The organism is Pseudarthrobacter sp. TAF60_1 (genome assembly GCF_052113505.1).
Taxonomy (GTDB): Bacteria; Actinomycetota; Actinomycetes; order Actinomycetales; family Micrococcaceae; genus Arthrobacter.
In genome coordinates, this window is sequence record NZ_JBFRDI010000022.1 from 1 (window position 1) to 41,159 (window position 41,159).

The 41,159-nt window shown below is 65.8% G+C and carries 35 protein-coding genes and 1 rRNA gene; 14 read left to right on the forward strand and 22 right to left on the reverse strand.

Annotation, left to right across the window (positions count from 1 at the left end):
• The 3 genes from AB4Y73_RS19525 to AB4Y73_RS19535 form a co-directional block, all read right to left on the reverse strand.
• Nucleotides 1-126, reverse strand: a 16S ribosomal RNA gene (locus AB4Y73_RS19525); the annotation flags it as partial.
• Nucleotides 127-626: 500 nt separating this feature from the next.
• Nucleotides 627-1,940 carry a tyrosine--tRNA ligase gene (gene tyrS, locus AB4Y73_RS19530; protein WP_441874186.1) on the reverse strand — a complete coding sequence of 438 codons (1,314 nt, stop codon included), beginning with the start codon at nucleotides 1,938-1,940 and terminating at the stop codon, nucleotides 627-629.
• 81 nt (nucleotides 1,941-2,021) lie between these two features.
• Nucleotides 2,022-4,250, reverse strand: a complete 2,229-nt coding sequence (locus AB4Y73_RS19535; protein ID WP_441874188.1) for a HelD family protein — start codon at nucleotides 4,248-4,250, stop codon at nucleotides 2,022-2,024.
• A 156-nt stretch (nucleotides 4,251-4,406) separates the two neighbouring features.
• Between AB4Y73_RS19535 and AB4Y73_RS19540 the strand changes: the two genes are divergently transcribed.
• Nucleotides 4,407-5,075 carry a GNAT family N-acetyltransferase gene (locus AB4Y73_RS19540; protein ID WP_441874190.1) on the forward strand — a complete coding sequence of 223 codons (669 nt, stop codon included), beginning with the start codon at nucleotides 4,407-4,409 and terminating at the stop codon, nucleotides 5,073-5,075.
• Here AB4Y73_RS19540 and AB4Y73_RS19545 read toward each other — a convergent pair.
• Entirely contained in the window at nucleotides 5,045-5,695 is a 651-nt protein-coding gene (locus AB4Y73_RS19545) for a DNA-3-methyladenine glycosylase (RefSeq protein ID WP_441874192.1), read from the reverse strand. The genes AB4Y73_RS19540 and AB4Y73_RS19545 overlap by 31 nt on opposite strands.
• A gap of 78 nt (nucleotides 5,696-5,773) precedes the next feature.
• Between AB4Y73_RS19545 and AB4Y73_RS19550 the strand changes: the two genes are divergently transcribed.
• Both AB4Y73_RS19550 and AB4Y73_RS19555 read left to right on the forward strand, forming a co-directional pair.
• Complete coding sequence (locus AB4Y73_RS19550; protein WP_441874194.1) at nucleotides 5,774-7,282, forward strand: AlkA N-terminal domain-containing protein; 1,509 nt, start codon at nucleotides 5,774-5,776, stop codon at nucleotides 7,280-7,282.
• Nucleotides 7,279-7,800 carry a methylated-DNA--[protein]-cysteine S-methyltransferase gene (locus AB4Y73_RS19555; protein WP_441874196.1) on the forward strand — a complete coding sequence of 174 codons (522 nt, stop codon included), beginning with the start codon at nucleotides 7,279-7,281 and terminating at the stop codon, nucleotides 7,798-7,800. The genes AB4Y73_RS19550 and AB4Y73_RS19555 overlap by 4 nt, the downstream gene beginning before the upstream one ends.
• 177 nt (nucleotides 7,801-7,977) lie before the next feature.
• On the opposite strand, the gene AB4Y73_RS19560 is transcribed toward AB4Y73_RS19555, so the two are convergent.
• Nucleotides 7,978-8,514 carry a pyridoxine/pyridoxamine 5'-phosphate oxidase gene (locus AB4Y73_RS19560; RefSeq protein WP_441874198.1) on the reverse strand — a complete coding sequence of 179 codons (537 nt, stop codon included), beginning with the start codon at nucleotides 8,512-8,514 and terminating at the stop codon, nucleotides 7,978-7,980.
• A 338-nt stretch (nucleotides 8,515-8,852) separates the two neighbouring features.
• Between AB4Y73_RS19560 and AB4Y73_RS19565 the strand changes: the two genes are divergently transcribed.
• Nucleotides 8,853-10,121 carry an IS110 family transposase gene (locus tag AB4Y73_RS19565; RefSeq protein WP_441874200.1) on the forward strand — a complete coding sequence of 423 codons (1,269 nt, stop codon included), beginning with the start codon at nucleotides 8,853-8,855 and terminating at the stop codon, nucleotides 10,119-10,121.
• A gap of 167 nt (nucleotides 10,122-10,288) precedes the next feature.
• Here the strand turns inward: AB4Y73_RS19565 and argH are convergent, their stop codons facing one another.
• From argH to argC, 8 genes are read right to left on the reverse strand one after another with little or no spacing between them, the layout of a single operon-like run.
• On the reverse strand, nucleotides 10,289-11,764 hold the full coding sequence (gene argH / locus AB4Y73_RS19570) for an argininosuccinate lyase (protein WP_441874202.1): 1,476 nt from the start codon (nucleotides 11,762-11,764) through the stop codon (nucleotides 10,289-10,291).
• The gene (locus tag AB4Y73_RS19575; protein ID WP_441874204.1) at nucleotides 11,761-12,966 is read right to left on the reverse strand and encodes an argininosuccinate synthase; all 1,206 of its coding nucleotides are present in this window, start codon (nucleotides 12,964-12,966) and stop codon (nucleotides 11,761-11,763) included. Before AB4Y73_RS19575 ends, argH begins: the two co-directional genes overlap by 4 nt.
• Before the next feature lie 56 nt (nucleotides 12,967-13,022).
• Nucleotides 13,023-13,553 (reverse strand): arginine repressor, encoded by a 531-nt coding sequence (locus tag AB4Y73_RS19580; RefSeq protein WP_190988724.1) that lies wholly within the window; start codon nucleotides 13,551-13,553, stop codon nucleotides 13,023-13,025.
• Nucleotides 13,553-14,581, reverse strand: coding sequence for an ornithine carbamoyltransferase (gene argF / locus AB4Y73_RS19585; RefSeq protein ID WP_441874207.1), 1,029 nt, complete (start codon nucleotides 14,579-14,581; stop codon nucleotides 13,553-13,555). The genes AB4Y73_RS19580 and argF overlap by 1 nt, the downstream gene beginning before the upstream one ends.
• The gene (locus tag AB4Y73_RS19590) at nucleotides 14,578-15,837 is read right to left on the reverse strand and encodes an acetylornithine transaminase (protein ID WP_441874210.1); all 1,260 of its coding nucleotides are present in this window, start codon (nucleotides 15,835-15,837) and stop codon (nucleotides 14,578-14,580) included. The genes argF and AB4Y73_RS19590 overlap by 4 nt, the downstream gene beginning before the upstream one ends.
• On the reverse strand, nucleotides 15,834-16,790 hold the full coding sequence (argB, locus tag AB4Y73_RS19595; RefSeq protein ID WP_441874212.1) for an acetylglutamate kinase: 957 nt from the start codon (nucleotides 16,788-16,790) through the stop codon (nucleotides 15,834-15,836). The genes AB4Y73_RS19590 and argB overlap by 4 nt, the downstream gene beginning before the upstream one ends.
• A 30-nt stretch (nucleotides 16,791-16,820) precedes the next feature.
• A complete protein-coding gene (gene argJ, locus AB4Y73_RS19600; RefSeq protein ID WP_441874214.1) occupies nucleotides 16,821-17,987 on the reverse strand; it encodes a bifunctional glutamate N-acetyltransferase/amino-acid acetyltransferase ArgJ in 1,167 nt (388 codons plus the stop codon).
• Nucleotides 17,984-19,015 (reverse strand): N-acetyl-gamma-glutamyl-phosphate reductase, encoded by a 1,032-nt coding sequence (gene argC, locus AB4Y73_RS19605; protein ID WP_441874217.1) that lies wholly within the window; start codon nucleotides 19,013-19,015, stop codon nucleotides 17,984-17,986. Before argC ends, argJ begins: the two co-directional genes overlap by 4 nt.
• Before the next feature lie 172 nt (nucleotides 19,016-19,187).
• On the opposite strand from argC, the gene AB4Y73_RS19610 reads away from it, so the two are divergent.
• The 4 genes from AB4Y73_RS19610 to AB4Y73_RS19625 all read left to right on the forward strand — a co-directional run bounded on the left by AB4Y73_RS19610 (nucleotide 19,188) and on the right by AB4Y73_RS19625 (nucleotide 26,825).
• Nucleotides 19,188-20,270, forward strand: coding sequence for a fatty acid desaturase family protein (locus tag AB4Y73_RS19610; protein WP_441874219.1), 1,083 nt, complete (start codon nucleotides 19,188-19,190; stop codon nucleotides 20,268-20,270).
• An 89-nt stretch (nucleotides 20,271-20,359) separates the two neighbouring features.
• A complete protein-coding gene (locus AB4Y73_RS19615) occupies nucleotides 20,360-21,322 on the forward strand; it encodes a quinone oxidoreductase family protein (RefSeq protein ID WP_441874221.1) in 963 nt (320 codons plus the stop codon).
• A 183-nt stretch (nucleotides 21,323-21,505) separates the two neighbouring features.
• The gene (locus AB4Y73_RS19620) at nucleotides 21,506-25,396 is read left to right on the forward strand and encodes a Pls/PosA family non-ribosomal peptide synthetase (protein WP_441874247.1); all 3,891 of its coding nucleotides are present in this window, start codon (nucleotides 21,506-21,508) and stop codon (nucleotides 25,394-25,396) included.
• 52 nt (nucleotides 25,397-25,448) lie between these two features.
• Entirely contained in the window at nucleotides 25,449-26,825 is a 1,377-nt protein-coding gene (locus AB4Y73_RS19625) for a M1 family metallopeptidase (RefSeq protein ID WP_441874223.1), read from the forward strand.
• Nucleotides 26,826-26,851: 26 nt separating this feature from the next.
• Here the strand turns inward: AB4Y73_RS19625 and AB4Y73_RS19630 are convergent, their stop codons facing one another.
• The 3 genes from AB4Y73_RS19630 to pheS form a co-directional block, all read right to left on the reverse strand.
• Complete coding sequence (locus AB4Y73_RS19630; protein ID WP_441874225.1) at nucleotides 26,852-27,250, reverse strand: 4'-phosphopantetheinyl transferase family protein; 399 nt, start codon at nucleotides 27,248-27,250, stop codon at nucleotides 26,852-26,854.
• A gap of 336 nt (nucleotides 27,251-27,586) precedes the next feature.
• Nucleotides 27,587-30,130 carry a phenylalanine--tRNA ligase subunit beta gene (gene pheT, locus AB4Y73_RS19635; RefSeq protein WP_441874227.1) on the reverse strand — a complete coding sequence of 848 codons (2,544 nt, stop codon included), beginning with the start codon at nucleotides 30,128-30,130 and terminating at the stop codon, nucleotides 27,587-27,589.
• A gap of 2 nt (nucleotides 30,131-30,132) precedes the next feature.
• Entirely contained in the window at nucleotides 30,133-31,194 is a 1,062-nt protein-coding gene (pheS, locus tag AB4Y73_RS19640) for a phenylalanine--tRNA ligase subunit alpha (protein WP_441874229.1), read from the reverse strand.
• Nucleotides 31,195-31,515: 321 nt separating this feature from the next.
• Between pheS and AB4Y73_RS19645 the strand changes: the two genes are divergently transcribed.
• The 3 genes from AB4Y73_RS19645 (at nucleotide 31,516) to AB4Y73_RS19655 (ending at nucleotide 33,817) form a co-directional block, all read left to right on the forward strand.
• The gene (locus AB4Y73_RS19645; RefSeq protein WP_441874249.1) at nucleotides 31,516-31,962 is read left to right on the forward strand and encodes a hypothetical protein; all 447 of its coding nucleotides are present in this window, start codon (nucleotides 31,516-31,518) and stop codon (nucleotides 31,960-31,962) included.
• A 2-nt stretch (nucleotides 31,963-31,964) separates the two neighbouring features.
• Entirely contained in the window at nucleotides 31,965-32,609 is a 645-nt protein-coding gene (locus AB4Y73_RS19650) for an SIMPL domain-containing protein (protein WP_441874231.1), read from the forward strand.
• A 92-nt stretch (nucleotides 32,610-32,701) separates the two neighbouring features.
• Complete coding sequence (locus tag AB4Y73_RS19655) at nucleotides 32,702-33,817, forward strand: Rv2578c family radical SAM protein (RefSeq protein WP_441874233.1); 1,116 nt, start codon at nucleotides 32,702-32,704, stop codon at nucleotides 33,815-33,817.
• 101 nt (nucleotides 33,818-33,918) lie between these two features.
• On the opposite strand, the gene AB4Y73_RS19660 is transcribed toward AB4Y73_RS19655, so the two are convergent.
• A complete protein-coding gene (locus AB4Y73_RS19660; RefSeq protein WP_441874235.1) occupies nucleotides 33,919-34,371 on the reverse strand; it encodes a (deoxy)nucleoside triphosphate pyrophosphohydrolase in 453 nt (150 codons plus the stop codon).
• A 181-nt stretch (nucleotides 34,372-34,552) separates the two neighbouring features.
• Between AB4Y73_RS19660 and AB4Y73_RS19665 the strand changes: the two genes are divergently transcribed.
• On the forward strand, nucleotides 34,553-35,761 hold the full coding sequence (locus AB4Y73_RS19665) for an MFS transporter (protein WP_441874237.1): 1,209 nt from the start codon (nucleotides 34,553-34,555) through the stop codon (nucleotides 35,759-35,761).
• Between the two features lie 102 nt (nucleotides 35,762-35,863).
• Here AB4Y73_RS19665 and AB4Y73_RS19670 read toward each other — a convergent pair whose 3' ends face one another.
• Nucleotides 35,864-36,835: a cation diffusion facilitator family transporter gene (locus AB4Y73_RS19670; RefSeq protein WP_441874239.1), complete on the reverse strand. Its 972-nt coding sequence runs from the start codon at nucleotides 36,833-36,835 to the stop codon at nucleotides 35,864-35,866.
• Nucleotides 36,836-37,034: 199 nt separating this feature from the next.
• Here AB4Y73_RS19670 and AB4Y73_RS19675 point away from each other — a divergent pair, with 199 nt between their 5' ends.
• A complete protein-coding gene (locus AB4Y73_RS19675) occupies nucleotides 37,035-37,310 on the forward strand; it encodes a GlsB/YeaQ/YmgE family stress response membrane protein (RefSeq protein ID WP_441874241.1) in 276 nt (91 codons plus the stop codon).
• Nucleotides 37,311-37,384: 74 nt separating this feature from the next.
• On the opposite strand, the gene AB4Y73_RS19680 is transcribed toward AB4Y73_RS19675, so the two are convergent.
• The 4 genes from AB4Y73_RS19680 to infC form a co-directional block, all read right to left on the reverse strand.
• Nucleotides 37,385-38,302 (reverse strand): TrmH family RNA methyltransferase, encoded by a 918-nt coding sequence (locus tag AB4Y73_RS19680; protein ID WP_441874242.1) that lies wholly within the window; start codon nucleotides 38,300-38,302, stop codon nucleotides 37,385-37,387.
• Nucleotides 38,303-38,351: 49 nt separating this feature from the next.
• A complete protein-coding gene (rplT, locus tag AB4Y73_RS19685) occupies nucleotides 38,352-38,735 on the reverse strand; it encodes a 50S ribosomal protein L20 (RefSeq protein WP_164201051.1) in 384 nt (127 codons plus the stop codon).
• A gap of 118 nt (nucleotides 38,736-38,853) precedes the next feature.
• Nucleotides 38,854-39,048, reverse strand: coding sequence for a 50S ribosomal protein L35 (gene rpmI / locus AB4Y73_RS19690; RefSeq protein ID WP_009358635.1), 195 nt, complete (start codon nucleotides 39,046-39,048; stop codon nucleotides 38,854-38,856).
• 115 nt (nucleotides 39,049-39,163) lie between these two features.
• A complete protein-coding gene (gene infC / locus AB4Y73_RS19695; protein WP_441874245.1) occupies nucleotides 39,164-40,213 on the reverse strand; it encodes a translation initiation factor IF-3 in 1,050 nt (349 codons plus the stop codon).
• Nucleotides 40,214-40,603: 390 nt separating this feature from the next.
• On the opposite strand from infC, the gene AB4Y73_RS19700 reads away from it, so the two are divergent.
• A complete protein-coding gene (locus AB4Y73_RS19700; RefSeq protein WP_164201053.1) occupies nucleotides 40,604-40,990 on the forward strand; it encodes a DUF1844 domain-containing protein in 387 nt (128 codons plus the stop codon).
• Nucleotides 40,991-41,159: the final 169 nt, after the last annotated feature.

Below are 41,159 nucleotides of genomic sequence, written 5' to 3' on the forward strand. Positions count from 1 at the left end.
GTTACTCACGTGTTACTCACCCGTTCGCCACTAATCCCCCCAGCAAGCTGGAGATCATCGTTCGACTTGCATGTGTTAAGCACGCCGCCAGCGTTCATCCTGAGCCAGGATCAAACTCTCCGTTGAAGTAAAACAAAAACGAACACAACACGGAACCACGGAAATAACGCGGAAACCGCACTGCAAAATTTGAAACCAGCTGTAAAAACCAGACCACACCACAGGGGCGGCACGATCCAGTCAATTCAACCAATTAATAATAAATTGGTATCAACAAACTTGGCACACTATTGAGTTCTCAAACAACAGACACATTCGAATACTTCCCGAAACAAGTCACTAAATGAATTCTTTTGCTTCGTTTTTCTTCGCTGCGATGTTTATACTTTAGTTCATTCAAGTTTACTTTGCAAATCCCGGTTATTCTTCCGATATTCACTCAATAAGCTGAATCCGCCCAGCAAAAAACGAAGCTTTCCATCATCTTTGTGCACTGCACATGACGAATTGCTTAATTTGAAGGGGGTTTGTCACCACTCAGCGGCGGCGACTCAGAAAACATTACACGCTCCCCCGCGGCCGTGCAAATCGGCCGCGAAGGAGCGTGCATTGAAGCCGCAAAGAACCTAGGGGACCAGGACTTCCACGGTGGCAAGGTTCTTTTTTCCGCGGCGCAACAGCAGGTACTGCCCGTGCAGCAGTTCATCTTCGGAGATGACAGCTTCGGGATCGGACACCTTCTCGTTATTCACATAGGCACCCCCCTCGCTGACCGTGCGCCGGGCAGCAGACTTGCTGTCCGCCAGCCCGGAAGCTACCAAGAGGTCAACAATCCCCAGTCCGTCCACCTGGATCCGGGCCGAAGGAAGCTCCGAGGTCGCGGCTTCGAGGGTGGGCTTGTCCAGCGCAGCAAGGTCACCGTTGCCAAAGAGGGCAGCCGATGCGGCGATGACCTTCTTGGTTGCGTCCACTCCGTGAACAAGTGAGGTGACCTCGACCGCCAGTTTCCGCTGGCCCTCCCGGGCAAACGGACGCTCAGCCACGGCAGCGGCAAGAGCTTCGATCTCTGCGCGGTTCAGGAACGTGAAGACCTTCAGCCGGTCCACCACGTCTGCGTCGGCGGTGTTGAGCCAGAACTGGTAGAACGCGTATGCGCTGCACATGCCGGCATCGAGCCAGATGGCGTTGCCTTCGCTCTTGCCGAACTTGGTGCCGTCCGAGTTGGTGATCAGCGGCGTACCCAGGGCGTGGACAGTCTTGCCCTCCACCTTGCGGATCAGTTCCGTGCCGCTGGTCAGGTTGCCCCATTGGTCCGAGCCGCCGGTCTGCAGCATGCAGCCGTAGTCGCGGAAGAGTTGCAGGTAGTCCATGCCCTGCAGGATCTGGTAGCTGAATTCCGTGTAGCTGATGCCTTCGTCCGAGCTGAGGCGGGAGGCCACCGCGTCCTTGCGGAGCATGGTGCCCACACGGTAGTGCTTTCCGATTTCCCGCAGGAAATCAATGGCGCTCAGGGGCGCGGTCCAGTCAAGGTTGTTGACCATGCGGGCTGCGTTGGTGCCGTCGAAGCTCAGGAAGCGGCGGACCTGGGCCTGCAGGTAGCCCACCCACTCGTTCACGGTGTCTTTGGTGTTCAGCGTCCGCTCGGCCGTGGGCCGCGGGTCACCGATAAGCCCGGTGGAACCACCCACGAGTCCCAGCGGCTTGTGGCCGGCCAACTGTAGGCGGCGCATCATGAGGAGCTGGACCAGGTTTCCCAGATGCAGGCTCGGCGCAGTGGGATCGAACCCGCAGTAATAGGTGACCGGCTCACCTGCGAGGAGCTTTTCCAGTTCCGCTTCATCGGTGGAGACGTGGACCAGGCCGCGCCACTTCAGCTCCTGCCAGACATTGGCGAAGGTGGGGTCGTTCTGCTGGGATTCGAGATCGTTGAGTTCTGACACGACTTCTAAGTTAGCAGGATCGACGACGCCCGGCCCCGTCATGAACGGAGCCGGGCGTCAGAAGGTCAAAAGAGGACCAGCTCAGCCTTCGATACCGGCGGGAATACCTTCGGCAGCGATCAGCCGGAGCCGCTGTGTGGGACGGGTCATGGCCACGTAGAGGTCACCCACACGTCCGTGCTCATGGTTGAGCATCTCTGACGGTTCCAGCACCACAACGCCGTCGAATTCCAGGCCCTTGGCCTCACGCGGGCTGATGACCACGATGTCCTGTTCGTAGCTGCCCGCCCCGTTGCCGATTCGCCGGCCATAGGCCGCGCGGAGGGCTGAAGTGGCAGCGGGAAGGAGGTCACCGTCGGCAATAACTGCCAGCAGGCCGCCGTCGAGCGCTTCCAGTTCTTCGGGGAGCACCTCCACGAGGCGGCTGACCACCTGACCCTGATCCACCTTGTCAATGACAGGCGACCAGCGCCCCTCCCGGACGGCCTTCGGTGCGGACACAACCAGCCCGGCCGCGTTGGCCATGCGGGCTGCGGCTTCAGCGATCTGCGATGGCGTGCGGTAATTGACCGTCAGCTCCTCCAGCTGCCAGCGGTCACCGAACATGGGCGCCAAAGCCCCTTGCCAGGAGTTGGCCCCGGCAACGGAACTCGTTTGGGCGATATCCCCCACGATCGTGAAGGACTTCAGCGGGCACCGGCGGACCAGGAGGCGCCACTGCATCGGCGAAAGTTCCTGGGCCTCATCCACCACAATGTGGCCGAAAGCCCACGTGCGGTCGGCGGTAGCCCGCTCGGCGGCTGTCAAGCGGTTCTGCCGCTCCTGGTTCTGGTCCACCAGTTCCTCGGCGGTCATCATGACATCAACGCCCATGTGCTCCATGTTCACCAGCGTCTGCTTGGCGTTGGCGAGATCGCGGGCACGGTCATGCTCTTGTTGGGCGATTCCGCGTCCGGCCGCGGGATCCAACTCACCGAGGAGTTCGGCCGCTTCGTCCAACAGCGGGACATCCGCCTCGGTCCAAGGCGCATCCGCCGGGCGCAGCAGGAGCGACTGCTCCTCGAGGCTGAGGTGCGGAGTGCAGGCCGCCAGCACGGCGGGCTTACTCAGGAGTTCGGTGATCAGCTTCTCCGGCGTCATGGGCATCCAGCAGAGGTTGAGCGCGATCCGGACATCGCGGGCCGTGCGGACGTCTTCCGCGAGATAGGAGCGGTCCGCATTGTTGCCGATGCTCCCGGCCTCCACCAGCTCAGTCATCTGTTCAGTCAGTTCACGGAGCAGGATCTTGACGAACGTCAGGCGTGCCTCGTTGTGGGGCTTGCCCGTAGACCGGGCACGTTCGCGGGCGCGGCTTACCTGCCGTGGCGTCAGCACCAGCTTCCGGCCATCGACCTCAAGGATGCGGTCCTCGGCAGGGATACGCTGCCGATTGGCCACGGCGTTAGCCACAACCTTCGCCATGTCCAGCCGCCCCTTGATGGCCGCGACGTCGGCCTCGGGTTCAGGAACAGCGTTGATGCCCGGCATCAGTCGGCCCAGGCTCGCCATGACCACGCCGGTCTCACCGAGTGAGGGCAGGACGCGTTCGATGTACTTCATGAACGACGACGACGGCCCCACCAGCAGCACACCGGCAGTCTTGAGGCGTTCCCGGTGGGTGTACAGCAGGTATGCCGCACGGTGCAGCGCGACGGCCGTCTTGCCCGTGCCGGGACCGCCTTGAACAACCAGCGCACCGGAGATGGAGGACCTGATGATGCGGTCCTGCTCCGACTGGATGGTGCCGACAATGTCCGACATCCGGCCGGTGCGCTTGGAGTCCAGCGCGGCCAGCAGCGCCCCTTCGCCCTGCAGCGAGGCGTTGTCCGCCAGCATCCCGGCGTCGAGCACGTCATCCTCGATAGCCTTGACTTCGCGGCCCTGAAGAATGAGGTGCCGCCGGCGGCGGACGCCCTGCCGGTCAAACGCCGTTGCCTGGTAGAAGTGGCCGGCTTCGGGCGCACGCCAGTCCACCATGAGCCGTTGCAGGTCAGCCGTGGTCAGGCCGATGCGTCCGATGTACTGGGCCTCGCCGGAATCCAGATCCAGGCGGCCGAACACCAGCCGGTCATCAACCGCATCGAGCTGAGCAAGGCGGTCCTCGTAGAGCGCGGCGAAGGCGTCACGTTCGGAAACATTCTGCATGGTGCCCACCGCACCGGCCCGGCGGACCTGTGCCAACTGCTGGCGCTTCTCAGCGCGTAGCTCTTCCAGCCGCGTGTATAAGCCAGCAACATAATCGCGTTCGTGGGCCAAATCGGCGTCGAGCATTAAACGTTCCCCTATCGCAAAAGACAGACCGTCCATTCTACAACCATTTCGGTTAACGTGCCCGCCGGTCCCCTCACCCCCGATGTCATCCAATGTTCACTTTTCCGGCCGCCTGCATCTGTTTCAGCGCTGGCTCCGGACTGATTCAATACTGCAATGCACCACGAGACAGTCCTGACCGGATACGGGCTTTCCCTCATCCCGCTGGCACCGGAGCATGCCCGGGCCCTGTACGACTTCGTGGACGCCACGATGTGGGCCGGCATGGCCGCACCACTGCCAGCCACCGCCGGCGAGCTCGCGGCCTTGTTTGAGACGAGGATTACCGATCCGGCCAGCTTGGCTTTCGCCGTGACGGACCAGCGGACTGGTGCGACCCTGGGCACCACTGCCCTCAACGCATTCGACGCCGGACAGCAGCGCGTCGAGGTGGGCGGAACGTTTTTTGGCCGGCAGTTCTGGGGCAGCCACGTCAACCCCGCCAGTAAGCACGCCCTGCTGACCTTTGCGTTTGAGGTACTCCACGTTCAGCGGGTCGCCTTTCGGTGCGACGCGCGCCACGTGCGCAGCGCCGCGGCTATAGAACGGCTCGGGGCCACGTTCGAGGGCGTTCTCCGGAGCCACCGCACCGCGCCTGACGGCTCCCGGGCGGACTCTGCCGTGTTCTCGATCCTGCGGCCGGAATGGCCTTCCGTGCAGCGCGGCCTGCAGCGTCGGCTGGAGCCGTTCGCCCAGCCGGGCGACGCGGCAGCAGATCATGCGGCAAGCCAACCCGACCACAAAGGAGCCGCGATCTACGCCCGCCGCACCTTCGCGGGTTTGTAGCGGGACACGGTGGGATCGTCCGGCAGCCAGAAACGCCACGGGTAGTCCGCGGAGCCGCCGTCGCCGGAAACCCCCACCCTGGGCCCGGAACTGTAAGTGCGGGCTGGCGCGGACGGCAGCCGCAGCTCGAAGGGCTCCGTGAGCGCATCGCGTCCGCTGTCCGCGGTGGTGAGGGCCAGGGCGGTGGCGAGCCGCGCGGGACCGCTGGCGAGGTCCAAAGGTGATTTCGACGTCGGCCGCCTCACCTGCGCGAGGTGCCGTCCTTCCACCACCTCACCCGCGCGCAACAACACGCCCGACGCCGTGCCGGCCGGCCCGCAGACGATGTTGGCGCAGTAGTGCATCCCGTACGTGAAATAAACGTAGAGGTGGCCGGCCGGCCCGAACATGGGTGCGTTGCGGGCCGTTTGGCCGCGGAAGGTGTGCGATCCGGGATCCGGGTGCAACGAGTCGCCCGGACCCATGTAGGCCTCCAACTCGGTGATCCGCACGGCGACCGTACCTTCGTGGCTGTTGTGGCTCAGGACGGAACCCAGCAGCAGGGGTGCGATTTTCCGTGCGTCACCGGAGAGCAGATCGCGGAGCTGCTCAGGCCTCGAGTGAGTGCTGCTGACGGTCATCCACCGACTCTACCGAACGCCCACGCCCATGTCCGATTCCCGCTAGCAGAGCACGGTGTGCGCTGGCAGGATAGGGGAATGGACTTCTGGCAGCGCTACCGTGCGATCGACTCACGGGACACCCGTTTCGACGGGCAGTTTTACACCGCGGTCCGGACCACAGGAATTTACTGCCGCCCGTCCTGCCCGGCCCGAACCCCCAGGGCAGCCAATGTGACGTTCTACGAAACCTCAGCCGCGGCACACGAGGCCGGCTACCGGGCCTGCAAACGATGCCTCCCCGAAGCCGTTCCAGGGACGCCAGCTTGGAACATCAGGCAGGACCTGGCCGGGCGGGCGATGCGCCTGATCAATGACGGCGTGATCAACCGGGATGGAGTGGAAGGGCTGGCGGCACGGCTGGGGTACTCAGCCCGCCAGCTGAACCGGATCCTCAGCCACGAACTCGGCGCAGGGCCGCTGTCCCTGGCCCGGGCAAGCCGCGCCCAGACCGCGCGCACGTTGCTGGTTTCCACGTCCCTGAAACTGGCAGACATCGCCTTCGCGTCCGGGTTCAGCAGCGTCCGGCAATTCAACGACACCATGGTGGAAGTCTTCGCCATGACGCCCACCGCCCTGCGGGCCACGGCACGGCACCACCCCCCGGGAACGGCCGCGACGACGCTCACGCTCAGTCTGCCGTACCGTGCACCCTTCGATCCCGGCGTTTTTTCCTTCCTCGCCGTCAGGGCGATCCCCGGCATCGAGGCGGGGACCCCGACGTCGTACGCCCGTACCCTCCGGCTCCCCCACGGAGACGCCCGCTTCAGCGTGAATTACGACGACGGCGCGCCTGGCCGGCCGCTGACCCTCACCATCGGTGCGGTGGACCTGCGCGACCTACCGGCGCTGCTGAGCAGGGTGCGCCGGCTCTTCGACCTGGATGCGGACCCCGTGGCGATCGACAATGCGTTGGGTGCTGATCCGCGTTTGGCTGCCGCTGTGGCTCGCGTTCCGGGTATCCGGATGCCGGGAGCTGTGGATCCGCAGGAGCTCCTGATCCGGGCCATGATCGGGCAGCAAATCACGGTCGCGGCGGCACGGACCGCCCTGACTCAGCTGTCCGCTGTGGGCAGCCCCAGCCTGGTTCCGGATGAGGGACTGGACCGGTTGTTTCCCACGGCAGCGGAGATCGCAGGTCCGGGCTATTTGCTCCTACGGGGTCCGCAACGGCGGATCGACGCCCTCCGGTCCGCGGCGTCAGCCCTCGCATCCGGTGAACTCGACTTTGGCTACGGCGACGACCTGCCCGGGCTGGAAGCAAAACTGCTCCCCCTCCCCGGGGTAGGGCCGTGGACGGTAGGCTACGTGGCCATGCGTGTCCTCGGCGCCCCGGACGTCTTCCTGGCCAACGACGCCGCGGTGCGGAACGGCATCCGTACACTTGCTCCGGAAGCCCCTGCCGCGGGGGTGGACCCGGCGCCGGATTTCCGCGAGGTCAGCCCGTGGCGGTCGTACGCCACCATGCACCTCTGGGGGGCGGCAGCGTCGTCGTCGTCGAAGGCCCCCACGCGTGAACAGAACATTCCAGAGAAAGTGTTGCAATGAAAGCCCAGCTGTTGACTATGTCCACCCCGGACGGTCCGTTCACCATCCTTGCGCAGGACGGCGTGGTCCTGGCATCCGGATGGACCGCCGAGCTTGGCGAGCTGACCGGGCAGATCCACCCGCAGCTGCGTCCGGCCGAGGTGGAGGCGGTGACGGATCTGGGTTCGATTTCCCGGGCAGTGGAAGCGTTTTATGCCGGGGATTCCGCTCCTGCCATGGCTGTTCCCGTGCTGCAGAAGTCCGGTCCGTTCCGGGCGCACGCGTGGGATGTGCTGCGGACGGTCCGTCCGGGCGCGCCCGTCACCTACACCGAGTACGCCGAACTGTCGGGCAATCCAAAGGCGGTCCGGGCTGCGGCCAGCGCCTGTGCCTTCAACGCGGCGGCCCTCTTTGTGCCGTGCCACCGAGTGATCCGCACCGACGGTTCCCTGGGTGGTTTCCGCTGGGGCCTGGCCGTTAAGGAGAGCCTGCTGGCCAGGGAGGCGAAGGAGAGCCTGCTGGCCCGCGAAGCCGGATAAGCCTTCCTGCGCCGCTCCCCTCCATCCCACCGCCACAACGCTCTCTCACTTAACGCGTTAAAAACGGCAACCCTCTCTCACTTTCTTCAGGAAAGCGAGAGAGGGTTGCCCAAAAAGCGGCATTAAGTGAGAGAGGGTCTGCCGCAGGTGGGGCGCACTCGAGCTGTCGGCGGCCACTTAGCTGAGCCGCTTCCCGTCCGGGCCGAAGCGGTGCCGGATGTGCCGGCGGTCGTGGCGAGCCTGCCAGAACTCCAGTTCCGTTGGCCTGACCGCGTAGAGCTGCCAGTCGGGATTGTGACTGCCGTCCGCTGCGGGCCGCGCGGCCCAGTCTGCCGCCGACGCTTCGGCAGACTGTTCAACCACGGGGCCGGCCACCCGAACCTGCCGGCCCTGCTGCGGCCAGTAGAAGTTCAGGGCCCCGGCGGGGTTGACCGAGAGTTCCCGGCCCTTCCGTGAGGTGCGGGACGTGGCGAAGTGCCAACCGTCGTCGTCGATGTCCTTCAGGATCAGCATCCTGGCGGACGGGTGGCCGTTGCCGTCCGCCGTGGCCAGGCTGAAGGCATGCGGTTGCGGCACGCCGACAGCCAGCGCCTGATCCAGCCATAGTTTGAACAGCGCCACCGGATCGGCGGGCGCCGTGGCGGGGTCGAAGTCCGGCAGGTCGGAGGGAAAATCCGGCAGGGCACGGAGTTGGCTGCGGAAGGCGTCGCTCATGGCGCAATCGTAGCGGGGAGCCTCGGTCCCAAACGCACAACGCTCTCTCACTTTCTTGAAGAAAGTGAGAGAGCGTCAGCCAAAAACCCACATTAAGCCTGTGTGCCCTTGCGGGGCGCCCGTTCCGGGCTGAAAATGTGCCTGTGGTCGCCTGCCGACGCCGTATCACTTTGGTTCTTTTTAGACCGTCATTAAGCCGGGCGCCGGGGATCACGCCGTGGGCCCTTCACTGTTTCCCTTTACCGAGAACGAGGACTAGATTCCGATTTCCCGGTGATCCCCGCGGGCGGCCGCTTGATTATCAGAAGTTCCGCCGTGTGAGGAGATGAGCAGTAGCCATGCTGGCTGAAATCCAGGATGAGGATCAGATCATTGCCAGAGTCGCCGCGATCGACATTGGCAAGGCCGAACTCGTGTGTTGTGTCCGGGTCCCCGCGGAAGGGGACCGGAAGAAACGGTTGCAGGAGGTGTCCATGCACTCCACGATGACCCGGTCGTTGATGGAGCTGGCCGACCATCTCGTGGACCTCCGGATCGAGCGGGTCGTGATGGAAGCGACTTCGGACTATTGGAAGCCGGTGTTTTACCTCCTCGAAGCGCACGGGCTCGAGGCGTGGCTGGTCAATGCCCGCGACGTGAAGCATCTGCCGGGCCGGCCGAAAACGGACGTGCTCGATTCCGTGTGGCTGTGCAAGGTCGCCGAACGGCAGATGATCCGGCCCAGCTTCGTCCCGCCCGCCCCGATCCGCCAACTGCGGGACATGACCCGATACCGCGCTGATCTGGTCGGAACCCGGACCGCGGAGAAGAACCGGGTCGAAAAACTCCTCGAGGACGCATGCATCAAGCTCTCCGCGGTGGCCTCGGACATTTTCGGGGTGTCCGGGCGGGAAATGATGGCGGCGCTCCTCGCCGGAGAACGGAACCCGGGTAGGCTCGCGCAGCTGGCCCGGACCCGAATGCGGGCGAAGATCAGCGAACTCGAGGAGGCCTTCACCGGCCAATTTGATGACCACCACGCCTTCCTCCTGACCCGGATGTTGTCCAGGATCGACGGCATCGACACCGACATCGCCGCGGTCGATGAACAGATCGAGGCGCAATTGGCCCCTTTCGCGGTGGCGGCGGAACGCCTGGATGAGATCCCGGGCATCGGCCCCGTCGCTGCTGCCGCCATTCTCGCCGAAATCGGGGTAGACATGTCCAGGTTCCCGACCGCGGGACACCTGTGTTCCTGGGCGAAGTTCTCCCCGGGCATCAACTCCTCAGCGGGGAAGACCAAAGGAAACGGCTCGACCGGACACGGCAACCCCTATCTCGCCCGGATCCTCGGTGAAGCCGCCGTCGGGGCCCGTAAGACTCACACCTTTCTGGGCGAACGCCACCAAAGGATCGCGCGCCGGCGGGGCAAGAAACGCGCCATCGTCGCCACCGGACGCTCCATTCTCGTGATCATCTGGCACCTGCTCCAGAACCCTGACGCCCGGTTCAACGACCTCGGCGCCGACTACTTCAGCCGCCGCACCAATCCGGACACCAAAAAGAACAGCCACGTCCGCCAACTCGAAGCCCTCGGCTACACCGTCACTCTCGCACCCGCAGCCTGACCCCTACCCACCCTCACACACACCAACACCCGCCTGACCACGACGGGCCACACCAGCGCGCACCGATCACGCTCACGTCCCCTCTATTATCGGACTAGTGAGAGAGCGTCCTGGACGTAAAGGCTCGGACAGGGAACCCGGCGGACGGGGCCCTACGCGTCTGACTGCTAGCCTGCGTACTCCCTGACGCCGGCTAGCTCGCTTTCCAAGGCAACAAGTTGGCGTTCGACGGCGGCCGGTGCGGTGCCGCCCTGGGAGTTGCGGCTGTTGAGCGAACCCTCAGTGGACAAGACCGTACGGACCTCGGGCGTGAGGTGCTCCGAGATGTCGGCGTATTCCTCGTCCGTCAGGTCCCACAGCTCCACGTCGCGGCTTTCGGCCTGCTTGACCGCTGCACCGGAAAGCTCGTGGGCCTCACGGAACGGTACGCCCTGCCGGACCAACCATTCGGCAATGTCCGTGGCCAGCGCGAAGCCCTGGGGCGCCAGGGACTCCATCCGCTCCGTGTTGAATTTCAGCGTCGCGATCATGCCGGAGACGGCCGGGAGCAGCAGTTCCAGGGTATCCGCGGCGTCGAAGACCGGTTCCTTGTCCTCCTGCAGGTCGCGGTTGTACGCCAGCGGCAGGCCCTTGAGCGTTGCCAGCAGGCCGGTCAGGTTGCCGATCAGCCGTCCTGCCTTGCCGCGCGCCAACTCCGCCACGTCCGGGTTCTTCTTCTGCGGCATGATCGACGAACCTGTTGAGTAGGAATCGTGAAGGGTGACGAAGGAGAACTCCTTCGTGGCCCACAGGATCACTTCCTCCGAGACGCGGGACAGGTCCACGCCGATCATGGCCGTCACCCAGGCGAACTCGGCGAAGACGTCGCGGGAAGCGGTGCCGTCGATCGAGTTGTGGGTTGCGGAGAAGAAGCCCAGATCCGCGGCCACGGCTTCCGGGTCCAGTCCCAGCGAGGAACCCGCGAGGGCGCCCGAACCGTAGGGCGATACGCCGGCACGCTTATCCCAGTCCTGGAGCCGCTGCACATCGCGCAGCAGTGCCCAGGCGTGGGCCAGCAGGTGGTGGCTGAGAAGGACCGGCTGGGCATGCTGCAGGTGGGTGCGGCCGGGCATGGCAACACCCTGGTGCGCCTTGGCCTGGTCCACCAGCGCCTCGATGGTCGCCAGGACGCCGCGGGCGATGATCCGGGCGTGATCGCGCAGGAACATGCGGCCCAAGGTGGCCACCTGGTCGTTGCGGGAGCGGCCGGCGCGGAGCTTGCCGCCCAGCTGGGTGCCGGCCCGCTCGATCAAGCCGCGTTCCAGCGACCCGTGGACGTCCTCATCGGACTCGGCCGGCAAGTACGCGCCGGAGGCCACGTCGTCGTCCAGCCGGCTGAGGGCGTCAAGCATGCCTTCGAGCTCGGCGTCGTCCAGCAGCCCGGCCTTATGCAGCACGCGGGCGTGCGCCTTCGAACCGGCAATATCGTAGCGGGCCAGCCGCCAGTCAAAGTGCGTGGACTTGCTCAGCGCCGCGAGGGCATCGGCGGGGCCGCCGGCGAACCGGCCGCCCCACAGTGCGCCTTCGTTCGTCCCCGAGCGCCCCCCAGCCTCGCTTCGCTCGGCCGGGGACCCCTGCGCTCGTGGGCCCTGGTCGTCCATCACTGACCTGCGACGCGGATATCGCGGCCGGAGGCAACCTTGGCGGACATGCCCCACAGCTCGATGAAACCGCGCGCCATCGACTGGTCGAACGTGTCGCCGGTGTCGTAGGTGGCGAGGTCGAAATCGTACAGCGAGGTCTCGGAACGGCGTCCGTTGACCACTGCCTGGCCACCGTGCAGCGTCATGCGGATGTCGCCGGAGACGTATTTCTGGGTGTCCTCGATGAAGGCGTCCAGGGAGCGCTTCAGCGGCGAGAACCACTGTCCGTCGTACACCAGCTCGGCCCAGCGCTGGCCAACCGTGGCCTTGAAACGGGCCTGTTCGCGCTCGACGGTGATGTCCTCAAGGTGCTTGTGCGCGGTGATCAGCGCCATGGCACCCGGAGCTTCGTAGATTTCGCGGGACTTGATGCCCACGAGGCGGTCCTCAACGACGTCGATCCGGCCCACGCCCTGGGCGCCGGCACGGCGGTTCAGTTCCTTGATGGCCTGCAGCGGGGTGACCCGGACGCCGTCGATCGCTACCGGCACCCCGGCTTCGAAGGAGATAGTGACTTCATCCGGTGCCGGCGGGAACTCCGGGGTGGCGGTGTAGTCGTAGATGTCCTTGGTGGGGGCATTCCAGATGTCCTCGAGGTAGCCGGTTTCGACGGCGCGGCCCCAGACGTTCTGGTCGATGGAGTACGGGTTCTTCTTGGTGGTCTCGATGGGCAGTCCCTTTTCCTCGGCGAAGGCGATGGCCTTGTCGCGGGTCAGGGCGAGGTCGCGGACCGGGGCAATGCACTTCAGGTCCGGGCCGAGGGTCTGGATGCCCACTTCGAAGCGGACCTGGTCGTTGCCCTTGCCGGTGCAGCCGTGCGCAACGGTGGTGGCACCGAATTCGCGGGCGGCCTTGACCAGGTGTTTGACGATCACCGGCCGGGAGATCGCGGAGACCAGCGGGTAGTGGCCCTGGTAAAGGGCGTTGGCCTTCAGGGTGGGGATGCAGTACTCGTTGGCGAACTCGTCCGAGGCGTCGGCCACGTAGGCTTCGACGGCGCCGCAGCCCAGGGCGCGCTGGCGGATGGTTTCCAGCGATTCGCCGCCCTGTCCGACGTCGACCGCCACGGCGATGACCTCGGCACCGGTGGCTTCACCGATCCAGCCGATGGCTACAGATGTATCCAGGCCACCGGAGTAGGCCAGAACAATACGCTCAGTCACGAAAATGCTCCTTAGTTGTTTGGTTCTTGGTTGTCTTCAAGTTTATGGCGCGAAGGTTATTGCGCGGCTTCCTCGGCCAGTTGCAGGAACCGGACGGCGAGGTCCTGCCCGCCCTGCGGATCCCGCGAGACCAGCAGCACGGTGTCGTCACCGGCGATGGTCCCCAGGATCGACGGCATCACCGAGTGATCGATGGCCAGTGCCAGGAAGTTGGCCGCGCCGGGCGGGGTCCGGAGTACCGCGATGTTGGCCGATGCTTCCGCCGTGACCAGCAGTTCGCTGCACAGCCGCGCGAGCCGGGCGTCCAGGATTTCCTGGCTCACGCCGCTCTTGGCCGCACGTTCGCCGCCTTCACCGGGGACGGCGTAGACCAGCACGCCCTCCTTGCCGCGGACGCGGACGGCGCCGAGTTCCACCAGGTCCCGGGACAGGGTCGCCTGGGTGACCTGGACGCCGTCGTCCGCCAGCAGCGCGGCCAGCTCCGCCTGGGAGCGCACCGATTCACCCGTCAGGATGGCGGCGATGCGCGCCTGGCGGGCCGTTTTGGTGGCCGGGCTGGAGCCCGGCGCTGCGGACGGGACGGACACTAGAACGTGCTCTCCCCGGTGCCCTCAACCGGCGAAAGGCCCTCGACGAATGCCAGCCCGGACCGGTGCATCAGCCACGCCATCAGCGCCTTCTGGGCGTGCAGCCGGTTCTCGGCCTCGTCCCACACGATGGACTGGGGCCCGTCGATGACACCGGCCGAAATTTCATAGCCGCGGTAGGCGGGCAGGCAGTGAAGCACGACGGCGTCATCCGCCGCGTGCGCCATGGCCGCCTCATCGACGGAGTACTCCCGGAACAGCTGCAGCCGGGCTTCCTTTTCGGCTTCCTGGCCCATGGAGACCCAGGTGTCTGTCGCGACGACGTCGGCATCTTTCAGGGCTGCTGTGGCGTCGGTGGTGACCAGCACGGACCCGCCTGTCTCAGCTGCGCGCTCTTCGGCTGCGGCGACGATCTCCGCGGCCGGGAGGTAGCCTTCCGGCCCGGCGATGCGGACGTGCATCCCGGCGGTGACGCCCGCCAGCAGGTAGGAGTTGGCCATGTTGTTGGCGGCATCGCCGAGGTAGGCCATGGTCAGGCCCTTGAGCTCGCCCTTGTGTTCCTTGACGGCGAGCAGGTCGGCCAGGAGCTGGCAGGGGTGGTAGTCGTCGCACAGGGCGTTGATGACCGGCACCTTGGAGTTTTCCGCCATGGCCACCAGGCCGGAGTGGGCACCAGTGCGCCACACGATGGTGGAGACCATGCGTTCGAGGACCCTGGCCGTGTCCTCGACGGATTCCTTGTGGCCGATCTGCGCCTCGCCCGGGTTGATGATCAGTGCGTTGCCGCCCATGTCCGCGATGCCCGTGGCGAAGGAGACGCGGGTGCGGGTGGAGGTCTTGTCGAAGATGACGGCGACGGTCTTGCGGCCGTTGCCCTCCGCGGCGAACGGCTGCACGCTGTACGGCGAGGCCTTCATCCGGACAGCCAGGTTCAGGACCTCTGCCTGCTCGGCCGGGCTGAGGTCGGTGTCCTTCAGGAAGTGGCGGGTGGTGCTTGGTGCTGCGGCGGCTGAAACTAAAGGGGTCACTGAGCGTCCTTCGCTGTCTGGAGGAGGGCCGGGAGGGCGGCGAGGAACGTGCCGGCCTGTTCGGTGGTGAGGACCAGCGGCGGGGCAAGCCGGATGGTGTACGGGCCGGGGCTGTTGACGATGAAGCCGGCGTCGAGGCCGGCGGCCACCACGGCAGGTGCCACGTCGGCGTCCAGGTCGAATCCGATCAGCAGGCCTTCGCCGCGAACTTCCGTGACGCCGTCGACGTCGGCCAGTCCGGTGCGGAGGTACTCCCCCACCTTCGCGACGTTCTCCAGCACCCGCTGGCTTTCGAGCGCGTGCAGCGTGGCCAGGGCGGCCGCCGTCGCCACCGGGTTGCCGCCGAAGGTACTGCCGTGCTGGCCGGCGGTCAGGAGCGACGACGTCTGCTCCCCGAAGGTGATGAGCGCGCCGATGGGGAATCCGCCGCCGAGGCCCTTGGCCAGGGTGATGGCATCCGGGACTATTCCGGCGTCCTCGCTGGCGAACCATTTGCCGGTGCGGCCGATCCCTGTCTGGACCTCGTCCAAAATCAGCAGGGCGCCGGCCTTGCTGGTCGCGGCGCGGGCTGCCTTCAGGTAGCCGGCAGGCAGCGGCCGGACGCCGGCCTCGCCCTGGATGGGCTCCAGGAAAACGGCGGCAACAGACTCGTCGATGGCGGCCTCGAGGGCTGCGACATCCCCGAACGGGATATGGACAACCCCGCCGGGCAGCGGCTCGAAGGGTGCCCGGTAGGCTTCCTTGGCGGTCAGCGCCAGGGCACCCATGGTGCGCCCGTGGAAGGCCCCTTCGAGGGCAATGATCTTGGTGCGGGGCGCGCCGTTGGGTCCGGTAGCGTTCCTTCGCGCCAGCTTGAAGGCGGCTTCGATAGCTTCCGTGCCGGAGTTGGCGAAGAACACCTTGGAACCGGCCGGCGCGTGCGCCAGAGCCAGCAGTTTTTCCGCAAGGGCGATCTGGGTGGGGCTGGTAAAGAAATTGGAGACGTGCCCCAGCGTGGCCAGCTGGCTCGAAATCACGGAGGTGACGAACGGGTTGGCGTGACCCAGGGCGTTAACGGCGATGCCGCCGAGGAGGTCCAGATATTCCTTGCCGTCCGCGTCCCAGACCAGGCAGCCGGCACCCCGGACCAGGACACGCTGCGGCGTACCGAAGACGCCCATGAGGGACGAGGAGTAGCGGGCCAGCCACTCGGCGCCACTGGTGTGGCCCGTGGTTTCCACCAGCTCCGACACAGGGGTTTGTTGGATCTCGCTCATGCTTTCACTTCCTCGTCGGGAACAACTTGCGTGCCGATGCCCGCGGTTGTAAATGTTTCCAGGAGCATGGAGTGCGGCAGCCTGCCGTCCACAATGTGCGCGCGCTCCACTCCGCCTTCGATGGCTTTGAGGCACGCTTCCATCTTGGGGATCATGCCGGACTCGAGTGACGGCAGCAGCTCACGCAATTCCGACGCCGTCAGGGAAGAAATGAGCGATGACCTGTCCGGCCAGTTGGCGTAGAGGCCTTCGACGTCGGTCAGGATCACCAGCTTGGATGCCCCGAGGGCTTCGGCCACGGCAGCCGCTGCGGTATCCGCGTTGACGTTGAGGACCTGGCCGGTGGTCTGGACTTCGCCGGCTGCCGTCTCGATGCCGCCGGACTCGATTTCCGGGGCCACGGTGGAGATGACCGGGATGCGGCCGGCTGCCAAGATGTCCAGGATGCCCTCCGGGTTCACGCCCACCACTTCGCCGACGAGTCCCAGGTCCACTTCCTCGCCGTCGATGACGGTTCCCGTGCGGACGGCCCGCAGCAAACCGCCATCTTCACCGGACATGCCCACCGCGTAGGGGCCGTGGGAGTTGATCAGGCCAACCAGTTCGCGGCCCACCTGGCCGGTGAGGACCATCCGGACCACGTCCATGGCTTCGGGCGTAGTGACGCGCAGGCCGCCCTTGAACTCGGACTCGATGCCCAGCCGCGACAGCATGGCATTGATCTGTGGGCCGCCGCCGTGGACCACCACAGGGTGGATGCCAACGTGGTGCAGGAACACCACGTCCTCGGCGAACGCCCGGCGCAGTTCATCGTTGACCATGGCGTTGCCGCCGTACTTGATCACCATGGTGGTGCCGGCGAAGCGCTGGATCCAGGGCAGCGCCTCGATCAGCGTTCCGGCTTTGCTTTGGGCATCACTCATGGACGTGGTCTCGCGGGTCTGGGTGTTCATGCTGCGGTATCTCCAGGGTTGCTCGCGGATCTAGCTTGAGTAGGCGCTGTTCTCGTGGACGTAGTCGTGGGTGAGATCGTTGGTCCAGATGGTGGCCTCGGCGTCGCCGGACCGCAGGTCGATCTCCACCAGGGCTTCGCGGGGTTCCAGGTCCACCAGGTTACGGTCATCGCCAATGCTGCCGTTCCGGCAGATCTGGATGCCGTTGATGGCGACGTTAAGCTGGTCCGGTTCGAACACGGCGTCGGTGGTTCCTACAGCGGACAGCACACGGCCCCAGTTGGGGTCCTTGCCGAAAATGGCTGCCTTAAAGAGGTTGGACCGGGCCACGGAGCGGCTGACGGTTTCGGCGTCGCGCTCGGTGGCGGCGTTGAAGGTGCGGATGGCGATGTCATGGCTGGCACCCTCGGCGTCCCCGATGAGCTTGCGTGCCAGCTCCGCACACACCTGGGTGAGCCCGGCACCAAACGCTTCGGCGGACGGGACGGCGCCGGATGCGCCGGAGGCCATCAGCACCACGGTGTCGTTCGTGGACATGCAGCCGTCCGAATCAGCCCGGTCAAAGGTGACGCGCGTGGCGTCGCGGAGGACGACGTCGAGCATTTCCGGCTGCACCAGGGCGTCAGTGGTGAGGACCACCAGCATGGTGGCCAGCCCGGGCGCCAGCATGCCGGCTCCCTTGGCGATCCCGCCGATGGTGAATTCCTGGCCGTCCGCATCCGTTCCGATGAACAACGCAGACTTCGGCACGGAGTCGGTGGTCATGATGGCGTTTCCGGCATCCGGGCCACCGTCTGTGCTGAGCGCCGCGGCCGCAGCCTCGACGCCGGGGAGGATCTTGTCCATGGGCAGCTGCTCGCCGATCAGGCCGGTGGAACAGACGAACACGTCTGTGGCTGAAATGCCGAGGACTCCCGCTACCTTCTCGGCCGTGCTGTGCGTGTTCTGGAAGCCCTGGGGACCTGTACAGGCGTTGGCCCCGCCGGAGTTGAGCACCACAGCGTCCACCCGGCCGTCCGAGACCACCTGCCGGGACCAGTGGACAGGCGCCGCGGCAACGCGGTTGGTGGTGAAGACCGCGGCCGCCGTCTTGGACGGGCCATCATTGACAACCAGTGCGAGGTCCGGCTTACCGGAGGTCTTCAGGCCGGCAGTGATGCCGGCGGCCCGGAATCCCAGGGGTGCGGTAACGGTCACGGGGCAACTCCCTGCAGGTTGAGGCCGGCCGTTTCAGGCAGGCCAAGGGCAATATTCATGGACTGCACGGCGCCGCCGGCAGTCCCCTTGGTGAGGTTATCAATGACGCAGGTCACGATCACGCGGCCGGTGTGTTCATCAAAGGCCAGCTGCATCGCGGCATGGTTGGACCCGACCACGGACTTGGTGGTGGGCCATTGCCCCTCCGGGAGCAGGTGCACAAACGGCTCGTCGTCGTAGGCATCGGCCCAGGCCTGGCGGAGTTCCGCGGCAGTGGTGCCCGGCTTGACCTTTGCGGTGGCGGTGGTGAGGATGCCGCGGCTCATCGGCGCGAGCGTGGGCGTAAAGGAGACGGTGACACGTTCCCCGGCGGCGTTGGAGAGCCCCTGCTCGATCTCCGGCGTGTGGCGGTGGCCGCCGCCCACCCCGTAGGGGCTCATGGAGCCCATGACCTCAGAGCCGATGAGGTTCACCTTCGCCGCCTTGCCCGCACCCGAGGTGCCGGAGGCGGAAACGACCACGACGTCGTCGGGCTGCAGCAGTTTGGCGGCGAAGCCGGGTGTCAGCGCCAGCAGGGCCGACGTCGGGTAGCAGCCGGGGACGGCGATCCGGGTGACGCCCTTGAGGGCATCCCGCTGGCCCGGGAGTTCCGGCAGCCCATAGGGCCAGGTGCCTGCGTGGGCGGAGCCGTAAAACTTTTCCCATGCCGCCGGATCCTCGAGGCGGTGGTCTGCGCCGGCGTCGATCACTACGGTGCCTTCAGGAAGCTGCGCCGCAATCTCGGCGGACGCACCATGCGGGAGCGCCAGGAACACCACGTCGTGACCGGCAAGGTTTTCCACCGTGGTGTCTTCGAGGATGCGGCTGGCGAGCCCATGCAGGTGCGGCTGGAGTTCGCCGAGGCGGGAACCCGCATTACTGTGCGCAGTGATGGCACCAATGGTCACGTCCGGGTGGCCCGCGAGCAGGCGCAAGACCTCTCCTCCGGCGTAACCGCTGGCCCCGGAGACGGCAACAGAAATAGTCATGGCTCAATCATACAGCAAAAATATTCAGTGTGCCCGATATTTATGCAGGCACTGCTTCCTGCCCTCGGGGCCGGTTGGACACGTACCCGTAGGCTGGAGTGAGGGTGAACCTGACCGCGCAGTCCGAATGTCGGCTGCAGCGTTGCCCGTAACTGTGACGAGGCCCCGCTTCATGTCCACCACCCTACACACCCCTCCATCGCGTGTCCGCAAGCCGAACGCAGTTGTCCTGAGTTACTCGGAGCTGCTGAAGAGCGTCAAAGCCGAAGGCCTGCTGGAACGCCGCGTCGGCTTCTACGTCACCGTGTTTGCCAGCCTTGTCCTGCTGATGACTGCGGCCTGGTTCGGCTTCGCCCTGATCGGCGACAGCTGGTTCCAGCTCCTCATCGCCGCAGCTGTCGGCGTCCTGTGCACGCAGCTAAGTTTCCTGGCCCACGAAGCCGGCCACCGCCAAATCTTCGCATCCCGCCGGGCCAATGACTGGACCGCACGCATCCTGGCCACCTCGGTGGCCGGCATGAGCTACTCCTGGTGGGAGCAGAAGCACGGCGCCCACCACAACCACCCCAACGTCATCTCCAAGGATCCGGACATCGCCCCCGGCCCCATCGCGTTCCACACCGAAGCGGTTGCCGACCGGCAGGGACGGTTCGCTTTCCTGACCCGCAAGCAGGGCTGGTTCTTCTTCCCCCTGCTGTTCCTGGTTGGCCTTGGCCTGCAGATCGATTCAGTCAAGTTCGTCTTCCGCCGGGCCAAGGTCACGCACCGCTGGGTGGAGCTTCCCATCCTGCTGGCCCGCCTCAGCGTCCTGCCCGTCCTGGCTTTCACCTTCCTGCCGCTGGGTATGGCGTTCGCCTTCATCGGCGTGCAGCTTGCGGTGTTCGGCTTCTACATGGGTGCTTCCTTCGCACCGAACCACAAGGGCATGCCCGTGCTGCCCGCGGACAGTCGCGTGGACTTCTTCAGCCGCCAGGTCCTGACCTCCCGGAACATCTCCGGTGGCCGTTTTATGGACATCCTGCTCGGCGGCCTGAACCGCCAGGCTGAGCACCACCTCTTCCCCGACATGGCGCGCCCCCAGCTGGACAAAGCCGCCAAGATCGTCCGCGAATACTGCAAAAGGCACCAGGTCCCCTACACGGAAACCACATTGCTTCAGTCCTACGGCATCATCGTCCGCTACCTCAACGACGTTGGGCTCTCCGCCGGGCGCCACTTCGAATGCCCCATGGCAACGGTCACCCGCCCCTACTAACCCCTGCAGAACTTCGTCGTCGGAAGAGCTTTCCCTAGGATGGTCAGAGAACCGGCCCGGGAAAGCCCCGCCCGGAGAGGAGACGTCCCATGCACGCAGTCGTTGCCCGCCAGTCCGGTGGTCCGGAAGTCCTCGAGTCCGCTGAGGTGGAGCGTCCCACGCCCGGCCCCGGTCAGCTGCTGGTCAAGGTGGCGGCCACCGGGGTCAACTTCATTGAGACCTACCAGCGCGGCGGCATGTACAAAGTGGCGTATCCATTCACCCCCGGCTCCGAGGCTGCCGGAACCGTTGAGGAAGTCGGGGAGGGCGTCGAAGGCTTTGCCGTGGGCAGCCGGGTGGCAACCGCCGAGGGACAGGAATGCTACGCGGAATACACCGTCCTTAACGCAGCGAAAGCACTTCCCGTTCCCGAGGGCGTGGACCTCCACACGGCCGCGGCACTGCCCCTGCAGGGCATGACCGCCCACTACCTCATCAACTCCTCCTTCAAAGTGCAGCCCGGCCACACCGTGCTGGTCCACGCCGGCGCGGGCGGCGTGGGACTGCTCATCACGCAGCTCCTGAAGACCCGCGGCGCCCGCGTCATCACCACCGTCTCCACCGACGAAAAGGAAGAACTTGCCCGCGCCGCCGGCGCGGACGAGGTACTCCGCTACGAGGGCTTCGCGGACGCCGTGCGGGAGTTAACCAACGGCGTCGGCGTCGATGTGGTGTACGACGGCGTCGGGAAAGACACGTTCGACGGCTCACTTGCCAGCCTGCGCCCCCGGGGATTCCTCGTTTTGTTCGGAGCTGCTTCCGGCGCGGTGCCGCCGGTGGATCCGCAGCGGCTCAATGCCGGCGGCTCCCTGTCCCTGACGCGGCCAAAGCTCGCCGACTTCCTCGCCAATCCCCAGGAACGGCTGTGGCGGTCCAGCGAAATTTTCGCTGCCGTGGCGGACGGAAGCCTCAAGGTAAGAATCGGTGCGAGCTATCCGCTGGCAGAAGCGGGACGGGCCCACCAGGACCTCGAAGGCCGTCGCACCACGGGCAAGGTCCTCCTTGTTCCCTGACTCGCACGGTACGGGTGAACGGAATGTGAACCTTCAACTAACTGTGGACACCTTCCGTTCACCTTCGGCGGGCATAATTCGACAGTGAGTGAGCACCTGCCTGACGTCGTCGCTTCCCTGCCTGAAGAGTTATTCCGCCCCCAGCTGCCCGGGTTGCCCCTGGCCCCGCCCGAGCGGACCCTGATGGCTATCCTCGAGGACTCGGCTTCCCGGTTCCCCGAGGCGTCGGCGCTCGACGACGGCCGGCGGTCCCTGAGTTACGCCGACCTGATGGCCGCCGTGCGGGCCAAGGGACGTGAACTGCAGGCCGCGGGGCTCGGCGCCGGCGACAGGATCGGCGTCCGCATTCCATCCGGGACAAACGAGCTCTACATCTCGATTCTGGCGATCCTGTACATCGGCGCCGCCTACGTGCCCGTCGATGCGGACGATCCTGAGGAACGTGCCCGGCTGGTCTTCGGCGAGGCGCGCGTCGTCGCAGTCCTCACCGGCGGGGACGCCGTCACGCTCCCGGAGCCCAGGGATGCGATCGGCCAAAGCGACGCCGTCCGTAGCGACGCCGTGCGCAGGGAAGCCGAGCGCCGACTCGCGGAGCCCGGCGACGACGCCTGGATCATCTTCACCTCCGGGTCCACCGGCACGCCCAAAGGCGTCGCCGTCCAGCACCGCTCCGCCGCCGCTTTTGTTGACGCCGAGGCCAGGATCTTCCTCCAGGAGGAACCCCTCGGCCCGCAGGACAGGGTGCTGGCCGGCCTTTCCGTTGCCTTCGATGCCTCCTGCGAAGAGATGTGGCTGGCCTGGCGTCACGGCTCCTGCCTGGTGCCCGCCCCGCGTGCCCTCGTCCGGACAGGCACCGATCTTGGTCCCTGGCTCATTAACCACGGCATCACCGCGGTGTCCACCGTCCCCACCCTTGCTGCCCTGTGGCCGGCCGAATCCTTGGAGAATGTCCGGCTGCTCATCTTCGGTGGTGAGGCCTGCCCGCCCGAGCTCGCCGAGCGCCTGGCCGTCCCGGGCCGGGAAGTCTGGAACACGTACGGCCCCACCGAGGCCACGGTGGTGGCCTGCGCCGCTCCCCTGGGCGGACCCGGTCCTGTCCGCATCGGCCTGCCGCTGGACGGCTGGGACCTGGCCGTGGTGGACACCGATGGCCTTCCCGTCGGCGAAGGCGAAATCGGCGAACTGATCATCGGCGGCGTCGGGCTGGCACGGTACCTGGATCCGGACAAGGACCGGGAGAAGTACGCACCGATGCCCACCTTCGGCTGGGACCGCGCCTACCGTTCCGGCGACCTGGTCCGTTATGAAGCTGAAGGCCTGGTCTTTATGGGCCGTGCCGATGAACAGGTGAAACTGGGCGGACGCCGGATCGAACTGGGTGAAATAGACGCCGCCCTGCAGGCCCTCCCGCACGTCGCGGGAGCTGCGGCGGCCGTTAAGACAACCGCGGCCGGCAACCAAATCCTGGTGGGCTACCTGGCCGCGGCGGATGCGGCTCTTGACCTGGCGGCCGCCCGCGAACAGTTGGCCGCCAGCCTGCCGGCCCCGCTCATTCCGTTGCTGACTGTGGTGGACTCGCTGCCCACCAAAACCAGCGGCAAAGTGGACCGCCACTCGCTGCCGTGGCCGCTGACCGGATCCGGCGCAGCCGATGCTGACGCGGCACCGTTGAACCTCCCCGAGGATGCGGCCTGGGTTGCCGGGCAGTGGGCCGCCGTCCTGGGCAGCCCGGTGACCAGCCTCGACGCCGATTTCTTCGCCTACGGCGGCGGCTCACTCTCGGCCGCCCAGCTGGTTTCAGCCCTCCGGGTGCGCTATCCCACCATCACCGTTGCAGACATCTACGCGACCCCAAGGATCGGTGCCCTGATTGATACGGCCCGCCAGTCCCTTCCGGAGGGTGTGGCTGCGGGACCCGCTCCGGCCAGGACCGTCCGGCCTACCGCCCTGAAGTCGCAGATCTTCCAGACACTGATGGGAATCCCGCTGCACATTTTGGTGGGGATGCGCTGGCTGACGTACCTGATGGCGGCCAACAACCTGCTGTCCGCATTTGCGGGCTTCAGTGCTGCCCCCACCGTGTCCTGGTGGTGGGTGGCCGCGTCCTGGCTGGTCTTCGTCTCCCCCGCCGGCCGCATGCTGATCTCCATCGCCGCAGCCAGGGTCCTGCTCCGCAAGGTGGTCCCCGGCACGTACCCCCGCTCGGGGAAGATCCACCTGCGCCTGTGGCTCGCGGAACAGATCCAGGATTTGGCGGGTGCGATCAGCCTCGCCAGCGCACCGTGGGTGCCTTACTACGCCCGGGCTTTGGGCGCCACAATCGGCAATAACGTCCAACTGCACTCGCTGCCACCGGTTACGGGACTGCTGTCCCTCGGCAGCGGTTCCAACGTGGAGCCTGAGGTGGATCTCTCCGGCTGGTGGATCGACGGCGATGTGGTCCACATCGGCGCCGTCCGCATTGGTGCCGGAGCCACCATCGGTGCGCGCAGCACGCTGATGCCCGGCGCTTCGATCGGCGCAGGTGCACAGGTGGAACCGGGCTCCGCCGTTCTCGGCAAGATCAAGGCCGGGCACCACGTTGCCGGTTCCCCCGCCGAACGCCGGGGCAAGGCCAAACACACCCTTCCGGACACCCCGGGAGAACACCGGCTGATCGGCCGGCTCTGGTTCGCCGGCTTCTCCCTCGCCTCCGCCGTGCTGGCGATGATCCCTTATGTCTCCGCAGCAGCGGCAGCGATGGTGATCTTCGCGTTCATCCGCGGAAGCCAATCGCTGTCTGCCGCCGTGCCTCAAATCCTTCTTGCCCTGGCGCCCGCGGCCCTCGCCTGGTTCGTGGTCAACCTCCTGCTCATCCTCGCCACGACCCGGCTGCTCGGCATTGGCCTGAAGGAAGGCTACTACCGCGTCCGCAGCCGGATTGGCTGGCAGGTTTGGGCCACCGAACGGGTGCTGGACCTGGCCCGCGACCTGCTGTTCCCCGTCTACGCAAGCCTCTTCACGCCTGTCTGGCTCCGCCTGCTCGGTGCGAAGATCGGCAAGAACGTCGAGGCCTCCACTGTCCTCCTCATCCCCAAAATGACCACAGTGGGTGAGGGCGCCTTCCTGGCCGACGACACCATGGTGGCGTCCTACGAGCTCGACGGCGGGTGGCTCCGGATTGCTCCCGCGAAGATCGGCAAGCGCTCCTTCCTGGGCAACTCCGGCATGACCGCTGCCGGCCGGAACGTGCCCAAGAATTCACTCGTGGCTGTCCTGTCCGCCACACCTGCCAAGGCAAAGTCCGGCACCTCCTGGCTGGGCAGCCCGCCCGTGCGGCTCCGGCGCACCGCCATCGCCTCGGACGACACCCGCACCTACCAGCCCCCGCTGCGGCTCAAGTTCGCCCGTTGCCTGTGGGAACTGGGCCGCTTCATCCCGGTGGTAACCACGGTGGCCATCGCGGCCGGCGTGATGCTTGCCTTCGACTGGCTGGCAGCGGCGTACAACTACGGGATTGCAGCCGCCGTGGGCGGCGTGGTCATGCTGGTGGCCGGTGCGGCGGCCGCGGGAAGCGCCGTCGTCGCCAAATGGGTCCTGGTTGGACGGATCCGTGAAGGTGAGCATCCGTTGTGGAGTTCCTTTATCTGGCGGAACGAAGTAGTGGACACCTTCATCGAAATGGTCAGCGCCCCCTGGTTTGCACGCGCAGCCACCGGGACGCCGGCCCTGGTTTGGTGGCTCCGGTCCCTCGGGGCAAAGATCGGCCGCGGCACGTGGTGCGAAAGCTACTGGCTCCCGGAAGCTGACCTGGTAACCCTCGGCCGGAATACTACCGTCAACCGCGGCTGCGTGGTCCAAACGCACCTCTTCCATGACCGGGTCATGAGCCTGGACACTGTTACCCTCGAAGACGGGGCAACCATGGGACCCCACGGTGTGATCCTGCCCCAGGCAAGCATCGGCAACGGCGGAACGGTGGGACCGGCGTCGCTGGTCATGCGTGGCGAATCGGTTCCGGCCGCGACGTATTGGATGGGAAACCCGGTGAGCCCCTGGAGCGGCCCCGCGAAGTCTGCGCCAAAACCGAGGTAGCCCCGCACCACCAAGCTGTCCCTGCCGCCCTCCTGATCGGAAAGACCGTCTTATGAGTTCCCCCGCACCGAGCCCAGCGGCCACCACCGGCCCGTCACCCACCTCGGAGCAAGGCCCATCAGCGCCGGACCCCTACGTGCCCGGCCATGGCACCAACGCATACCGGGTGAACCGCTACGAACTGGAGCTTGATTACAAGCTCAGCAGCAACCGCCTCAGCGGGCGCGCAGTCCTGCATGCGGTCACGCAGTACACCACGGCGGCCCTTGTGCTGGACCTGACCGGACTGCGGGCCACCAAGATCCAGCTCAGCGGGCGCCGCGTGCGCAAGTACAGCCAGCGGGCGGAGCAGCTGGTCATCATGCCTGAAACTGCCCTTCCGGCCGGCGAAGTCTTCACCCTTGACATCAGGTACGAAGGCAATCCTGCTCCCCGGCGCGGACTCTGGGGTGAAGTGGGCTGGGAGGAGTTGACCGATGGCGTTCTGGTGGCAGGCCAGCCCAACGGCGCGGCGTCCTGGTTTCCCTGCAACGACCACCCCGGTGAAAAGGCCAGCTACCGCATCAGTGTGACCACGGACTCCAATTACCGGGCGGTCTGCAACGGCACGCTCGTCTCCCACACCAGCAGGTCAAGCCGCGAGACGTGGGTTTACGAGCAGCCCGAGCCCATGGCCACCTACCTTGCCACCGTCCAGATCGGCCGCTACGAGCTCCTGAGGCTGGATCCCGCCACCGCGAACGGGCAGGTCCCCCAATATGCCGCCGTACCGGCGCTGTTGTATGAAACAGCCCGTGCAGGCCTTGCCAGGCAGCCGGAGATGATGCGGACCTTTGCAAGCTGCTTCGGCCCTTACCCTTTCCCGGAATACACCGTGGTGGTGACCGAAGACGAGCTGGAAATACCCCTCGAGGCGCAAACGCTCTCCATCCTGGGCCGGAACCACCTGACGCAAGCGTGGGAGTCCCAGCGGCTCATCGCCCACGAGCTCGCCCACCAGTGGTTCGGCAACTCCCTCACGGCCGCAACCTGGGCGGACATCTGGCTGCACGAGGGATTCGCCTGCTACGCAGAGTGGATCTGGTCCGAGGAAGCCGGCGTCATGCCGGTGGCCAACCGGGCTGCCGCGGCCTGGCGGAAGCTGGCGTCCGGCAGCCAGGACATCGTCATCGGCGACCCGGGTCCGGAGCTGATGTTTGATGACCGCGTCTACAAGCGCGGAGCCCTGGCCCTGCACGCCCTGCGTGTCCGGTGCGGCGACTTGGCGTTTTTTGCGCTCCTGCACGACTGGACCACCACCCACCGGCACGCCACGGTGTCCACCGCGGCCTTTATTCTCGCCGCGGACAAGGCCACGGGGCTGGACACCGAGGCGCTGCTGCACCCGTGGCTCTCCGAAACAGCCCTTCCGCCACTGCCTGTTCGCTGACGGGCTTTTCGCTGACGTCCTGTGGGCTAAGACCCGGCAGCTGAAAGAGCGACGGCGGCACGGAGGTCAGGCGGCAGGCCCGCCTCGCCGGGGGCCAGGTCCCGGAGTTCGGCACGATGCAGGACATTCACGGTGTCCGGGGCGGTGCTGAGGCCGCCGCCGGTCATTTTGAGCCAGGCCTCCTTGCGGGCCCACAGCCGGGCCCGCTCCTGCAGCAGGGCTGGCCCGGACAGCCCGGCCAGTGCCGCGCGCTCGGCCGGGGTCAGGGCAACATCGTCGAACCCGTCAAAGTCCAGCCGCGCAGGGTTCTCAACGTCCACGCCGATCGTTACACCCGCAGGCGGTTCCAGCACGGCACCCAGCAAGATCCAGCCGGAACTCCGGGACAGGCTCAGTGCCAGCGGCGCCGGTTTTCCCTGCAACATGTAGCCGGGCCTGCCGTGGGATAAACCGGGGCCGGTACCGCACCGGGGGCAGCTGAAGTTCGTGGTGAGCTCCGACGCCGGGACGTCCAGCAGTTCCGCGGCAAACGTTCGCAGAGCCAGCCGGCCAGCCACAAAAACGGCCCGTGGGCCGGGCGCCAGGGCGGCCGCCCGCGCCAGCTCGGCGGGACAGAACAGCGGCAGCCGGCCATCCGCCGTCGGGCCCTGCGCGACCCTTTCGTGCTCCGGTAACAACCCGAACCGCCCTCCCGGATCACCGGGAGGGCAGGAACGCAGGACCGGGACCACCGTTTCCGGTCCCGCCACGGAGATCAGCGCCTAGCGCTGGACGGCGCCGAAGCGCTCGGCGGCCAGGGCGACGGCGCTTTCACGCGCGGCCGAAGCCTCATCCGCGGTCAGGGTGCGGTCCGTGGCCCGGAACCGCAAACCGAAGGCCAGCGACTTCTTGCCTTCCTCAATGCCCTTGCCGGCGTACACGTCGAACAGCGCCACATCCTCCAGCAGTTCGCCGGCCCCTTCGCGCAGTGCCTCAAGGACCTGGTCGGCCGGGATGTCCTGCGGCACTACCAGGGCCACGTCCTGCGTCGCCACCGGGAAGGTGGAGATGTGGCGGGCCACAATGACGTCCGCTGCAGCTTCAAAGAGGGCATCCGCGTTGAACTCCAGCGCCACCGAGCGGGCCGGCATGTCGTGCGCGGCGAGGAGCTTCGGGTGCAGCTCACCGGCATAGCCCACCACTTCACCGGTGCGGAGCGAGAGCTTCGCCGCCCGGCCCGGGTGGAACGCCTGGTGCGCACCCTGGCTGACCACGATCTCCACGCCCAGGACGTCCCCGGCGAGCCGGGCCACATCCAGCGCGTCGGCCCAGTCCCATAGCCGCGGCGCGTGGCCCGCGGCCGCAGGTGAATCGTGGCCGGTCAGGACGGCGGCGACATGCAGCGGCTGGTCCGGGACGCCGTCGTACAGCGCATCCAGTACCTCATCGGCGGGCTTGACGCCGAGCGGCGGGATGGAATCTGTGCCCATGCCCTCGGTGGGCAGGAACACCAGTCCGGATTCAAAGAGCGCCAGGTCGCGGAAGCCGCGGGAGTGGTTCCGCTTGGCCACCTCGATCAGGCCCGGGAGGATGGATGTCCGCAGGTAGCCGTGTTCCTCGCTGATGGGGTTGGCCAGCTTGATCGCGCTCCGGTTCGCACCGGACTCGGCGACGCCGAACGTGTCGTTGGCAGCCTTGGTGACAAACGGGTAGGCCAGGACTTCGGTCACGCCGGCATCCGCCAGTGCCTGGATGAGCCGGCGGCGCTGCTGCTGCACGCGCGTCAGGCCACGTCCGGGAGGGGCCACCGGGAGGGTTGCGGGGATTTTGTCGTAGCCCACCAGCCGGGCGATTTCCTCGGTGAGGTCCTCTTTGGTTTCCAGGTCGTTGCGCCAGCTGGGGGCGGTAACCGTCCAGCCGCCGTCGGCCTTCTCCACCAGGGCGCCGAGGTCCTCCAGCGAGGTGACGATCTGTTCCTCGGTGAAGTCGATACCGATCCGCTGGGCGGCGAAGCCCGCCGGCAACGTGATGGTCACGGCGTCAGGCGCGGTCCCGACGTCGGTCCCCGCCTGGTCAGCGACGCCGCCGGCGAGCTCTACCAGGAGGTCAACCACACGCTGGGCGGCGATGTCCGCCACGTGCCAGTCGACGCCACGCTCGAAGCGTTTTGACGCCTCCGAGGGCAGCTTGTGGCGGCGGCGGGAGCGGCCGATGGACACCTCGTCGAAGTGGGCCGCCTCAACCAGGACGTTCGACGTCGAATCGCTCACCTCGGTGGCGGCGCCGCCCATGACCCCGGCAATACCGATCGCGCCGGATCCGTCGGTGATGAGGAGGTCCTCGACGTCGAGGGTGCGCTCCTTGCTGTCCAGGGTGATGATCTTCTCCCCCGGGACCGCACGGCGCACCACGATGTCGCCGGACAGCTTGTCCAGGTCATAGCAGTGCGTGGGCTGGCCGAGCTCAAGCATGACGTAGTTGGAGATGTCCACCGGCAGGGAGATGGACCGGATGCCCGCCAGCCGCAGCCGCGAGGTCATCCACGGCGGGGTGGGCCTGGCGGCATCCACACCGCGGACGGTGCGGGCCACAAAACGGTCGCAGCCCGGCTTGCCGTAGATCGGCGCGTCGTCGTTGAGCTTGACGCCGTAGCCGCCTGAGAGCTCCGCAGGGGCCTGCACCTTGGCGGCTGGGTCGGTGAAGCCGGTCCCGGTGGCGTGGGCGTATTCACGGGCCGCTCCGCGGATGGAGAACGCGTAGCCGCGGTCCGGGGTCACGTTGATTTCGGCTGCCTGGTCGTAGAGGCCGAGCAGGTCCATGGCGTCCGTGCCGATTTCCGGGTCCAGCCCGACCCGGGACAGGACCAGGATGCCGTCATGGTCCTCGCCGATGCCCAGTTCACGGACGGAGGCGATCATGCCGGCGGAGAGGTGGCCGTAGGTCTTCCGCGCGGAGATGCGGAAGTCGCCGGGCAGGACGGCGCCGGGCAGGGTGACTACGACCTTGTCACCCTCCACGAAGTTGTGGGCGCCGCAGATAATTCCCTGCACTCCGGCTGGGTCGATGCCCTCGCCGGTCAGGGTCTGCGCGTGGCCTTCGGGGACAACGCGGACCTGGCACCAGTTGATGGTTTTTCCGTTGGTCTGCGGTTCCCTGACGATGCTCAGGACCTGGCCCACCACGATGGGGCCCTGCAGGGCATCCGTGGGGCGGTGGACGGCCTCTTCTTCAAAGCCCACCTTGACCAGTTCGGCCATCACGTCTTCGGCCGTTGCTCCGGCCGGTACTGCTGCGAATTCACGCAGCCATGAAATTGGGATACGCACTGTTAGATCTCCATCCCGAAGTGCTCGCTGAAACGTACGTCGCCTTCGATCATGTCGCGCATGTCGCCAACCTCGTTGCGGAACATCAGCGCACGCTCGATGCCCATGCCAAAGGCGAAACCTGAATAGATGTCCGGGTCGATGCCGGCCGCGCGGAGCACGTTGGGGTTGACCATGCCGCAGCCGCCCCACTCGATCCAGCGCGGGCCGCCCTTCGCGCCCGGGTGCCAGATGTCCAGTTCGGCGGACGGTTCGGTGAATGGGAAGTAGTTGGGGCGCAGCCGGACCTGTGCTTCGTCCCCGAACATCTGCCGGGTGAAGTGTTCCAGCGTGCCGAGGAGGTCGGCCATGCTCAGGTTCTTGTCGATGGCCAGGCCCTCGAACTGGTGGAACACGGGCGTGTGGGTGGCGTCCAGCTCGTCCGTTCGGAATACCTTGCCCGGGCACAGCACGTAGATGGGCACCTCGCGTTCCAGCATGGAACGGACCTGCACCGGGGAGGTGTGGGTGCGCATGACGAGGTGGGCCTCAGGCGGTTCAACGAAGAACGTGTCCTGCATTTCGCGGGCCGGGTGGTCCGGCTTGAAGTTCAGCGCATCGAAGTTGAACCATTCGGATTCAACCTCGGGGCCTTCGGCGATTTCCCAGCCCATGCCCACAAAGATGTCCGCCACGCGGTCCTGCAGCGTGGAGAGCGGGTGGCGTGCGCCGGCCCGACGACGGCGCGGTGCGGCAGTGACGTCCACCGTCTCTTCCAGCAGGATCCGGGCGTCGTTTTCGGCTTCCAGCTCGGCTGTCCGGTCCGCGAGCGCCTTGTTGACCTTGCCGCGGGACGCGCCCATGAGCTTTCCGGCAACGGCCTTCTGGTCTTTCGGCAGGCCGCCGATCTCGCGGTTGGCCAGGCTCAGCGGTGACTTCTCACCGGTATGGGCCAGCCTCACCGCCTTGAGTTCGTCAAGGGAGCCCGCGCCGGCAATGGCGGCAATGGCCTGGTCTACAGCGGCAGTGATGGCGGCTTCATCCGTGGGGTTCGGGATGGGGGCGCCCGGCAAAGTTTCAGTCATCTACTGTTCTTAGCTACGAGTCGGGGCTGCCGGTGATGGTGCAGCAGTGCGCGGTTTCCCGGCAGCGCATCCGTCACTGGCAGGTCATTTCGTGAATCCGTGCAGGACGGATGCACTCGATGACCAGGGCAGGGCCGCTGGCGAAAATACCCGGTTGGAAATTACCGACTGGAGAATTACCGGCGGCCACTATCCACCAGTCTAATTGAACCCTCCGGCTACCATGGCCTCATGACAGTACGCTGGCGCCTGACAGCAGCACGGCCGGTGGCGCCTGCGCGGGAGTCGGCAGTTCGTGTGACTGCTCAGCTACCGTCACACGTGACAGCGGGACGGCGGGTGCGGCGGCTGGCCAACCTTGCCAACGGAACAACCCTGCTTGGCCTCGTGCTGGCCCGGGCTGCGGGGACTGCCCTCAGCAAGGGGCCGCGGGGCCTCATCATCGCCTCCGGGTACACGTGGCGGCTCCCCTTCGCCGGGGCGTTCACCTTGGGCAATGTGATCATCTGCCGGATGCGGGCTGACCAGCTTTTGACCAAACCCGCTCTCCTGGGGCACGAGGAAAAGCACTGCAGCCAGTACGCCTGGTGCCTGGGTTTGCCTTTCCTTCCGCTCTACTTCCTGGCCGCAGGCTGGTCGCAGCTTCGGACCGGCAACCCGGCCTCGGCCAATTTCTTCGAGCGGCAGGCCGGCCTGGCCGCCGGCGGATACGTTGACACCAGGACACCAAAGCCGGCCCCTGGCGGCACCGGCGGAATCGAGGTCTGACCATGGCGGGCGATACCAGCATCAGGACCATTACCGTGACGGGGACGGGAACGGCGGAGGCGCCGCCTGACCTGCTGACCGTGTCCGTCGGCGTCGAATGCCGGCGGCCCAGCGTTGGCTCCGCCTACGCCGACGCCGGCACCGCGTCCGCCGCTGTGTCCGGTGCGATCCGGCAGCACGGCGTGGCCGATGCGGACATCCGGACGTCCGGGCTGAACGTCCGCCCCGAGCTTGTCTGGCGCGAGGGCGAAGGCCAGCAAGTCGCCGGGTACGTCGCGTCCAGCGTAGTCACCGTACGGGTCCGTCGGGTGGCTGCTGCTTCTGCCGTCATCGCGGCCGTCGTTGATGCCGGCGGCGACGATGTGCGGCTGAACGGCCTCGAGCTCGGCTTCGCGGACGAATCCAGTGTGCTTGGCCGCGCCCGTGAAGCCGCGTGGCAGGACGCCGCTGCTGCGGCGGGGCAGTTTGCTGCCCTGGCGTCAGCAAGGCTTGGCCCGGTGGCGTCGGTCCTTGAGCACCCCCTCTCCTCCGGGCCGGTCCCGGTGGCCAGGCTCGAGCGGGCCGCCGCCACGGACGCCATGGGTGTGGAGGCGGGCCACGCGAGCCTCAGTGCCAGCGTCACCGTGGTGTGGGAGTTGCTGGCCTAAGGGCGCATCCTTTCCGTTCCACGTCGTCGCCCGGCGCGACACTGCGCCGTAGGTCCTTGACTTAAGTTCGAACATATCTTCGAATAGAGTGCATGAGATGGGATGCACAAGCACTGATGCAGCGGCCTGCCAACGACGGCGGAAACGTCCCATCGCCCGCGCTGCTGCCCCTCGCCGGCCTGGTCCGGTCAGTCACCACTCCGGAGTTCGCCGGCATCACCTTCCATGAGGTCACCGCCAAATCGGTGCTCAACAAGGTGGTTTCCGGTTCAAAAATGCCTTTCGAGTGGACTGTCAACCCCTACCGCGGCTGCAGCCACGCCTGTGTCTACTGTTTCGCGCGCAAAAGCCACACGTATCTGGACTTCGACGCCGGACTCGATTTCGACAGCCAGGTGGTGGTCAAGGTCAATGCTGCCGAAGTCCTCCGGAAGGAACTGGCCAAACCTTCGTGGGGCCGCCACCAGGTGGCTCTGGGAACCAATACCGACCCGTACCAGCGCGCGGAGGGCCGTTACCAGCTAATGCCGGGAATCATTGCAGCGCTGGCGGACTCCGGTACGCCGCTGTCCATCCTCACCAAGGGGACCCTACTGGCACGCGACATTCCCCTCCTCAAGCACGCTGCTGCCCAGGTTCCTGTCGGTGTTGGCATCTCGCTTGCCATGACGGACGAGGCCCTGTCCGAGGCTGTGGAACCGGGCACGCCGGGGCCCCGGGCCCGGCTCAAGCTGGTCTCCCGTCTCCGCGACGCCGGACTCCCCTGCGGCGTCATGGCCATGCCCATCCTGCCGTGGCTCTCAGACAGCGACGAAGCGTTGGATGCCCTCTTCGGATCCTTGGCCGCGGCCGGCGCCACCGGCGTGACGGCCGGTGCCCTGTATCTGAAGCCGGGCACGCGGGAATGGTTCATGCAGTGGATCGCCAAAACCCACCCGGACCTCGCCGGCCGCTACCGCCGCCTCTACGGCACGGGATCGTACGCCTCCAAGGAGTACCGCACCTGGCTCGCGGCCAAGGTGCGGTACTTCAAGCAACGGCATGGCTTCACCAGCGGCCACGGCTTCAGCCACCGTGACCTGGAGGATGATCCCCGCAGCGAAGAAGCACAATACCCGGAGGGCAGCCTGCCGGCTTCCGGGAAGGCTGGCCCGCACGCGCGGGCCGGCATCGAGGAACCGGCCCTTCGCCAGCCGACCCTTTTCTGACGCGGAATGCTCCGCTCAGGTGGCATTCAAACTACTTCGCGGCTCAGCACACGGTTCAGCCCGCGCCGAATCTGAGTCGGCCAACCAGGGAGTCCAGCGAATCAAGGCGTGCGGGCGTGTGCTACCTGTGGGCTGAGCGAGTCCAGCAGAGCCTGGACAATCGGGAAGTCGGCAGGAATCCAGGGAAGGTCGAGCACCGCCTGAAGGTCTGCGAGAGCCACCCAGCGCAGTTCGTCGTGGTCCTCGAGCGGATGGGCCCTGCCCTCGATGACTTCTGCATGCCAGACCCGCATGCTGGCCCGCTCGTTCAGCCGCCACCCTCCGGGCGCTTCAGCCCGCAGCTCCGGCCCCAGCCGGACCCTGACGCCCAGTTCCTCCCGGAGTTCACGGTGCAGCGCTGCCTCGCATTCTTCGCCAGCTTCCACCTTGCCGCCGGGGAACTCCCACAGTCCGGCAAACTGCTCGGGAGCCGTCCGCCGCGCCACCAGCAGGCGGGCAGGATGTTCCAACGAGTCGAGAATTGCTGCACCAACTACCTGTATCTGTTCAGTCACCGCCCCAGTCTATGTAGGCGACACTCGCCATAGGGGACAATGGACCGAAGGCCCTTACTGGCGGCCCGATTGGAATACCTGCACCCGGCTCGGGGTTCCCTAGAGTGGCCCGGCAACCATTCCCGCGGCAGCCTCCAAACATTCTCGTTGAAAACCAGCATCCTCGTTGAAAAGCAGGCACATGAGCAGCACCACCCGAACGCCCACAATGTCCCGAGTGAAGACTCCCAACATCGGTGCCGCCATCTTCGCTTTGGCGATGGGCGGCGTCGGAATCGGCGTCACGGAATTCACCATGATGGGCCTGCTCAAGGAGGTGGAGCAGGGACTCAACATCAGCACCCCCGAAGCAGGGCACCTCATTTCCGCCTACGCCCTCGGTGTAGTGGTGGGCGCGCCGCTGCTCGCAGCTGTGGGCGCCAAGCTTCCCCGCAAACACCTCGCACTCGGCCTGATGCTGTTCTTCACAGTGGCAAACCTGACTTCCTACCTTGCTCCGGACTATGGAACCATGCTGGTTTCCCGGTTCGCAGCGGGATTGCCACACGGTGCGTTTTTTGGCGTGGCGGCCGTGATCGCTGCTTCGCTGGTTCCTGCCAGCCGACGCGGCTGGGCCATTTCCATGGTGATGGCCGGCCTCTCAGTCTCCAACGTCATCGGCGTTCCTGCCGCCACCTGGGTCGGCCAGACTTTCGGCTGGCGTCTGCTGTTCGTCCTCGTAGGCGCCATTGGCGTCCTGACGCTGGTCCTGCTATGGAAATTCGTGCCGTTCCAGGCACCCCATCCGGACGCCAGCATCCGCCGCGAGTTGGGTGCACTCAAACGCCTGCAGGTCTGGCTGGCCATCCTGATCGGCATCGTGGGCTTTGGCGGCTTCTTTGCCACGTACACCTACATTGCCCACACGATGACGATGGTGGCCGGTATCCCCGCTTCACTGCTCCCCCTTGTGGTTGCGCTGTACGGGCTGGGCATGGTTGCCGGAACCGTGGTGGGCGGCAGGCTGGCTGACAAGTCGGTGATGGGGACCCTCTACTGGGTCCTGCCAGGCATCGCGGCCGCACTGGTGACCTACGCCGTCGCCGTTCACTGGCCGTGGTCAGCCTTGGTAATGGTCTTTGTGGTGGGTGCGTCGGGGTCCCTGCTCATCCCGGCACTGCAGACCCGCCTGCTGGATGCCTCGCCGGATGCCCCTTCCCTGGCGTCTTCGCTTAACCACGCAGCGCTCAACGTTGCCAACGCTTTGGGCGCATTCCTGGGCGGCGTGGTGATCGCGTGGGGGTGGGGCTTCGTGGCGCCCGCACTCGTGGGTGCGGTGCTGGCCCTCCTGGGCCTTGCCGTCGCAGTGACCAGCGGCCTGCTGGAACGTAAAAGGCCGCTGGCTGCCTGATCCAAGTGGCCGGGCAACCAACGGCCTCACGGGACAACCCGCGCACTGAGCTCATGGGACAACCGGGGTCCTGGGCTCAGCTCAGAGCGCTCTGAGCCATGATTAACTTTGCAAGTCCTGCGGCCGTGCCTCGGCCGGAACCTGGGCGGCACCCTGTGCGTCGTCACGCTGCAGATCCGGTTCCAGATAAATTACGCGGGCAATCGGAACGGCGGTGCGGATCCGGGACTCAGCGCTGTCAATGGAAGCGGCGATGTCCCTACCCGTTTCGGCTGCCCCCACCGAAATCTTTGCCGCCACCAGCAGCTCCTCCGGTCCGAGGTGGAGGGTCTTCAGGTGGATGATGCGGTTGTGCCCGCCGGCCTCGATGGCCTCGCTGATCCGGACCACATCGTCCCGGGTGGCGGATTCACCCAGCAGCAGGGACTTGGTTTCGATCGCCAGCACCACTGCAATAGCCACGAGAAGCAGACCGATCATGCCGGTGCCGGCGGCGTCCCAGATGCCATTCCCGGTGATGAGAGTCATGCCAACCCCGACGAGGGCAAACATCAGGCCTAGGAGCGCCCCGAAATCCTCCAGCAGGATCACCGGCAGCTCAGGCTGTTTGGCCGTGTGCACAAAGCTCACCCAGCCCTGCTTGCCACGAATGCTGTTGGACTCGATGATCGCCGTCCGGAAGGAGAAGGACTCCGCCGCGATAGCCCCGATCAGCACGCCCAGCGGAACCCACCAGAAGTCCCCTTCAATGCCATGCGGATCCTTTAACTTGTTCCACGCTTCGAAGAGCGCAAAGAGGCCACCCACGCTGAAGAGCACAATCGAGACGATGAAGGCGTAAATGTAGCGTTCGCGGCCATACCCGAACGGATGCTCGGGACTGGCTGCCTTGCGGGCGCGTTTGCCGCCAATCAGCAGTAACAGCTGGTTGCCCGAGTCTGCTACTGAGTGGATTGCTTCGGCCAGCATGGACGAGGAAGCAGTCAGGATGAATGCAACGAACTTGAGGACGGCGATGGTCAGGTTCGCGGCAAGCGCCGCGACAATCGCCTTGGTACCGCCATGTTCAGCCACGAAAGCACCCCTTCAGGGTCACGGAACGAGCAAGGGTCATCACGGGGCCGGAACAGGCTCCGTCCATCAATACCGTACCTTTTCAGCCGAAACCACACACCCGCGACAGGCACTAAGCCTGCTGACAATGATGCAACGTTGTGTTAGCTTGAACACTAATCGGGACGTTTAAAATCCCGACGAATATGAAGGAGGAGACATGGGCTTTCTAGGCTGGATCATTCTCGGACTCATAGTAGGTGCCATTGTTAAGGCAGTCATGCCCGGCAGGGTCGGCGGCGGCTGGGTCACCAGCTTGGTGCTCGGCGTAGTCGGGGCAATTGTCGGCGGCTGGATCGGTGACCTGCTCTTCGGCGGCGGCAAGATGGAATTCTGGAATCTCGGTTCCTGGCTTCTGGCCATTGTTGGCGGCCTCGTCGTTGCCGGCATCTATGGCGCCATCACGGGACGCAGCAAGTCCACGCGCGCACCTTAATAACTTCACGCATCTGATCATTACGAAGGGCCCCGAAAATTTCGGGGCCCTGCCTTATTCTCCGGAGGCGGCTGTCACTCGCCCGTTCGGGTTCGGACCGCGTCCTGCTGGGACCGTGCACTCGCATAGAGGCATACCGTAGCCGCGGTGCCTAAATTGAGGCTCTCCGCGGCTCCATAGACGGGTACGGCTACGCGGTGATCGGCCAGAGCCAGTTCCGCGTCTGAGAGCCCCTGTGCTTCGTTCCCGAAGAGCCACGCCGTGGGAGCCTCCAATGCATAGACCGATTCGACGCCGGAGGAGGCAATGCGACGGGCGGCGTTTTGGTCCTGGAGCGTATCCAGGTTGACGTCACCTTCGCTGTCGGCGGCTAGGATGCCAATCCCCCGGGCCCGGCACGCCGCTGCCACAGCCTCAATGTCGGCGCCCAGCACGACGGGCAGATGGAACAGGGAGCCAGCTGTGGAACGGACCGCCTTGGGATTATAGATATCAACGCTGGAGGCGGTGAGGATGACTGCGTCCGCTCCGGCTGCATCAGCTGCCCGGAGCACGGTGCCCGCGTTTCCGGGGTCCCGGACCTGGCACAGCACGGCGACCAGCCGCGGGCCGGCGTCGAGGACCTGCTCAAGGCTCACGTCCAGGAAACCGCAGACAGCGAGGATGCCCTGCGGGGTGACCGTGTCCGCCATCGCCGCCAGCACTTCGTCGGTAGTGAGGTAAGCGTCGGTGCCCTCGGCGAGGGACTCCAGGTCCGGGTGCCGGTCGAGGCAGGCTTCGCTCGCGTAGACCTCGTAGACGACGCCGGGCTCCCCCGCAGCGATCCTCTTCTGGTGCAGGGTAAGGGCCTCACGGACCGCCTGCGGACCCTCCGCCAGGAACTCGCTGCGCTTTAAACGGGCCGGGCGCCCGGCAAGTTGTGCCACCTTCCTGACCCGATCAGCTCGGGGATTGGAAAGTGGGAAATCTTGCGGGCGCCCGGTTTCGTTCATATAAGAACCTTAGTGGCTTCAGCCACCGGTCCTTGAACGGCCTTCAGTGCTACTTTGCAGCCGGAGCCGACGTGTCGGCAGGCAGGGAATCCTTGGCGATCTTCACCAGTGCAGCGAAAGCGTTGGCGTCGGAGACCGCCAACTCGGCCAGCATACGGCGGTCAACCTCGACCTCAGCGGCCTTCAGGCCCTGGATCAGGCGGTTGTAGGTGAGGCCATTGGCGCGGGATGCAGCGTTGATGCGCTGGATCCACAGGCGACGGAAGTCACCCTTCTTCTTCTTGCGGTCACCGTAGCTGTACACAAACGAGTGCAGCAGTTGCTCTTTGGCCTTGCGGTACAGGCGTGAACGCTGTCCACGGTAGCCCTTTGCGCGTTCAAGGATAACCCGGCGCTTCTTGTGGGCGTTGACCGCCCTCTTCACACGTGCCACGTGCGTACTCCTTCGAAAATCTGATCCCAAGCATCTACTGCCGGAACAACCGGCTGGCCTGAGAAGCCTTTTTGGTAGTTGACTGCTGCCAGGTGGCATCAGTCAGAGAACTTGGAACTTAGATGCCGAGCATCTTCCGGATGACCTTCGCGTCACCCTTGAAGACGATCTTGTCGCCGGCGAGGCGACGAGTCAGCCTGGAGGACTTGTGCTCGAGGTAGTGGCGGCGGTTGGCCTGCTGGCGGCGCAGCTTGCCGCTACCGGTCAGCTTGAAGCGCTTCTTAGCACCACTGTGGGTCTTCATCTTCGGCATGGGAACCGATCTCCTTACGTGTCCGCAGACATTGTCTGCAGTTCGTTCGAGCAGCCACCCCTGCAGGTGGCGTACTGGTTGCGTACTGCGGGAGGAAACCTCCTGCAGCTTTGAACTAGGTAGTCTTCTTACCGGCCGGCTTCGGAGCTGCCTTGGGGGCAGGCCTCGCAGCAGGCTTCGGAGCTGCCGGCCGGGCTACCGGCTTGGGCATTGGCACTGCTGCGGGCTTCGGCGCGGCCGGAGCCGGAGCGGATGCCTTGACAGTTTCAGCGGGCTTGGCCTCGGGAGCCTTGGCCGGAGCCGGGGCTGCCTTGGGGGCCTCACGTTTGGGAGCAGCGGCCTTCGGGGCAGCCTGCTTGGGCGCCTCCTGTGCAGCGGCTTCCTTAGCGGGAGCTTGCTTCGAAGGGGCTTCCTTAGCGGGAGCTTCCTTCGCCGGGGCTCCGGCTGCAGGAGCAACGGGAGCTTCGGCTGCTTCAGCCTTGGCCGGGGCTGCCGCCTCAGTCTTTACCGCTTCCGGGGCATCCGCCTCGGGCTCCGTGTTGATGGCGAACCCTTCCGGGAGAAGGTCAGCCAACGACTGGGTCAGCGGAGCCTGATCGTCACCGGTGACATCGATGCGGCCCGAAGCCTTGGCTTCGTTCTGTGCTTTAGCCTCTGCACGCTGCGTTGCACGGCGTGCCTCAGCCTTGGCCTCCGCCTTGTTCTTCAGCGGGCCCACGACCATCACCATGTTGCGTCCGTCAATGCGCGGGCTGGACTCGACAACGCCCACCTCGGCGACGTCGTCAGCGAAACGCTGGAGCAGGCGGATGCCCATCTCCGGACGCTGCTGCTCGCGGCCACGGAACTGGATCATGGCCTTGACCTTGTCACCTGCACCGAGGAAGCGAAGCGCATGGCCTCGCTTGGTCTCGTAGTCATGGGTGTCGATCTTCAGGCGGAAGCGGATTTCCTTCAGAACCGTGTTGGTCTGGTTCTTCCGGGCTTCACGCGCCTTGACTGCGGCCTCGTACTTGTACTTGCCGAAGTCCATCAGCTTGCACACCGGAGGCTTGGCCTGAGGTGCTACTTCAACGAGATCAAGGTCGGATTCGGCAGCCAGACGCAGGGCATCCTCAATACGGACGACTCCTACCTGTTCACCTGCAGGGCCGACCAGCCGCACCTCGGGGACGCGGATACGCTCATTGATTCTTGGCTCGCTAATGTTAAAGCTCCTGTGATTGATGTAGTAAACCCACCGGCAAATAGAGAAGGCCCCCAATTGCCGGAGCAATCGAAGGCCTCGATGATCGGATACACGCTTCTTCAAAGAGAAGCTGTGCGCACTTCCCCAGGCTCACCGCCTCAAGGAACTGTCCGACCGGTACCCGGCAACCTTGCTTCCCTGGAAGAACTTCCGGTGGGAAAACGGCTGACGCGGGTGGGAGAGAACTCCGCTTGCAAACTGGATGCCATTCTACAGAAAAAATCCCTCACGACGCAGCATGGCGCCAGCGGGACCTTAACACAGCAAAATAACGACATTCAGTCGGTCTGTGACAAGCTTACCAGTATGAGTACCCCAGACAGCAATTCACACGTTTTCGAGGCCGCCCCCGCCGAAGCTGACGTGAGCCAGCAAATCCGCGACATCTCCGAGGTGCCTGCCATCGAGGTCATCACCACCGCCGCGGTTCACCTGATGAGTGCAGCAGCAGTAAAGCTCGGCCTCGCCGCCGAGGACAACGCGGAGGAACTGAAAGACCTGGATGAGGCCCGCAAACTCATCACAGCCCTTGCCGGCCTGGTGACGGCCGCTGCCCCCGAAATCGGTTCCCAGCACGCCGGACCGTTGCGCGATGGCCTGCGTTCCCTGCAGCTTGCCTTCCGTGAAGAGTCCGTCATTCCGGACGCCCCGGGCAAGGGCCCCGGCGAGAAGTACACCGGCGCTGTCAACTAGTACCTGGCGCGGCAATTCCTCCAAGAACTAAATTGCGACGGCGGCGCCGCAGCGCCTGGAGCAGCAGCCCCCCCAGGCAAAGCAGGACTCCGGCCACGCCCACCGCAACACACCCCCCGGACGGTCCCGACCCGTCGATGAAGAGTCCGGCGAGCGGCGCGCCCAGCGC

Bases quoted from the DNA above. Each gene is read 5' to 3' on its own strand.
- AB4Y73_RS19535 (WP_441874188.1), bottom strand. From the start codon at position 4,250: ATGCTCGACGCCGATTTGGCCCACGAACGCGATTATGTTGCTGGCTTA.
- AB4Y73_RS19540 (WP_441874190.1), top strand. From the start codon at position 4,407: ATGCACCACGAGACAGTCCTGACCGGATACGGGCTTTCCCTCATCCCG.
- AB4Y73_RS19545 (WP_441874192.1), bottom strand. From the start codon at position 5,695: ATGACCGTCAGCAGCACTCACTCGAGGCCTGAGCAGCTCCGCGATCTG.
- AB4Y73_RS19550 (WP_441874194.1), top strand. From the start codon at position 5,774: ATGGACTTCTGGCAGCGCTACCGTGCGATCGACTCACGGGACACCCGT.
- AB4Y73_RS19555 (WP_441874196.1), top strand. From the start codon at position 7,279: ATGAAAGCCCAGCTGTTGACTATGTCCACCCCGGACGGTCCGTTCACC.
- AB4Y73_RS19560 (WP_441874198.1), bottom strand. From the start codon at position 8,514: ATGAGCGACGCCTTCCGCAGCCAACTCCGTGCCCTGCCGGATTTTCCC.
- AB4Y73_RS19565 (WP_441874200.1), top strand. From the start codon at position 8,853: ATGCTGGCTGAAATCCAGGATGAGGATCAGATCATTGCCAGAGTCGCC.
- AB4Y73_RS19590 (WP_441874210.1), bottom strand. From the start codon at position 15,837: ATGAGCGAGATCCAACAAACCCCTGTGTCGGAGCTGGTGGAAACCACG.
- argB (WP_441874212.1), bottom strand. From the start codon at position 16,790: ATGAACACCCAGACCCGCGAGACCACGTCCATGAGTGATGCCCAAAGC.
- argC (WP_441874217.1), bottom strand. From the start codon at position 19,015: ATGACTATTTCTGTTGCCGTCTCCGGGGCCAGCGGTTACGCCGGAGGA.
- AB4Y73_RS19610 (WP_441874219.1), top strand. From the start codon at position 19,188: ATGTCCACCACCCTACACACCCCTCCATCGCGTGTCCGCAAGCCGAAC.
- AB4Y73_RS19615 (WP_441874221.1), top strand. From the start codon at position 20,360: ATGCACGCAGTCGTTGCCCGCCAGTCCGGTGGTCCGGAAGTCCTCGAG.
- AB4Y73_RS19620 (WP_441874247.1), top strand. From the start codon at position 21,506: ATGGCTATCCTCGAGGACTCGGCTTCCCGGTTCCCCGAGGCGTCGGCG.
- AB4Y73_RS19625 (WP_441874223.1), top strand. From the start codon at position 25,449: ATGAGTTCCCCCGCACCGAGCCCAGCGGCCACCACCGGCCCGTCACCC.
- AB4Y73_RS19630 (WP_441874225.1), bottom strand. From the start codon at position 27,250: ATGTTGCAGGGAAAACCGGCGCCGCTGGCACTGAGCCTGTCCCGGAGT.
- pheS (WP_441874229.1), bottom strand. From the start codon at position 31,194: ATGACTGAAACTTTGCCGGGCGCCCCCATCCCGAACCCCACGGATGAA.
- AB4Y73_RS19650 (WP_441874231.1), top strand. From the start codon at position 31,965: ATGGCGGGCGATACCAGCATCAGGACCATTACCGTGACGGGGACGGGA.
- AB4Y73_RS19655 (WP_441874233.1), top strand. From the start codon at position 32,702: ATGAGATGGGATGCACAAGCACTGATGCAGCGGCCTGCCAACGACGGC.
- AB4Y73_RS19665 (WP_441874237.1), top strand. From the start codon at position 34,553: ATGAGCAGCACCACCCGAACGCCCACAATGTCCCGAGTGAAGACTCCC.
- AB4Y73_RS19675 (WP_441874241.1), top strand. From the start codon at position 37,035: ATGGGCTTTCTAGGCTGGATCATTCTCGGACTCATAGTAGGTGCCATT.
- AB4Y73_RS19680 (WP_441874242.1), bottom strand. From the start codon at position 38,302: ATGAACGAAACCGGGCGCCCGCAAGATTTCCCACTTTCCAATCCCCGA.
- rpmI (WP_009358635.1), bottom strand. From the start codon at position 39,048: ATGCCGAAGATGAAGACCCACAGTGGTGCTAAGAAGCGCTTCAAGCTG.
- AB4Y73_RS19700 (WP_164201053.1), top strand. From the start codon at position 40,604: ATGAGTACCCCAGACAGCAATTCACACGTTTTCGAGGCCGCCCCCGCC.